Consider the following 55,175-nt stretch of genomic DNA (forward strand, 5'->3'; position numbering starts at 1 on the left):
CGCCGAATCCTGGTGGGCAGATCTGTTGGCCATGAGTGGGCAGTTTTCATGGCCATCAGCGGGCATTTTCCGTGGCCGCCAGCGGGCAGTTCTTCATGGCCCTTGACAAGTCCGGGAGGGCTCTTTCCGAGGAGTATGGCCTTCCGTCGCCCAGTACCGTGGCGACCTGGACGGGCATTTATCGGCGTGACGGGGAAGATGGGCTACTCCCGAAGCGGCGAGGCAGACCGCCAACGGATCAAAAGGATTCCCCTCCGAAGTCCGAGATCGAGACGCTGCGCTCGGAGAACGAACGGTTGAGCGCTGAGGTCGCCTATTTGGGAAAATTGCGGGCCTTGAGGTCACCGGAACGACGCTGAAAGTTCGAGCTGTCGATGATCTCAAGGCGCACTACCCGTTACCTCTTTTGCTGCAGCTCGCGGACCTTCCCAGGTCAACGTTCTACGACCACCGGCACCGGCTCAGCCGCAGCGACACCCGGGCCGGCATCAAGGAAGCTATCCGTGGCGCATTCGAGGCGGCGAAGAGTGCCTACGGGCACCGGCGCATCCTTGCCGTTCTGCTCCGACAGGGGTGGACGGTGTCTAAAAAGACGGTGCTCAAACTCATGCGCGAGCTCGGGCTGGAATGCCCAGTGCGCAGACGCAAACGGTACAACTCATTCCGAGGAGAAGTCGGGGAGGCGGCCGACAACGTATTGAACCGGCAGTTCGCCACAGAGTCTAGGCACACGAAGTGGGTCACGGACGTGACCGAGTTCAACATCGGCGCCTCGAAGGTCTACCTCTCACCCGTCCTGGATCTCTATGACAACCGGGTCATCTCTGCAACGGCAGGGCCCTCTCCGAGCGTGAAAATGGTCACCGACAGTCTCCGCATAGCAATCGACACACTCACCCCCGCCGAGAAGCCTCTCGTCCACTCCGACCAGGGATTCCAGTACCGCCACACCCTCTGGCGGGACACGTTGCGGGGCGCCGGGCTCACTCAGTCGATGTCTCGCAAGGGCACGTGTCTGGACAACGCCGTCATGGAGGGGTTCTTCAGCCACCTCAAGGAGGAATGGTTCCGCATCCAGAAACCGGGAACCGTCGACGAGTTCCACACGGGGCTGAACGACTACCTGCGATGGTGGAACACCACCCGAATCCAACAGCGGCTCGGCTACCTCAGCCCCGACGAATACCGCGCCCAAACAACCGCCACCACATAAAGTTGCATTACCGAGTCCAACTTTCGGGGACCACTCCACTGCTACGCCAGTACTTCCCGAAAGGCACCGACCTCTCGAGGTGGAGCGGTCAAGTCCCCGGTGGTGGTGTAGCGGTGTTTCCTTCGGCTTGAGGGTTTAAGCGCTGAGTTGGAGGACTGTTTCCGTGGCCCCGCTTTCGGTGTTGGAGACGAGTGTGAGGCGGCTTTTGGCGAGGATGTCCAGGCCGAGGTAGCGGCGGCCTTCGGCCCATTCATCGGTCTGCTCGGCGAGGACCGCGCCGACGAGGCGGATGATCGCGTCGCGATTGGGGAAGATGCCGACGCTGTCGGTACGGCGACGGATTTCACGGTTGAGGCGTTCGTTGGGGTTATTGGACCAGATCTGCTGCCAGAGCCCTTCCGGGAACGACGCGAAGGCGAGGATGTCGGCTCGGGCGTTGTCGAGGTGCTCGAACGCGTCGGGGAGTTTGTCTTCGACGTAGTCCAAGAGCCGGTCGAATTGGGCGTTCACACTGTCGGCATCGGGTTGGTCGTACACCGAGTGCAACATCGCTTTCACCGCCGGCCACATACTCTTCGGGCACACGCTCATCAGGTTCGCGGCGTAATGGGTGCGGCAGCGTTGCCAGGACGCACCGGGCAGGTTCGCCGCGATCGCCTCGACCAGGCCTTGGTGCGCGTCGGAGGTCACGAGCCGCACGCCAGTCAGGCCGCGGGCTGTGAGGTCGGCGAAGAAGCTGTTCCACGCTGCCCCGGTTTCGCTGGTTGCGACTTTGAGGCCGAGGACTTCGCGGCGTCCGTCGGCGTTGACGCCGGTCGCGACGAGAACGACAGCGTTGATCACCCGGCCACCCTCACGGACTTTCATGGTCAGCGCGTCGGCGGCGACGAAAGTGAACGGGCCCGCGTCGCCGAGGGGCCGGTGCCGGAACTGGTTCACGTGTTCGTCGAGCTCGGCCGCCATCCGAAATACCTGCGATTTCGACAGTGAGTGGATCCCGAGAGTTTTGACGAGTTTGTCCATCCGGCGCGTGGATACGCCGGCGAGGTAGCAGTCCGCGATCACTGTGATCATCGCAGCCTCCGCGCGTTTGCGCCTTTCGAGGAGCCATTCCGGGAAATACGTGCCCTGGCGCAGCTTCGGAACGGCGACGTCGATCGTGCCGACCCTGGTGTCGAGGTCGCGGTGTCGGTACCCGTTGCGTTGAGCGACCCGGTCGGGGCTGGGCTTGCCCCACTCCGCGCCGACAACCGCGTCAGCGTCGGCGGAGAGGAGGGCGTTGATCATGGTTTGCAGCAGGCTGCGCATCAGATCCGGAGACGCATCGCCCAGAGCTTCGCGGAGCAGGCCAGCAGGGTCGACAATATGTGGAGCGGTCATCGTGTTGATGCCTTTCGAGTGGGATGTAGGAGTTTCCTCGAAGGAACACCACGGTGACCGCGCCCACGTCCAAGGCGAGGCCAGCCACCGGGCTACACCACCTTAAGGGGCACTACTGGTGGAGCGCGGATGACCTCGAAGCCGTCGCTCTCGCCCTAAACAACCGACCCCGCAAAGTGCTCGGCTGGAAGACTCCGGCCGAAGTGTTCAGCCAACAACTACAGTTACTCAAACAGCCCGGTGTTGCAACGACCGGTTGAACTCGCCCTGTGATCGGGCGGGAGGCTTGCGGTCGACATCGATCACAGATCCTGAACCCGCGGCGCCATCGGCTATTTGGCTCCCGTGATGACCTCGCGGTGCGGATCGGCGCGGGTGATGCGGGCGCAGTGCACGTCATCGCCCAGGATTCCTCCGCCGAGCGAGGACGTATGGAGTGATGACCGTGTGGGCTCCGAGCAAGGGAATCTCAACTGATTTGACGTGCAATGTTGTTGCGGACTTCTATGGAAACGCGAGCAGGACAACGAAGAAGACAGTTCCAGCGACGATGCAGTAAATCGCGAAAGGAGTGAGTGTCCTGGTCTCGAAGAAGCGCAGCAGGAACTTCGTGGCTAACCATGCGGCAACGGCCGAGCAGAGTGCACCGACGAGGAACGCACCGCTCTGATCGGCCATCTGTGGGCTGAACAGTCCCGGGAGTTTCAGTGCAGCCGCGGCGCCGATGATGGGTGTGGCTAGTAGGAAACTGAATCGGGCAGCGGTTTCGTGGTTGAGTCCGGAGAGGAGCCCACCGACCATGGTTGATCCTGATCGGGATATTCCCGGTAGCAGGGCGGCCGTCTGCGCGACGCCGATTCCGAACGCCTGTTTCCAGGTGAGCTTGGCGATCGTGGTGTCGGACCTCTCGGTCTCAGACATTTGCGTGTTGGCCGAGCCCGCGGGGATGGGGCGTCCGCTCGCAACAGCATCAACGCTCACCCGTCCGGTCTGAGCCCGGTTCGGATGACGTCGGAGGCGTTCTGCGGTCAGAAGAATGAGGCCGTTGAACACAAGGAATGCAGCAGCGATCAGTGGGGATGCGAAAAGGGACCGGAGGGGCTTCTCCAAGAGCAAGCCCACGATCCCGGCGGGGATTGTGGCGGCGACGAGTAGCCAGGCGAGTTTCGCGTAGATGTCGTCGGGGCCGATTTTACGATCCCGGATGGAACGTCCGAACCCGCGGAAAACCCGGATCCAGTCCTTTATGAAGAAGAGGAAGAGAACGATAGCGGTAGCCAGATGGGTGGCAACGAGAAGCCCGAGGAACGCGGGGCTGCTTTGGTCGATGTTCCAGCCGAAGAGTGTGGGCAGGATGACACTGTGGCCAAGGCTGGAAATGGGGAACAATTCCGTGATCCCTTGGAGGAATCCTAGAATCGCCGCTTGAATCAAAGTGATCATATGAACAGGCTAGAGGTTCCGGTCACCTGCGCCGACGTGCGCCGGTAATGATGACGTGAAGGGTTCCTCAGCGTGAACGAAATCGAACGACTGGGACGGTCTGGCCAGGCAGCTCCCGATCTGGTCGGTACCCGGGCCACATAGATTCTCTACGTCGGGGGATCTAGCATCGTTGGCGGGACATCCGTCGCAAGGGCTCGTTTTCGGTTCTCTTGACTGAGGTCGGTGAGGGCCTCCAATTCGTCGTCCGACGCACCGTCCAACGCGATGATGCGGTCGTCGGCAGTTGGCTGGGCGCGTAGTAGATCGTCGAGCTTGCGCTGGGTTACCGCTTGTTGCCGTGCTTGCGTGTGTTGGATTGCGAAGACCATCACGACTGTCACAGATGAACTCGCAACATAAAGGACGTTCTCCCACCATGGAGGAAATTCCGCCGCCACGCCGACCGCGACCCACTCTACGATCGCACTTCCGGCAACCAATCCGCTGCGGCGTGTTCGCTCACTGTGCCGATAGTGTGCAAGACACGGCTACTCCACCGTTTGTCGGGCACGCTCGTCCAGTCGTTCCTTAGCATTTCGCGAGATTGATCCAGCCGTTTTTGGTGGTCCGAGTTGATCGAGTCGTTACTAGTAGACGCGTTCTCCACGCTCGAGAGACTAGGCGTTGTTCTCGTCAAAACAACTGTTCGCGTAAACGCGGCGCACAAACCCGGTGGAGCGGAGGCACTGTTTCGGCTGGTCGAAAGTGTTAGGCAATCGTGCTTGTTTGATCCGGCGACGGTCCTGCCCGGCAATTCGCTAAATCGTGGCCGTGACCCGTTTCGGTGGACGGCTCATCGAGGTCACAACGGCGAAGGATTTCACAGCGTCGACACCGTGGGTGGACCAAGAATCGATTCCGTGCCGTGTCCACTTCAATCAGCGTGCAGTGTTGCGACGAGAGCGCGCGGGACGAGTTATAGGTGCTCGGCGTTCGGCTTTCCGGTTAGGGGCGTAGGCGACGGCGACGGCTCGCTGTGTGCGAAGGAGAGCACGATTCCGATTGCTATGAGGGTGGTGAGGAGGGCGGTGCCTCCAGCAGAAATCAGGGGGAGTGGCACGCCGAGGACAGGGATGAATCCGAGGACGACGCCCATGTTGACGAGTGCTTGACCGATGATCCAGACCATGACGGCCGCAGTACTGACTTTGGCTTGAGGGCTGGTGGTGGCGTTCATGATGCGGAGGAAGGCGATGGCCAGCAGGACGAAAAGGGCGAGCACCACGACTGCGCCGATGAGACCGAGTTCCTCCCCGATGATCGCGAAGATGTAGTCGTTGTCCGCGGCTGGAAGCCAAGACCATTTCGCTTTGGAGTTCCCGAGTCCAACGCCGAAGATACCGCCCGACGCGAGGGCCCACGTGCCGTGCAAGGGTTGCCAGCATGCGGCGGAAATCGTGCCGGTTGAGCCGTCGCAGCCAGTGCCGAAGAAGCTCAGTATCCGGGCCATCCTGTTTCCGCTGGCCATCGCCGCAGCCAGGGCTCCCAGGGCGCCGATGCCCAAGGGGATGGCGAGCATGCGTAGTTTTACGCCGGCGAAGAAGAGGGAGCCGAAAAGGATACTGGCGAGGATTACTGTTGTCCCAAGATCGCCGCGGATCATGACGAGCATGACGGCAGTGCCGCCGATGCCAAAAACGGGCACGAGGACGTGGCGCCAGTCGTCGAGGTGATCTTTCTTCTGTGCCAGAAGCATGCCTAGCCAAATGACGAGGGCGACTTTGATGGCTTCAGATGGCTGAAATTGGAAACTGCCAATGGACAGCCAGTTGGTGTTCCCGGCCACGGTCACACCCAGCGGGGTGAAGACGAGCAACTGAACGAGGCAAGTAGCGATGAGCGCCGGCCAAGCGATACGTTCCCAGAACTTCAACGGCATCCGGCTCAGCACGAGCATCAATGGGACGCCGACCAGGGCGATGGCACCTTGATGAAGCACAACGCCGAAGAAACCCTCGTGAGCAACAAAGGAATCGACTGATGACGAAGACAGGACCATGATCAAGCCCAAGATGACCAAGAACAGCGTCGTTCCCAGGAGCAAAAAATAGTTCGGGGATTCTGAGCGGATCAAACGACCCACGCTAATGCGCGTTGACTGTGACGGTCTATTTGACGGAACCCTGTGGTCGGTCTTTGAACGTGGCGCACGGGTCGGGTTGCGCGGACTCGTCACGAACCAAGCCCCTTCTCAGGAGACGCCGCGGAGGTGGAATTTATTGTAGATTGACCACAATTGCTCGGTACTTCACATACGGTCATCTGCGGGGAGTGTCCTGCCGGGTGTGGGATCGGATCAGAGTGCGCGGCAATGGGCTGGGGCGCCACCACGACACTACTGAGGGAATCCCGAACCGCTAGTTCATCACACACGTGTCGCGTCGGGTCACATATCTCTCCCAGATTGTGCCTGCTCGGAAATCGTTGCTGGAAAAGCCTCGTCGACGTTGAGCGCTACCAACAAGGGGCCGAGGAGGTGCGCAGGCTGCCTGTATCGCCGGCTTGGACAAGACAGTTCACGGCGTTGGCGGTCGTTTCTTTCGATTCGTCGACTTGACAATGCACTGCAGAGCGGAATGAACAAGCTACTCGCAGCGAGGCGAAAGTCTTTCGTGGTGCTGCCCCTCGCGATTGCCCACGCGCGGCGATTCCCATCTTTTGGAGTAGGGATTCTCCCTGGAAGCGTTTCGTTTCCGCACTGGGTGCCACCTGAGTGGCGCTCGCAAATGAATCCAGGATGATGTTCGCGCCGGGTGCCAGGGTTCATAGCTCTTGCATATGAGCAGTTCTGAGAACTGTCAGATGTCGGTCGTAGCCTCGGCACTATCGAACGAGAGGAATCAAGATGATCACGGGACGATTGGAAACGCGCACGAGTGAAGATCTCAACGTCAAAGCGCTCTCAGGCTGCGAGTGGCGCGTCACGGATCGGCGCATCGCACGCGACAATGCGCTTTCACTGGTCGGGTTCATTTCGAAAGCCGAGGGTAGCTACGAGGTGATGGAGTTTGTGGATCCGGTCGAGCATTTTGTCTTCCCGAATTGGGACGATGCGGTTGCGCATTTTGTGACGGCCGTGCTCGACGATCACAACAGTGAGTTGAGTTGAACGGCATCAACGGTCTTGTTCGCGGGGATCAGGCCTGTGACCGGCCCCGACCGATCCCTGTCTTCTGCGTCGATTAGGCAGATGCTGCACCGTCGGAGGAGTGAAATACCATTGCCTGGGAGTTGCGCTGCGGTCATGTGTCTTCAGTGAGATATTGACCGCTGGCGCCCGCCACGCGTGCTTTGGAATAGGCCATCGGCTACCGGAGCACAATGGCGCCCTCAGAGCGCGCCGGGCCACGGCGTAAGAGCGTCATCCTTTTCCCAAGCGCGGTACTTGTAACGGAGCTCCAGAATCTGACTCGAATCGGCGCGGCTGCGCTGCGAAGAACATGCTTCGATGGTGGTGAAGAGAAACTCGTTGCGTTGCCGGGCCCGGCTCCGGCCTCGTACAAACGGACGGGCGATTTTCGGTTGCTTCAGGTATCGTCTGAGGACTCTTTCGCAGTCGGTGCGAGGTCGTGTCGGGGCACCGCGCGGTAGCTGGTTCCGTCTGGTCGGCTGTTGTGGCTTTCACCCAGCCACGTCCCGGGCAGAACGCCCCCGTCCTCCGTGCGGGGGTCCACGATGACGGCGGGGAGCTGGCCGTACTGGTTGATGTCGACACAAACTCGCGTTTGTGTCCCGTCGAACAGATGCAGGTTGACGGCCATTGATGGCAGTTGTGGACTCCTTGCTGAACACGCAGTGAAACAACGCTAACCCTGGTCCGGCGATGAGCGTCATTCCCCGTTTGGTGAGCGTGGCGGGCTTCCTGTGAGATTGCGCTGGTCCGGGAGTACTTTCACAGGATTCTCCGGTCGCTGCTGGCATACAGTTCTGTCGAATCAATTGTTGGTGGATGTTCCGGTTGGTTCGGCCGGCGGAAGAGGGTTACCGTGACGCACGCTGGGCCCTTGCGTGGGCGTGTCAGGAATGCCGGTCAGCCGATTCGGCATGGACGGTTGGCGCCTCGGGGGCCGTGGCGGACGGTCGCGAAGACCTTGGGAATCACCCTCGGTGTGCTCCTGGTTAGTGGGAGCTCCCTTGCGGCGATTGCCGCGTGGGATGTTGCCAGTAGTGTCAAGCCCGGTGTTCATTTGGCCCACCTTGATCAGTCGCCCGGCGACACGGCGGCTCCTGCCCCGGCCGCGGACGTGAGCGCGATCGCCGGCGGGGTAAACCTGTTATTGACGGGCACGGATACGCGTACCGGCCAGGGCGGGGCCTATGGGACGGCCGCAGAGCTCGCGGGTAGTTCTGGCGCGGGTAATAACGACGTGACCATGCTGCTGCACATTGCGCAGAATCATCAGAGCGTCAGTGTGATCAGTTTTCCCCGGGACCTGATGCTTGCCGTTCCCGCGTGTCCGCAGGCCGATGGCGGGACCGCGTCGCCTTCCAGCCGGGTGATGCTGAATACGACCCTGTCTCGCGGTGGCCTTTCGTGCGTTGTGTTGACGATCGAGAAGCTCACTGGCGTCCAGGTTCCCTACGCCGCGGAGATTAGCTTTGACGGGGTGACTGCCATGTCGAACGCTGTTGGCGGGGTCACCGTCTGCTTGGCCTCGGCGGTCAATGATCTGTACACGACGCCTCCGTTGCATTTGGCGGCGGGACAGCAAACCCTCGTCGGCGCCGACGCGCTCTCGTTCTTGCGCAGCAGGCACGGTATCGGTGATGGTAGTGACCTGGGGCGGATTAGTAACCAGCAACTCTTCATGGCTGCTCTGGCTCGGAAGGTCCAAAGTGGCGGCGTCCTGGGGAACCCGATCGCGTTGTTCTCCCTGGCCAAAGCGGCAACGGGCAACATGGTTCTCTCGGATACGCTGACGAATCCGACGACCTTGGTCCAGATCGCTCTCGCTATCAAGGACACAGGGCTGGCGAACATGGTTTTCGTGCAGTACCCCACCGTCACTGACCCGGCCGAGCCAGGACGGGTGATCGCCCAGTCCAGTGCTGCCACAGTCTTGAACACAGCTTTGGTCGCGGATGCACCATTGCAGCTCTCTGGGGCCCCAGGCCGGGCGGCCGTGCTCCCGAGTAGCGCTCCGGTGGCCCCTGTTCCCACGCCAGCCGCGACTGCAAAACCTAGTTCCACATCCACTCCGGCTTCAACGCCGACGGCGACCCCCGGGGCCAATGCCGTGCTCCCGTCCAGCGTCACTGGGCAGACCGCTGATCAGCAAACCTGTACGAAGGGCAACTAGATCCACCGCCAAGAGAACCGTGCAACTCCCATCTCGAACCGCACCGACTAGGCCGCCACGACTGGTGCACCGTGCGTCGTTTGCCAAGTGCTCGCGGCTCGCCAGGTATGGCGCACAGGGAGGCTGGTAGCTCTCGTTGGGTCGCCCGCTTCCTGGTCGATTTTCCTTCGGTCAGGGGGGGGATTGTGTGATACTGGCCGCCGAACAAACGTGAGGGGCATCATTTGAACGACGCACACTTCAATGCGGACGAGAACGAGTTGCGTGGCCTGAGACGGCCGCCCGGGGATTGGACGAACACTCCGGGCCGTAAGTCCGGGTTTTGGATAACGCTTGCCAGCATCTTGTTCGCAGTTGTGTTCCCGTTTGCCGCTTCATCGCCACGGTAGTGGGGCTCGGGCTCTCGGTCCGGGCATATCGTTTGATCCCGGTAGGTGCTCCTGGTCGCGGTTTGACAGTGGCAACGATAGTGTTGGCAATAGCAACGATTATCGCGGTGGCGATGAGGGAACTGGGTTCAACACCATTCCTCACCTAGTCGCACGGAAACCTGAGCGAGGACAGCGAACTGTGCGTCGGCACCTCGAAAAGTCGTTTCACCCGTGACGGCGTCGACGTGATTGGGGATCGCTTACACTCTCGACTGTGACTGAAACGACAACGCCCAGGGTGAGGCACGAGCACCGCTGGCCGGTCCTGGCCGCAATCATCCTGAGCCTGGTTCTGTATCTGCTGATTCCCGAGAAGGTGCAGATTCTGCCACGGTGGGTGATTCCGTTGTTGGGTTTGCTTCTGCTGATCCCGTTGACGATCTTCAACCCACGCCGACTATCGCGGGAGACCACATGGTCCCGGTGGTTATCCATTGGGCTCGCCTCATTGCTGACCCTGGCCAATCAAGTCACCGTTGTCTTCACGGTCCGACAGCTTCTCTATGGGGGAGTGAACGGTCCGGATGTCCTCCTCACTGCGCTGCAGGTCTGGGTTACGAACGTAATTGCATTCTCGTTGGTGTACTGGGAGCTGGACCGGTCAGGTCCAGTTGCGCGTCGCGACGCAGCCCAGTGGTCGACGGCGACTGTGGACTTCCGTTTCCCACAACATGACGGGGCGCCAGGGGGCGAGAACTGGCGGCCAAGCTACTTGGACTACGCCTACATCTCGTTGACGAACATGATGGCGTTCAGCCCCACGGACGTTATGCCACTCACGCACCGAGCGAAAATGCTGATGGCGTATCAGGCACTGACCGGCTTCATTCTGCTCGCCCTGGTCATCTCCCGCGCCGTGAACATCCTCAACTGACCGGGAAGCCACTAACGCGAGCAAGTTAGGCTAGACACGCACCGCGAAATCGAACGAGTTCCGGAGACCATCCAGGGGTTTCTGACGGGTCTCGCAAACGCAGCATCGCGATACCGGAGTGCCCCATCCACTGTTTCAAGGCCTGGGGACGATCGAGCGGGTGAAGTTTGGGGCGTTTGAATTAGTGTCGTTGTCCGCGGACGGGGCTTGGTGAGGACCAGTGATGCCAGCGGCATGATCCGAGAAGGTTCTGTCGCGTTGCCCACCCGAGGATTTGGGACTAGTGCTTAGTGCCAACCCCAACAGGGTACCAACGCTTGCGAAATTTGAACTCTCGACGAAGCGGTCGTAAGGCCAAATAGGTAGTTGCCCTCAGAGCCGGACATGCTACGTCGGGTCGGAGTGATGGGATCCGCCTCTCGGGTGTCCACTGATCAGGGCTTGCCGGTAGCGTTGTGCGTGCCTATGGCTCTTGCGATGGTTCCTGAAATCCGAGGCGTGGGGCGAGAACGTCGAACGCTTTCGTGAGTCCTCCGAGGAGCGCTTCGACGGTGTGGCCTTCGCCGGGAACTTCGTAGTAGCTGGTCACCATGCCGGCATCCAAGGCCGCGGCACTCAACGCCTTCTGGGGTGGACCGATCACGGAGTCATCCGCCCCGACGGTGAACACGGCCTCGGTATCGGGGTAGTGCGTGGACGACATCACGGTCGCTGGTTTTGTCGCGTCGTAGGCGGCTTGGTCTCCGCCGAAGACGTCGGCGAGAACCGTGGGCTCAGATTCTGTGCCTGCGAAGGTCGTCCCGGACGCGCTGATCACGTTTCCCCAGACGTCCGGGAACTTGGTAGCAAGGGAAATGGCGCATTGGCCACCGTTTGAGAACCCCGCAATTGTCCAGTCGACGCGATTAGTTTCAATGTGCAGGTTCGCGCGTGCCCAGTTGACGACATCCTGCTCAATGTAGGTCTGCACATTCCCGTGCGTCGGAGTGTCCAGGCAGAGTGAATCGACACTCGGATCACCGAGTTGGTCCGCAACGACAACGATCGGCGCCTGACCGTCATGGGTGAGGGCGAATGTGTCGAGGACTGAAGCGATGTAGGACGCGTCCGGGTTCCCGGGTTGGCCCATCATCATGAGCACGAAGGGGAGTGCCGGAACGTCGGTGGCCACGGCGGCCGGAGGGAGGTATACCTCGGCATCCCTGGCGGTGAAATTGGATGCGGTTGCCGGAATATGCACCGTCTCAATAGTGCCCGTGATGGCGAGGGCCGACGCCGGCCGGGGCGTGTCCGATGGGGACTGAGAGGTCTGACTGGCAGCGGAAGCCGGGTGGACGACAAGGAACCCGCCTGCGGCTCCCAGGACGAGGAGAGTGACACCCGCGATGAGGGTCTTGCTGCGCCCTGAATTCATTCTCACAGGTTGTGTCTCGGTTCTATCAGTTGACTACGGAACGCCCAGGCATCGACCGCTGGTCGATTCCAGTCGGAGGGCGATCGAGTCGGGGCCGAACGAGAATGCAGGGCTTCCGATGCGGGCGCTGCATCCGTAGAACGCGGAAGGGCAAGTTATTGTGAACCGGCAGCGCGACGGCAGAAGTGGCCGGCGCGCTGCCGGGCCGGTGCTATTTGAGTGCGGAGCGGATGGTCTTGGCGTCGGTCCGTGCCTGTTTGAGTGCTGCGCGCGCGGTGGTCGCAGATGCCTTGAAGGGTTTCATCACGTCGTGGTTACCATCGTACTGTTCGGGTGTGGCGGCGAGTGAACCGGCGGCCAGTCCGGCCACAGCGCTGCCGGCGTTACCGATCTGGGCAGTCGTGTCTGTCAGGCTGGCCTGCAACGCCGCGGTGGACTTAGAGGAGTCCTTTCCTGATAGCAGGCCCGAGAGCCGGGTCTGTTCGGCGGTGAGCTGCGCTGCCGTCTTCGAGGTGACAGTGTTTGCAAGTGCCGTGTACGCGGCTTGGGGAATTGAGACCGAGTAGACACGGTAGGTAGTGAAAATGGTGGCGTAGTCGATTTTGGCCTGTGCCAGGTCGGTGTCAGCAGCGATTTTCGTCGCAAGGGTGTTCATGCCGGCGAGGTCGTTATTGAGGTTCTCCAGAAGAGCAGACTTGTTGGAGGCGGTCAGGAAGGCGTTGGCGGTGACTTTTGTGATCGCGGTGTTCAAAGAGGTGATTCGTTTCGCGGTCGCGGTCGCGGCTGATTCCTGCACGTTGGTGAGCGTGCGTAGCGTTTTCGTGGGACCGGCTGTGGAGGTAGGCGCCGGTGCGGGTGTCGCATCGGCGAATGCGGGTGCGCTGCCAAGGGCAGCGAATGCGGTGATGGCAACGACACCAAGGATGCTGGATCGCGTAATAGTTCGATTCACGGAAAGGACTCCCAATTCGGTCATGGATGTCGAAGAGAATCCGACGTGGTCCACACTGCCCGCTTCCTGTTCGAGAAGTGTGAGATCAATGTTCGGGTTCGGTAAGGCCGGCACATCGGGTCAGCCAGATCGGGCTCGGGAAGATCGACACCACCCTCGTCGCACACGTAGCGGAACAGGTCATGGCCAACCTCGAGACTGCCACCAAATAGGTCCAAAACCGGTCTCGCGACAGCCACGCCGGCATGGCACTGGCCAGAGGTGTGTCGTTGTCATTGGAATGATTTTCCGGCTTGTCCCCGCTTCAAGCGATAGGACCCTGTTTCAACCGGAGGTTTTGGTCGCGCAACGGCTATGTGTGTACTTCTGTGTGTACCTAGGAGATTTCGGGATTCTTATATCCCGATCAAAAGCATTTTTGTGCCTAAAGTAATGTCGCTTTCGATTGTGTCCTAAGGAAACGGTTGGGGGTTCGAATCCCTCCAGGGGCACACTTTTCCTCACCAGATCACGCCTAATTGGCATTTTCGGTCAGTTCTGTAGCCGATATCCGCCGCTTCTCTCTGCTTCCTTGTCTGTACCAAATAGGGAATGGTTTGACCGAGTCGGCAAGCCTATGCCGCGGTGAGACTCCGGACTTTTGGACACTACCGGCTTCAATGATCAAAGGGCGAGATGAGCGGGCCGCTTGACGTTATTCAAGTTCCGGGCGGGCAACCAAAAACGAATCTGTCGTAGAGGAACGATTACCACTTGTAGGACGGCAGCAGGTAAGAGGCGAGAGCCCAGTGTCGGTGGCCACTGATCAGATCTTCGCGGTGTGAAGTCTCGTTCTCAATCTGACAGTTCTGTCCCCTGACCTTGCTGACAGTTCTGTCTCAGGACCTGCCTGACACTCCGAATGGAGGTCCTCGCTCGAGGGCCTCCATTCGGCACCGGGCTGCGGATCCTCCACGATCAGGTCATGGCACATGACCCAGCTCGAACCGACCTCCGCCTCATCATCGCGTCGTGGCCCGAGGACGCCCCACGAGGGGCCGTAACGCGGTTCTGCCGAGAACACAACGTGTCCCGGGAATGGTTCTATGCGACCCGCAAACACGTCACCGAGGCCGGACTCCCGCACGCGTTAGTCGCTCGCTCGAGCCGGCCGAAGACCTCGCCGGCGAAGGTCTCCGAACTCGTCGAACGCCTGGCTCTCGAGGCCCGCGCCCGGCTCGGCGGCGCAGGCTGGGACAACGGTCCCCTCTCGGTCAAGTACGAGCTCGAGAAGTTGGGAATCGAGTCTCCGTCGCGGTCGACGCTGGCCCGGATCTTCACCCGGAACGCAGTCGTAACTCCGCAACCCAAGAAGCGTCCCAAGAGTAGCTACATCCGATTTGAATACGCCGCTCCGAACGAAATGTGGCAGCTCGACGCCACCGACTACACCCTCCGTGGCGGCGCCGTCGTGGCGATCTTCCAACTCAACGACGACCACTCGCGCTTCCAGATCGCCTCGCTCGCTGCGCGCTCTGAGAACGCCGAAGACGCCGTGAAGGTCGTCACGATCGGCATGAACCGCCACGGCACCCCACAACGCCTCCTGACCGACAACGGGACCGCGCTGAACCCCAGCCGGCGCGGCTGGACCGGAGACCTGACCGCCCTGATGCTCAGCCGGGGCGTCCAACCCATCGCCTCATCCGTCGGCCACCCCCAAACTCAAGGCAAGAACGAACGCGGCCATTCCACTCTCGCCCGCTGGCTGGCCGCCCGTCCCGCTGCGAACGACCTGGCCGAGCTGCAAACCCAACTCGACACATTCGACAAGCTCTACAACGAGGAACGCCCGCACCAGTCCCTTCAGATGCAGACACCCCACCAGCGCTACTACGCCACGCCCAAAGCACCCGAACCGACCCCGCCGCTCGCGCCCGCGCCCCTGCCGTCGAAGCCCCGGCAGCACGCACGCAAGACCACACCAAACGGTGTCCTGACCGTCGCCCACATGCGCATTCAAATGGGTCGCGATCAAGCCAACCGCACCTTCAACATCGTCATCGAAACCAACACCGTCCACATCTTCGACGCCGAGGGAACCCACATCATCACTCACCCGATAGGCCCCAAAGGCAGCTACGTCGGCAACGGCAAACCCCGCGGCTTCCTCGCCAACCAGCCCAAGAAACCCCAAGCTCCCGACGAGCCCGCAACATCCTGACCCGAGTGTCAGGGACGTCCCGAGACATGAAGTGTCAGGGACGTCCCGAGACAGCACAGCTTGGTTCTGGGTGCTCTGATGGAGCCAAGGTGGGTGTGCACAAGGCAGTGCACGAGAGTTACCGGCGCAGGCGTTTCTACATCTGTTGTGTTGATACGGCATACCCAGCCGAGTCATAGAGCGCCACTGCGGGGCGGTTGTGTCCGAAAACGTTCAGCTCCAGCGAGTGCACGCCAGCATCCATCACAGCATCCTCGACGGCTTCGAGTAGAGCACGCCCCAGGCCCCTGCCACGTCGCTGCTCGGCGACCTCAATGTCATACAGGAACGCCATGTCCGGAGCTCCACGCGGATGATCCAGGCCGATCCACGCACGGCCAACTGGCTCTCCGTCGGCGCTGAATCCGCGAAGAATCAACATCCTCGGAGTACTGAGTCCCTGGGGAAGGAGTTCAGAATTGGATTCGAGCGCACGACGAACGGATCCGTCGGCCGCCCAGCGCCCGGCGGTAACCTGTTCGGCCGCGAACTCCTCGGCAATCGTCAGCTGCCAGCTGTCGAACTCAGTCTCCGTCATCGTGCGGACCTTCACCTCATTCATGAGGCAATGATTGCAGTGGAATGACTGGGTGTCATCAGTAGGGGTGACACTTGGCTGAGGCCCGCGCGGTCATCGCCCTTGTGAACTTGGTTTCTCCTTGGCATAGCGGGGGTTTTTGTCAATGACGTAACTCGACCAGGGGACCGTGGCCGCTGAGCCGTGCTTGCTCATGATCTGTTTGCTGTAGCCGAGCATCCTCGACAATGAAGTTGGGTCGATCTCCTCGACGAGGCCGCGGATTGTCCTGTTTCGGACGCCTTGGATGTCGATGCCCATTTTGACTCGCAGCTGCAGCAAGAGTGTGTTGGGAGACCTGGGCCTTCCGGCCCTGGTTCCGGGAAAGAGCCAGTTGGTCCCGGTGTTCACGGTGCCGGCGTTGTCGCGGGTGCGCAGATGCGCGAGAAACAGGGGTATTAGAGCCGCGGGAATTGGCGCGGGGTGCTCGCCAAGTTTGATCGTGATGCCTGTGGGTCGGACGTCGATTTGGTCGAGGGTCATCATGGATAGGCGCCCGATGGGGATGCCGAAGAGGAGGAATATCAAGCCCGCGACCCGAGTGGACTCGTTGACGTTGACAGCCTCCATGAGAGTTTTGATATGTGCCATGCGTTGACGCTGCGTCAGCAGGGGCGTCGTCTGTGCGAGTCGAACGGGGACGTCGACGTCCTTGACGGTCGCTTCCCGACCGAGGTAGCGGACGAAATTCCGGATGTGCTTCCTCGTCGATGGACCGTCCGAAAGGTATTCGTCGATGTGAATCTGTCGTATTGAGGCGCTCGTCTTGCCGTGGAAGTCAAAGAGCCAACTGAGAAATTTCCCGGCCTCGGTGATCTCCTGTTTGGCGGTCCGAACTGCATAGTTCATGTTCTTGGTTTCGGACGATGCCGCTTTGATCCGTCGAAGGTGGTGCCATCTTCCAAAGCGTTCGATAGGGGAGTGGATGTCGGGTGTCGCGTTGAGCTGCTCGAGTCGCTCGTCTAGCCATTGTTCGAACATCGCCAGCTGGCCGTCGTCTTGGGCTGGGAGCATGCGGTTGTGGGTCAGTATGGCTCGCAGGTGCTCAACTGCCGGGTTCTTGGGCAATGCGTCGAAGGCTTCGTGGGATAGGACGATCTCTCGGTCTCCGAGGCGACGTAGCAACTCCGCAGAGACGCCTCCGTTGCTGTGGAGCCAAGTGTGGATGCTCTCTGGGCGCTCGACGGTTGTGAGGACCGAAACCAGCCGTTTCAAGCGCAGATCAGCGGGATCATTTGGTCTGAGAAGCGCGAGGAGCTCGGATTCGACGACGCAAACAATGCATTGGCCACCGCGGAATCGTTCCCGTTCGCGACCACACTTGTCGCAGGTCAAGTTTGTCGTGATCCCCGCGCATCCTGCGCAGATATTGTCGCCCGATTCGAGACGGCCGGGGAGCATCCGATGCTGGCCGCAGAGAGGACACTCTCCAAAGGTGTGCACCGCATTGCTGAAGCAGATCCCGCAAATCCTGCCGTCTGGCCACCGGAGACGGATCTTCCCGGTCTCGCGGCCGCATCGGTCGCAGGTGTAGCCGGCGGTTGTGGTGCGAGGGCGCCCCCGGGGCTTGAAGTCAGTCATCCTCGGGCCGTCGGATCCGAGCCCGGACGGGACGGTAGGCCTCCATCAGTGGTATCTCTGCTTCATCTCCGGCGACTTTGCGTCTCTGCGTTCTGACGTCGGCGCTGGTGTAGGTGACCAGTTCATTCATCTCGACTCCGAATACGTCACAGAGTGCGACCAGGACTTGGAATGCGATGCGATCCGGATTGTGGGCAACTATCCGATTGATCTGAGATTCGGATAGCGTGATTCCTCGATCACGGAGCGGATCTACCAGGTCACGGCTGGTGCGAATTCCGGCCCTGGCCATGAGCTCGCGAACGTGGAACTTGTACTCGATCTGGCGTTTCATCGTGACGCCTTTCCTTGATGTCTTGCCGGCTTGAGCAGTAGCTTGCCCTTGCTCTTGAGAACGTCCTTGGTGAGGACTCGCTCCATCTCTCTGGCGGCGTAGTCCGCAGAGGGGAGTGTGTAGATAGAGGTCGTGGATTCGTTTGCATGCCCGATTTGCAGTGAGATGAACTTCGAGTCGTAGCCGTACACAGTGATCATGTGCGTCGTGTAGGACCGGCGGAGGCCGTGAATGTCGAGCCCTGGCTCGAGGCCGAGAGCGTTGGCAAAGCCGATGAACCGGCTGTACAGATCACCCTGCGCGACGAGACCTCCGGTTGATGTCGGAAAGAGGTGCGTTATTGGCTGGCCGTAGCGGGGGAGTCCGAACTCAACCCATTCAGCGACTGCCTCGGCTGCCCAGTCGACCAGTGTCTGAACCGTTCGCTGCTTTTTAGGGGCACCCTTGTTTGCCTTACCATTTCGAACTCTCAGAAGCCCGTAGTCGCCGAAGTAAGGAGCTTTAATGTTGGGGGAGAAGTCGACAAGGTCGAGCTTTCGCAGTTCGTCGTGGCGCAACCCCCAGCCGTAGCAAGCCTTGAGTGCTGTAACGTCTCGCCACGCGGCGAGTCCTCCTTTGACCCTTGAGCCGATGATTCGGGCAACTTCGTCGTCGGCATAGTCGAAGAACTGTTGCAGCTCTGCGAGGTCAAAAGCACGCTTTTCTGGTGCCATGGTCGCGAACTGCGTATGTCGGGCCTTATTGAGGTCGGTAATGATCTGCGACATGGAAGACCCGAACAAGCGCCCGCAGCTCTCGTTCCAGGGATAGCTCTCACTGGTGGCGTAATCGCAAAATAGCGAGATGTCGCTTTGATAGGCGCGGATCGTTTCCTGAACCAGGCCTCTGACGTTTACGAGGTGAGAGAAGTACTCGTCTGCGTCAGTCGGCATCCATTCCCACGGAAATTTCCCTGTGGCGTCGCAGAAGTCGAGGACGCGATTGATCCGTCGAGTGATTGTCTTCGCAACGAAATTCTTGGTGTACTGCTGCCGCTTCCACCCGGTCAACACTTCCGCGAGAAAAGCGTCCTTGTCAGGCCCACGATCGTGCAAAGGCAGAAAGGAGAGACCTCCCATTTTGTCGGCCATTATGCCGCCCGAACTGTCTGCATGTTTTGCATGCTATCTGCATATTATGCAGATAGCAATAGAAATGTCCCGGTCAGATGCGTTGTTCGCCGCGTCGAAACCGGATGGACAACAACGGTCAGCACCCGGGTGTGAGGGCAGGACCTGGGTAGCAAAATACCTGATCATGAGGCATTCGAGACCGCGAGTGCATGGATACACGATTCTTGGCTATCCGCGTAATCCGCAGATGACTACGTTACAAACTGACATAATATTTGTTATCGGTCATATATATGTGTCATATTGCCGGTGATATTACCCGCAAAAACACTAATGATTCTTGCTATTGAGTCCGTGATGCGGATAACTATCGGTTTTGAGTAGACCTGTCTCCGCTTCGCAGTTAGGCCATCGCCCGTACGAGGACTCTGTGCGGCTGGATACCGGCGGGATTGTCACGGGTCTCCGCGAGCTCCTCGGTGCCCAGCTCGTCGCTTATCTGGGCCGGGTGTCGAACACCCGCTCTGTTCGTGAATGGGCGGACGGTTCCCGTGTACCTGGCGCGGACGTCGTCCAGCGGTTGCGTACCTCTTTTTATGTGGCCGGCATTTTGAGTGAACGAGAGAGAGCGACGATTGTCCAGGCGTGGTTTCAAGGGATGAATCCGGAGTTGGGTGACAAGTCGCCCGCGGCCTTGTTGCGTGGTGAGCCGTTGGTTGTAGTCGGGCCGATCGTGGTCGCAGCGGCACGGTCGTTCATCGCTCACGGGTAGGTGCCGATGTCGACGCGGGTGCCTGGCGGGCTATTGGCCTTGTCTGGTAATGAAGTCGGCCATGCCGGGCACGGTGAACGCGACGAAACCGCGTTCGGGCGTGTAGATGTGTCCGCTCCGTATCAAGTCTCGGCGATTGACGGAGAGGTCCGTAGTGCGTTTCTTCCGCAAACGGGTCACGAGTTCGGCCATTGATGAGGGGGCGTCGTTGTCGCTGGCCATTGCGGACATGAAGGCCCGCTGTGTCGGGGTGGCCCGCTCCCATCTCGATTGGTAGAGACCCTGCTCGACCTCAGTTCGCGCTGACTCGATGCCGATTTGGGTGTCTTGAAGAGTAATGGTGTCCGTGGCCCTGACGGCCCAGACATGGCTTCCACAGGCTTGGATAAAATAGGGGTATCCCCCAGTTGCTGTCACCGCTGCATCCAGGGCGTCAGGCTCCCAGTCGACTCCGTTGGCACGGGTCGGGGCGGTGAGGGCGTCAGAGGTTGCGGTCGTGTCGAGCAACCCGATCTGGCGATAGTCATAGAGGCGCTCCGCGTAGCTGGTCGCATCGGCGAGCACGGCAGGCAGGGACGGCAACCCTGCTCCAACGAAGACGACGGGGACGGGGAAGACATCTTGGCCCAGATTGTGCAGGGCCACGTTGAGCGCAGCGAGGTCCTCGAATGAGGCTTCTTGGAGTTCATCGACGGCCAGCAAAATGACCGTGTTGGCCTCACGCGCAGCAAGCCCAATGGTCTCTAAGAGCTCCTGGAGATCGACGGCGAGATCGCCGCTATCAGCCACGCCAGGCTCCGGATCGACGTCGACAGTGAAGGAGTAGGTCCCTGACGGGTCGACACGCACTTGGAAGGAATGCAACACGCTGGCGGCCTTGGACCAGAGCGCTTTTGCGCGGTCAGAGCTTGAGAGGATTCGTCGAAGCGCGAGGTGGAGTTCCTTGGCCAACGCGACGGCCAACGGCTTACCGCTCGAGGCTTCGACCTTCACAAAAACCAGCTTGAGTTCGGCTGCATCGCGTCCGAGCTGGTTGAGCAAGACGGTCTTCCCCACCCCGCGGAGCCCAGAGAGGATCCAGGGTCGTTCCCCCTCCCCCGTTTCCCGCGCCTGGTAGAGCCGGTTACGGAATTCACGGAGGAGGTCGGACCGGCCGGCAAGAAGAGGTGGCACCCGTCCCGCGCCGGGCTTGAACGGGTTCGTCGCAAGTTCCATAACTAAAACAATATAGCCCCGAGTAAACGAATCGTTTACTCGGTCATAGAAGGCCTTATAAAATGGCGCACGGGCGAGAAAAACGCTTCGGGAAACTCGGCGGAATCCGCCAATGGGTCGAGTCCTTCTTCGACACCCTCAAAGGAAAACTCACCCTCGAAGACCACGGTGGACGCACCATCCCCAGCGTCTACTTCCGCGTTACCGGTCGCCTCCTCGCCCTTGCCGCAGGAATCTGGCACAACTGGCTCCTCGGAACCCCAACAAACGATGCCTCACCGCATACGACCAGATCTTTCGCGGGAGAGAAACGCTGAACGGCGCCGTCTTTGCGTAGGTCACGAGAAGGCCTGCAGCCGGCCGGTTCCGAGCTTTAGTCGGCCAGTATTCCGCCGATTGTGACCACCGATCCGACCGAGAATCGATGCCACCTGTGAGTGCCGGCGAGGGCATGAATGCGTCAGGGCCGACCCCGTGTGAGGCCGGCCCTGATGCCGTTGGATGCTGCAGCGGTTATGGGATTATTTGGTGAGCGGTGCGAGTTTCGGGTCGTTCGCGTAGGCCTCTGCTGCGTTGGCCTTGGTCACGATGACGGGCGGTAGCAAGAAGGCGGGGACGACCTTCTTGCCGTTGTCGTAGGACTTGGTGTCGTTGACCTCGGGGGTTTCGCCCTTCTGAAGTTTCTGGGCCATGGTGATCGCTTGGGTGACGAGCACGCGAGTGTCCTTGTTGATTGTTGAGTACTGTTCGCCTGCCATGATCGACTTGACTGACTCCGCTTCGGAGTCCTGACCCGTGACCACAGGAATGGGCTTACCGGAGGACTTCACCGAGGTGATGATTGCCCGTGCGAGCGTGTCGTTGGGTGAGAGAACTCCATCGATCGTCTTGGTTCCGTAGGTGCTGGTCAGGAGAGAGTCCATCCGGCTCTGCGCGTTCTCGGCTTTCCAGGCGGCGGTCGCCGTCTGCTTGATGTCGACCTGGCCGGAGCCGACGACGAGGGTGCCGTCATCGATCTTCGGCTGGAGGACGCTCATGGCGCCCTTGAAGAAGACTGCTGAGTTGGCGTCGTCGGAGGAGCCTGAGAACAGTTCGATGTTGTACGGGCCGCTTGCCTTTTTGGCCTTGAGCCCATCGATCAGTGCCTGGCCCTGGAGGGCGCCCACCTTGAAGTTGTCGTAGGCGACGTAGTAGTCCACGTCGGCGGTGTTCAGGATGAGCCGGTCGTAGGCGATCACGATCGCGCCGGCGTCGTGGGCTGCCTTGACCTGGGTGCTGAGCTGGCCGCCGTCGGCCGCGCCGATGATGATGACCTTGGCGCCCTTGGTGACCATCGCGGAGATCTGGTCTTGCTGGTCCTTGACCGTGGTGGACGCGCCCGCATACTGCACGTCCCCTGTGAAGCCCGCAGACTTGAGACCGTCTTCGAAGAGTCCGCCAGCGAGGACCCAGTTCTCCGACGTCTTTGACGGAAGGGCGACTCCGATCAACGAGTCAGCGGCGAAGCCGGCCGCTGCAGCCGTCGATCCGCTGCTCGTGTCGCTCCGGGTGGAACACCCGGAGAGTGCCATCAGTGCCACCGCGGCTATTGCTGTGGTCGCGAGGAGTTTTTTCATGTGTGTTTCGCTTTCTTCTCAGTGGTGTTGGGCAGGGTGGTGAAGGTGTGGGGAGAGGGCGCGGCCGAGGTCACGACGACAGGGTCGCCGTGGGCCTCGCGGTGTCTGGTGTTCCAGATCCGGGCACAACGAGGGGTGGTTCGGGCGGGAACTCATTTGTCTTGCGGTTGCGGGTGAGGAGTCCAATGATTGATGGTCGGCCTTGGCTCTTGTTCAAGACGTCCACTCCCACTGCGACCAGGAGTACGAGGCCCTTGATGATCTGTACGCGGTCCGCGCCGACGCCGAGCAGTTGCAGGCCGTTGTTAAGCACAGCCATCACGAGCCCACCGACGATGGAACCGGTCACGGTGCCGATGCCGCCGGACACGGCGGCGCCTCCGATGAAGACCGCGGCGATCGCGTCGAGTTCCCAGCTGAGGCCGTCCTGTGGACCCGAGGCGACCGAGCGGGCTACGAAGATCATCCCGGCCAGGGCCGCGAGGATCGACATGTTCATCATGACGAGAAAGTTGACCCGGCGGGACTTGACGCCGGAGAGTTCGGCCGCGAGCTTGTTTCCGCCGACGGCGTAGATGTGGCGTCCGAAGATCGTGTTCTTCGTCACGAAGGCGTAGAACAACACGAGTACTCCGAGGATGATTCCTGAAACGGGGAAGCTCGTTCCGGTGCGCCCACCCGCGAACAGTACCGTCGCATATACGACGACGCTGCTGAGGAGTACGACCTTTACCGCGCTCACCCAGAGTGGGGCGGGACTAGAGCCCATGATCCGCTGCACCTTTCGGCTGCGCCACTCAGACATGACCACGGCGATCACGACAATCAGTCCGAGCAGAAGCGTGAGGTTGTTGTACCCCGTGTACGGGCCCACCTCCGGGAGATATCCGGCACCGATGACGGTGAAGCCTTCTGGGACGGGGACCGTGTTCGCGTTGCCGATGAGTTGGTTACCGCCTCGGAATATGAGCATCCCGGCGAGGGTGACGATGAAGGCCGGCACGCCGATATAGGCAACCCAGAAACCTTGCCACGCCCCAATTAGGGCACCAACGACGAGGCCGAACACGATGGCAACCGGCCAAGGGAAGTGCCAGTCCTGCATTGAGGTCGCCACGACGATGCCGGCAAAAGCCGCAACGGACCCGACAGAGAGGTCAATGTGGCCCGCGATGATGACCATCACCATGCCGATCGCGAGGATCAGGATGTAGGAATACTGGCTAACGAGGTTGATCAGGTTGCCCGAAGACAGTGTCAGGCCGTGCGTCAGGTATTGGAACAGCACGATGATCGCGATCAGGCTGAACAGGATCCCGAACTGGCGCAGACTGGACCTGCCGCCGCCGAACATTCTCCGCAGGTCACGGATCCCGCCGCTCGTGTTCTTTTCGGTATTCAACTGCTGGCTCATTTGCTGTAGGCCTTCTTCCGGGCGCTGGTCATGCTCTTCATCAGGGTTTCGGGGTCGGCCTCCGCCGCGAGGATGCAATTGGTGATTGCTCCCTCGAAGACCGTGTAAATGCGGTCGGCGAGGCCCAGCAGCTCGGGCAGCTCCGAGGAGATGAGGACCACTCCCTTACCCTGGGAGGCCAGTTTCTGGATGATTCCGTAAATCTCGTACTTCGCGCCGACATCGATGCCCCGGGTCGGCTCGTCAAGGATCAAAAGGTCCGGATCGGTAAACATCCACTTAGCCAGCACGACTTTCTGCTGGTTGCCGCCCGAGAGCTTGTTCACACCCGCGTCCACGCTCGACGTTTTGATTCGTAGGCTCGTGCGGAAGCTTTCCGCGATTGCGTATTCCTTCTCGTCGTTGACAACAGGCCCGCGGGAGATCTTAGACAGCTTCGCGGACACGATCGACCGTTTCACGTCATCGAGCAGGTTCAAACCCAACGCCTTGCGATCCTCACTCACGTAGGCAAGACCGTGGTCAATGGCATCCGAAACGCTGCGGAGCTCGATTTCCACGCCGTCCTTGAATAGGCGGCCTGACAAGTAGTTGCCGTAAGAGCGGCCGAAGATACTCATCGCAAGCTCCGTTCGCCCGGCACCCATCAGGCCGGCAATGCCGACAATCTCGCCCCGGCGAACATTAAGGCTCGAGTTCTTCACGACCATCCGCTCGGGTACCTGCGGGTGTTGCACATTCCAGTCGCGTACCTCGAAGAACACCTCGCCAATGTCGGGGGTGTGCTCCGGGAACCGGCTTTCGAGGCTCCGGCCGACCATGCCACGAATGATTCGGTCCTCGTTGACGCCGTCGTTGACGACGTCGAGTGTTTCGATGGTCTTGCCGTCGCGAATGATGGTGATGGAATCGGCGACCTGCTCGATCTCGTTCAGCTTGTGCGAGATCATGATGGAACTGATGCCCTTGCCTTTGAGCCCCCGAATCAAGTCAAGCAGATGCTGAGAGTCCGCTTCATTGAGGGCCGCCGTCGGCTCGTCCAGAATCAGGACCTTAACCGACTTGTTGAGCGCCTTGGCGATCTCAACCAACTGTTGCTTACCGACGCCGATGTTCTTGATCAAGGTGTCAGGGTCATCGCGCAGGCCGACCCGGGCAAGAAGTTCCAAAGCGGTCTTCTTGGCCTTGATCCAATCGATTGCACCCCATCTGGTGGGCTCATTGCCGAGGAAGATGTTCTCGGTGATCGAGAGTTCAGGGATGAGCGCGAGTTCCTGGTGGATAATCGCGATGCCAGCCGCCTCGCTGGAGCGAATGTCCTTGAAATGGACGTCCTTCCCCTGGAACACGATGTCCCCGCTGTAGGTGCCATACGGGTAAACGCCCGAGAGCACCTTCATCAGGGTCGACTTGCCCGCCCCGTTCTCACCGCAGATCGCATGGATCTCCCCCGCCGTCACCGTGAGCGACACATCGGACAACGCCTTAACCCCGGGAAACTCTTTCGTAATCGAGCGCATCTCCAGGATGACGGGCTCGCGCGCCGCACGCCGTTCAATGGACATAGTTGTGCTCCTTGATTCAGGTGATCCTGATGGCGTCCGGCGTTGGACGTGATCGACGAGTGAGGCGGCACCGGGCAGCGTCACGCTTGGGTAGCAGCCGCCAGGAGTCGCAAAAAAACGCTCCCGGTCGACAGGTCGGCGACCGCCGGAGCGGTCCTTACTGCACAAGTTGAAGGCGGCGCCAAGCGGTGGAGGGCCATTGGCGAGATAGCGCCCTCAGCGAGCCAACGACCAAAATGATCTGCGCCGAAAGAGCTGAAACCCGCAGCACGCTCCGCACGTTCACGACAAGCGGCACCTGTGCCCACAATTCGACTCCTTTGTCCTACAGTGCTGACGCAAAAAATGGGTAGCAGAAAAAATCGCCGGCCCCGTGCCGGCAGCAAAAGAAGCCGGCCGGTATATCGGTTGGTCCTTGCGTCGTCACTTCAAGTGTGAACGGTCACACCAACCGTGATTACCATACTCCCCGCACTGGATCGCCTGTCACGCCAGGATTGAAACGGATTGTCTCGTTTTGATAACCGTTTTGAAAACCGCAACGGGACGCGCGCTTCAGAACGAGGGCGATCCGGTTCAGCCCCGCTGGATGAGCGACGGGATGACTCGCTTCCGGAATTCGGCCTGATCGTTGCCAGAAAGATTGCTCACCTAGCGCAATGCCACGGCAAACCAGTTCCGCGAAATCTTGGCGCACAATCGAACGAAGCCGACAACAAAACGACGACATGAAACCCGGGCCGGTTCAGTTCGACTACCTCAAACCTTCTACAACGGCCTCCTCCGCCACTCGAAACTCGGACACGTCACGTCAATCGAACACGAACGATGCTTTGACAGAGCCCCTCCCTTGCCGAATTTGAGACCAGCCTGGGAATCTCGGCAATAGAGCTCGTCAGCCGGGTGTCCAAACGCCTCGCCTCGGACATTCCATCCACGTCCAAGAGCCGAAACGTCCTCGCGCGGCGAGCCCGGCAGGAAGTCCCGCTCGGATTCGTTCGGGCAAAGTTGGGTGACGATTCGCCCGAGCGAGATGCTTATCGTGTAAGCGTCACTGGGGCTCGGTGACCCGGCACTTATCGCTGCAGAGGCGTTCGGTGGACTTCTCGTTCCCATCGGGGGCTGGCGGCAGCGGAATTGTCTTGATCTAGTTCTCAAAGAGTTGGCGCGGCTGGAAGAAGTTGGTTGCGACGCTCGTCGGTTCGACTGCCGCGACGCTCATCATCCTCCTTAGAGCGATTGGGAGCCATGGAGTCATACGCGGACAAGCGCTATTCGGCGCCCCGGTCGCCGTTGGCGAGTAGCCCTTGGCGGTACCGAGAGTCCGGGCAGGTATTAACCACTTTTTCTGGGTAGTTGGTACTGCGTCCGGGTCTGCGGTCTCCTGATCGAAGTGGTGGCACGTCGGTGTCGCCGTTTCGAACTAGAACCGGGCCAGTGTGAGCAACTACCGAAACCATGGAGCTCCTCTTTGAAGGGCGCAGCTACAACGACATCGTCGAGGCAGCGGGGTGTTCGCGGCGGGACGTATCAGTGGTCAAGAAGACCGTCGCCCCGAGAGGCCTCACGGCTGCGCTTGGGGAGCCAATGACCGAATCCGCCGTTCAGGCGATGTTCCCGGACGGACGCCAACGCATGTCAGACGAGTATGAACCACCTGACTTCAAAGCAGTACTGCGGTCGATGAAAGCCAACCGGAACGTCACGTTGCAGCAGGCCTGGTGGAAGTACGTCGGCGTTGGCGGGTTAGGGAAGACATGCCGCTACTCGCAGTACTGCCATCTCATGGCGTGAGGCTAACGGTTGGGTCGCGGTGCCCGGGCCTGACGGTTGAGTGGGCTCGCTCGGGCGTGATCTGAGGTTTCTGGTGGCGGGCAGGGTGATGCGTCCGGCCTTTGCTGGCGGTGGGCCTCCTACTACGGTCAGACCGCCGTGCCGATCAAACCGCCGATCGCCCACGTCACGCCGAGGGCGAGTAGGCCGCCGATGAGCACCCGGGCGATCGCGCGGCCGCGGGGACTGTCGCCGAGGTAGGAGCTCAGCCAGCCGGTGATCACAAGGGCAACCGTGACGGCGAGGAACGTTGCGGGCAGGCGCCACGCCGGCGGCGGCAGCAGCGCAGCGAGAAGCGGCAGGATCGCGCCGACCGTGAACGCGAGGGCGGAGGCGAACGCCGCATGCCAGGGGTTCGAGAGTTCCTCGGTCCCGATGTGCAACTCGACCTCGAGATGCGCGGCGAGGGCATCGTGCGCGGTGAGCTCGTCGGCGACGCGCCGGGCCGTCTCAGCGCTGAGCCCCTTCGCTTGGTACATGTCCGCAAGCTCGGCGAGCTCCTGCTCTGGCACGTTGGCGAGCTCCCAGCGTTCCTTGGCGATCAGGGCGCGCTCGGTGTCACGCTGGCTGCTCACCGAGACGTATTCGCCGAGGGCCATCGAGATCGCCCCGGCGAGCAGAGCCGCGACTCCGGCGATCAGGATCGCCGCGGAATCCGAGGTGGCCGCGGCCACGCCGACGACGAGTGCGGCGACGGAGACGATACCGTCATTCGCGCCGAGCACACCGGCGCGCAGCCAGTTGAGCCGTTCGGCGTGGCCGGGGGCGTGCGGTTCGATGCCATGGTCGAGTTCAGTCATGTCAAAAGTTAAGCAGCTTCTGGCCCGTTGCGCTATTTACGGAGTCGCCAGCCCGACCATCACGGGCACGCCCCGCGGGCGCACAAGCGGCGCAGCAGGGAAGGGGTCGGACCACACGGGGCGAGGTCCGGAAAAGCGGAGCGCTCGTCTGTTGCTTATCGACCGCGTTCACTGCGCTGTCCTCGTTCCTCGTCGGCTCCGTGCACTCCCAGCGGTCTCAAAGCACAGACGCAGTCTCTGACGATCCTGGCCACTCTCAATCCTCATTCTTCGTCAATCAATCTGTCACACCTCTGGCATTATTAATCAACGAGGTAGGCTGACCCCCATGATGACCATGCATATCCTCTCCGCGGGAGACGGGTATGCGTACTACATCAGCGAGACCGCAACCGCTGACGTGAAGCGCGAGGCCGGCCTGCAGCTGGGCGATTACTACACCATCGAGGGCAACCCTCCCGGCGTCTGGGTGGGCTCAGGACTAGCCGCCCTGGGCGTCTCAGGTGCTGTCACCGAGGAGCAGATGAAAGCCCTCTACGGTGAGGGCCTGCACCCGGATGCAGAGCAGATCATTGCTACCGCCCAGGGTGAAGGGAAGAGCGCTGATGAGGCGATCGAGTTGGCTAAGTTGGGCCGCGGCTACTACTCGTACAAGCAGGGAACTACCGACCTCCGCGAGCAGATCGAAACGGGCTACGGCGACTTCACCCGTATCAATCACCGCGAACCTAACGCCGAAGAACGCCGTGTTATCCGGGTCCGCGAGGGCGCGCAGGCGTTCCGCACGGCCAAGGGCCGGCAGCCCGCCGATAAGGAAGAGTTGGGCCGGTTCATTACCGCGGCCACCCGCCCGACACAGCAAGCTGTGGCCGGTTTTGACCTGGTCTTCTCTCCCGCTAAGAGCGTGTCAACGCTGTGGGGGCTGGGAGATAACGAGACCCGGAAGGCGATCGAGGAGGAGCATGAGGCCGCGATCAGCGACACCATCGGCTACCTGGAACGCGAAGCAATCGCCACCCGCGCCGGCACCAACGGTGTTGCACAGATTGACGTTGAGGGCGGCCTGATCGCAACCAGGTTCCGCCACTACGATTCCCGGAACGGTGACCCGCAGCTCCACGACCACCTGGTGGTGGCGAACAAGGTCAAAGGCGTAGATGGGAAGTGGCGCACGATCGATTCCAAGCTGCTCCACCGTCAGGGGGTGGCCGCCTCCGAGTTCTACAACCAGCGCGTTATGGACCGGGTGACCGACCGGCTGAACCTGGCGACGGAGCTGCGCGAGGTCACCCCGAGCAAACGCCCCGTGGTGGAAATCGCCGGGATTGATGCACGCCTCATGGCAGGTTTTTCGTCCAGGTCGGCCGGGATCAAAGCGGCCATGGTCACCCTCGAAGCCGAGTACCGTGCCACGCACGGACGCACCCCCGACACGAAAGCTCGCATTGCCCTGGCACAGCAGGCCACGCTCGACACCCGGCCGCAGAAGCTCCACGCCCGCGCACTCTCTGACTTGCGCACACTGTGGCGGGGGCAGGCCGCGACACTCGTTGGTGCCCGCGCCGTGGAGGGAATTTTGGAGGACGCCCGGGCGCACTCCCGCGGCGACGGCACCCCCAAAGCGCCGGCCCAAAACATCACCCTCGCCCAGGCGGCCGCCCAGGTCGTGGAGACCGTGTCCGAGCATCACGCCGTGTGGGGGCCGCACACGATCGAGGCCGAAACCCGCCGTTACGTCCAGGCGCAGCGCAGCTCCGGCAACACTGTTGAGGGCACGGTCGAGCAGATCACCCGGCACGCTCTGAACACCGATTCCATTACTGTCACCCCGCCGGCACCGCACGGCGCTTTCCAGCCCCTCACTCGCCGCGACGGCACGAGCATCTATGAGCACAAGGGCCGCCAGCTCCTGACCTCACGGAGCATCCTGGCCGCTGAGGACACACTGCTGGACGCTGCACGCACGCGCACGGCCTCGCCTATGTCCCGGGACGTGTTCGACCAGGTCGCCGCGAAGGAGGGCCGGCACCTGGACGCCGGCCAGCGCGAGCTTGCCCGGGTGTTCGCCACGAGCAGTACCCGCCTTGTCGTGGGCTCCGGCCCTGCAGGTACTGGTAAGACCACGGCGCTGCGCGTGGCAGCCCGGGCCGTCGAAGCGCAGGGCGGAAAAGTGGTTGGCCTGGCCCCGTCCGCTACCGCGGCCGCGATGATGAAAGACGCAATCGGGATCGACGCCAAGACGATTCACTCATTCACTTTCCAGAAAGGCAGCCTGGCCGAGCTGCTACAGCAGACGGAACGGATCGAGGGTGTGGACCTGAACCCCGGGGATGTGATCGTGGTGGATGAGGCCGGCATGGCCGGCACCACCAACCTGGCCAAGGTCACCCGCATTGCCCAGCTGCACGGCGCACACGTCCGCCTCATCGGAGACGACCGGCAGCTCTCCGCGGTCGAGGCCGGCGGTGCGCTGCGCCTGCTCGAAAACGAAGTGGGCTCCGTGAAGCTTGACCAGCTCCACCGCTTCACCAGCACCGACGAGGCCGAGGCCACGAAGCTACTCCGCGACCCGGCAACGACGGGCGACCCGTTCGCTTGGTACGTCAAGAATGATCGCGTTGCCGGCGGCAGCGTGGACCGGATGAGCGGGCAAGTGTTCTCGGCGTGGCAGTCGGACACCGCAGCCGGCTTGCACTCGGTGATGCTGGCCCAGCAGAACAGCACCGTGGCCGAGCTGAATGCCCGCGCTCAGGCGTTCCGGATGAGTGAGGGAATCGTCACGGGGAAGCAGTCAGCGCCGCTGCGGGATGGCCTGGCCGCTTACCGGGGCGACACGGTTGTGACTCGGGTGAACAACTCGCAGTTGAAGGTCAGTGGCGGCCGCGACATCGTCAAAAACGGTGACTTGTGGACTGTGGTGAAGGCACACCGGGACGGAACGCTCGCTGTCAGTAACCAGGGCACGGGGGGTACGATCACCCTGCCGAAGGAGTATGTGACCGGAGCGGTTGAGCTGGGCTACGCGTCGACCATTCACCGCGCCCAGGGCATGACCGCCGACACCGCCCACGTCCTGGCCGACAGCAGCACGAGCCGGGAACTCGTCTACGTTGGCCTGACTCGCGGTAAGCACGAAAACCATTTGTATGTCGAGACCGCCGACGCCCAACCGGTCAGTGATGTTCTGGCCCAGATCACCGGCAACGCTGACGGCATGCTCTCGGCCACCGAGACCATCCGCGCCGAGCAGGCCCGCGTGGATGACCTGGCGACCCTCATCGATCAGTACGGCGACGTGCACGAACGCGCCGACGTGCTGCGCTTTGCGGCAATCGCCAACCAGGGGCTTGGCGAAGGCCTGGCGACCATGCTGCGAGGGCATGAGAGTTGGGGCGCGGTCGAGGCCGCGCTCCGCCATTCCGAGGCCGCCGGCCTGGACCCCGTCGACACGATCCGCCAGGCGTGGACGCAACGCGACATGAACAACGCTCAGGACCCGGCGGCCGTGCTGGCCTCCCGGATCAGCGACAACACCGACCGCCACCGGGCCACCGTGCCGGCCGACCAGGAGCAGGAGAAGGAGAGGGCCGCCCCGGCGGTGCCGGCTTGGATCGCATCGCGGCGCGGGATCGACTCCGAGCACGCCGCGCCCGAGTGGCGCGAACACCTGGCCGAACGCTACGACTACCTACACACCCGCCTCGAGGAGCGCGGCGCGACAATCGCGGCCGAACAACCCGCCTGGGCAAGCGAGCTGGGCGAGGTTCCCGCCGACGTCGACCGCCGGCAGCAGTGGACGGAACTTGCCGCCGAGGTTGACGTGTTCCGCACCCAGTACCGCATCAACCCCCAGGAGACCGTCGCGGTGCCGGCGGACTACCGGCAGCGCCCCGTGGGCGCCGACCTGGCCGAACGGGTCACGGCCATGCACAAGTCTCAGGTTCTCAGCTCACGTCCCGCCGCCACCGAGGACGACCGGCAGCGCGCCGCAGCAGCAGCAGCCACAGCCGCCGCTCTCCGCGCCCGACAGGCCGCGGCGGCACGACCGGGCACCACCACTGTTAAACCCCTGCAGAAGGTCACGGAAGCTAAATCAACGGCTCAGAGGATGAAGGAGCAGCAGCAGAAGCGTGCGGCCGACCGGGTCGAGCAACTGCGCCGGCAGGGCGTCAACGTGAAGGTGCAGAAAACGGGTGACCGCGACCGGCAATCGGGGGCGGATCAGGCTCCCGCCCGGGATCAGGGCATCGAACGGTAGCCCCTGGACACACGGAAGGGCACCCGCGCTGTGTTGATCTGCATCATCAGCCCGTTTGGGGGCTGGTTTGCATTCCAACCTCCCTGCTACAAAGTAGCCGGGGACCGGAATTCCACCGGAATGGTCGCTCTCGCCTGCGGTAGCACTGTCTGAAGATCACGTCCGCACCATCGTCTTTCTGGGGGAAATATGCGTTGGTCTTTGCCTGCCTACATGTCCGCGACGGCTCTGATCGTTGCCGCGATGATGGTGCCTACGACGGCCGCGCATGCGGTCGGAGGCCCACCGTTCGCTGAGTGCCCAGCCGTGAACTATGCATCGAGTTGCGGGATTGAGTTGCAGGTCAACCAGGATGGTTCCGTCTCGGTCGCCGCAGATACCTCTGTCGGGACATACGACGGCGCGGATGACACGCTGGTTGGCATCGTGAACAACTCAACCGTGCCAGTGGCCGCTGTAACGGTCACTGGACCAGGCTCTGGCCTGGCGGGATTCGATAGCGACGGACTCTGCGCTTATGCCGGCTGCAGCTACGGACCCACTGGTTATGAAGGTCCCGGTACCTCGCTGGTGACCAGTCCGACCCTGCCCGACTCGGCCGAGGCTGATTTCACCCCCGCTCTTCAGCCAGGAGCCACCGCCTACTTCTCGCTTGAAGGCCCCCTGCAGTACGCACAACTGACCGCACGCAAAGGCCCACTGAAAGGGAACACCGCACAACACACCCTGATCTACGTGCATGGCATCAACGAAGAGTCCACAGGGAAAAAAACGACGGATTTCAAGTCGATCTTCGACCGCGTTACAAACACTAAGTACGTCGGCTTTGTTTACTACGAGGACCTTGCGCCAGCAGATCCGGCCCGTGGGATACCCGATTGTCGTGAAGGGCTGCCCACTGACGTTCTCACGAAGGCGGCGAGTGCGCAGGGCATGCCAATATCCATCAGCGATGCAACGGGGAACCCCAATTGTGATGGTTCCAGTGACATTGGGATCAATACGATCAAACTGGATGAACAAATCCAGCAGGAATATCACGACAGTGGCAACCAGCCCGTGATTCTCGTCGGATACAGCATGGGTGGCAGCATCATCCGCGGAATGCTGGCCTACTCTCAAACCGTCAACGACCGTGTCGCGGACACGATGATCGACAGCGTGTCCTTCATCCACGGTGTTCAACAGGGGTCCTACCTGGCGAACATCGGGCAGGTCACTGCTTGCTCGTTCTGCGGTTTTTTCCCAGTCCCGCCTCTGAGCTCGGGCATCGTGGGTATCAGCGATTTGATTCACCTGCCACTGAACCGTCCAGCCAGCCAGGAATTGCAGGACGGCAGCGCATGGTTTCGATGGGTCAATTCTCATTCCTCTCATTTACCTCCTCTCCCTTTCTTCAACACTTACGGTGACCTTCGAATCGTCGTTCCTATATGCCCGGTATTTGGTCTCTACGGTTGCTTCAATTACGGCGACAACACCTCACTGGGCGACGATGTTGTGCTCCGCGGCACGGACGAACCAACCGACACGTCAGCTGAGGGCGGTCAGAAATTTCTCAATGGACCTCGCGGCGCACAGAACTGGGAATTCGTTCAACTGCACCGCTACACCTGGGATCCCGTGTTTCCGCCCAGTGAAGCCATCGCCTTGGGTCAGGCCATGTTCAATGCCCCCGAGCAGCACCTGAACGTCAGATTTGCCATGGGCCAGACCCTTGTCAAGGACTGCCAGACCAATGCGTCGATCAGTGCGGATGACGAGTTGGTGCTTCTGCTCAACGGCCGTGCCAACGGCACCCCCTACAACTGCAAACCGTGAGGACCATCATGAGAAAACGCACTCGTTTCGGCTTGGCTGGCCTCGCCGTCATCGGCCTGGCAGCACTGGTCGTCGCCAACCTTCCCGGCCACGCGGAAGCGGCCGTGAACTTCAGCGATCCCAGCGTCGGCTTCCGTGACCAAGCCAGCGGCGCGTATCTGCGCATCGATCTGGACTCCGCGGCTGTTGGAGTGGGCCAGTTCTACTTCAGCGCACCGGGCGTGGGACTCGTCGTCCCCGCGAATACGGCGACCCTGGACCCACACAGCGCCCACGACGAACAGTTCCGCTTCGATGGTGCCGGCACCCAGTATGCCTCGGCTGTGCTGACCAGCGACATCGCCCAACCCGTCCCGAGCGGGGCATCGGGTACAGCAACGATCAAAGTCATCGGTCATGACGACCCGACCGCGCGCACCGCGAGCGTGGAAGTGTGGATCAACGGCAAGCACTTCACCCTGAAAGCTGCGCCCGCCCCGCACAACGCCGGCCCCACCTTGACCGCGGTCATTACAGCGCTTAAGACAACAGACCTGGGTGCGCTCTACGATCTGGGAGACCCGAGTCTTCGAAATGGGCTCACCCGGGAACAGTTCGTCGCCGCCATCGGTGCTACCGGCGGCGGTAGCGTCACGGGTTTGACTCCCACGGGTGCCACGACGTACGTCACAACTAGTGCCGGGGCGGACTTCGCGCTCACCCCGATAACCTTCGACTACGTCAAGAACGGTGTTGCTGGCGAGGTCACAGCCCACCTCCGCCTCATCTACACCGGGGGCCAGTGGCGTTACATGACGATGCAACCAGACAACGCGCCCTCGAACTCGGACAGCAACGCGCCTGACCCGACCGTGCCCTAGTATCCCAATTGACCAACTCGACGCGGCAGGCAGGGAGAACGGTGGGAAGAACGTCTCGGTTTCTGAGTGTGGTGACCGCAGCCAGCATGTGTTTGCTCTTGTTGACTGGCTGCGTGCCCGGGCAATCCATCGACAGTCTGGCCAAACAACCCGAAGCCGCGTTGACCTACCCGGGCAGCACCGATGTCCGCACCAATAATGTTCCCGGACGGGTTCAATTCGGGCTCGATGGAGGCGACGTAGCCGTCACCGGAATATCCGGGACAACAACGCACACGCAACGCGAGGTCATCGCCTTCTACTCGCATGCACTGGCAGCGAATGGCTGGACACAGCCCAGGGACGATCATCGCTCCGAGACCGCTTCGGGACTGCCCTCTTACTTTATGCAATGGGACAAGACGAAGCCCTACCTCACCTATGTCGTCGTCGTATGGACTGAGGGCGAAACAACGAAGTACGAAACTCAACTGAACTCGCTGCGGTAGTCCGTTCGATTCGCGGTCTGAAAAAGCAAGTTGAGATCCCGCGTCGGGGTAGAGAAGAAGTACCGCCGCGGTGGGAAGGACGAGATTCGAATCACACCGCCGCGGAAGCGTCCGCAAGGGGTTCCTCTGCCAGGGCGGTGATACAGCCGTTCTGTTTCGCAGCGAAGAGTGGCTCTTGGTGGAGGATTCAGGAAATCGAACCTGACGAGGCACCCCGATAGGCGCATCCCCCGGAACACGTATGCGTCCACCACATTCTAGCCAGAGTGGCCCTGACCCCGCTGGCAAGCACTCAAAATCCCGTCCCGTAGGAGGTTCGGCTTGCGGCCATGTACACCTCTGACGGCGTGACCTCTCGGAGGCCCGGGCCGGGGCCCGGACGCCAGTGTCGCGCTCGAGCGGCATCGTGACGCGAGACTTGCTGGGCCGACTTGAGCGGTCCTTTCGCGGGCCTGTCGAAAACGGACTGGGACTCATCGCCGTCAAGCAGCCGGTATTTGCGTGCGAAGTCGATTCCCAGCTACGCGACACCGGCTGATGTTGTGCGGTGTCGATACCCTGAAGCATGACTTACGAAACGAATTTCGCCGCCTACATCATTGCTGCCGCAATGCTCCTCGTCGTCGTCGTGACGCAGCTTGCCGCGTCGGGAAAGATTCGCCGCAATGGTTTCGTTGGGCTCAGGATTCCGCCCACGATGGCCAGTGATGCTGCGTGGGTAGCAGGCCATAGGGCCGCTCGGGTGCCGTCATGGATTGGCTTCGTTCTGGTCGCGATCGCTGCAGGGACAGCCCAGTTCATACCGGAGGCCACGACTGCTCCCATCGTGTTCTTGTTTCTATTCCTCGGGTGGTCCGTCGTGGCCGCCTGGCGCGGGGCGGGAGCCGCAACGAGCTGAATCTAGCTTTGGGCAGCCTGCCAGATCAAGCTACCGGGCGGGGTTCGCCCGTGCGCAAGGGGTTCCGGCTACGGGCACGGATGGCGCTCGGGCCCAGTCGTTTGGCTTCTGTGCATCCGGGAGAATCGTGGGTCGGCGGCTGGTCCTCGACAGCTGGTCAATTGCCGAGGGCTCGAATGCGTCGTCCGGCGAGGGCGGCCACGATTCCGATGCCTGCGGTGAGCCATATGGCCGCTTCTGGTCCGGCGGTTGAGGCAAGCACGCTCAGTCCTCCCGCCGTGGTGAGCACGATGATGAGGGCGTCGGCTTGCCACGCGATCACGTTCAGAATGGAAACGTCGCCAGCTGGCGTGACGACGGGAAGGAGCAGACCGATGGGCATCGGTCCTTTGGCACAGTCCAGAATCCGCACCAGAGCGATGAAGACCGACACCAGCATCCACCACGGCAGGACACCGATTGGTGCCCCGCCCGGCACGGCAGCAATGGCACCTATGGATCCGAGAAGGAGGCAGGCGAGACCGGGGAGCAGCGCATGGGAGCCGATCATGGTCAGGGCGCTCCGTCCATACAGCGACGACGGGCCGACGTTCTCGTTGGCGTTTCGCAGCCCGTCGCACCACACGCCGGCGGCGAGGTAGGCGAGGAGTACCCCGGCCAGGGCCATGACCCAGTCGATTCCGTCAGTGGCTGAAGCAGTTTGGGCGTTCAACCACCCTGCTCCGACGAGAGCCAGAGAGCCGAGTGTAGTCCGCGCTGGGAACCGCCGTGCGGATCCGAGGTCGCGCTGCAGAATCGCGATCGGCAGTGGCCCGGTGAAGGAGATCCGGCAGTGCCTCCCTCGTGTCGGTGGGGTGCGGAGGGCGCCTGACGCTCCGGCAATATCGCCGGTCTGCACCAGAGTGCCGATTGACTGCCAGCGGCGGGCTTGCGCCATGATTTCAGGGCTGCGGAGGTTATTCAGCAGTGCAGGAGCGGCCAGAAAGACCAATGGTGACAGGGCGAGGGCGATGACTGGCCACCACGGGACTGGCGCGGCCGGACCGAGGGATTCCCACAACAGGGCAAGCCATCCCCAGGGGGTCGCGAGCAGGACGATGTCGACGCCGGTTTCCACTGCAACCGCACTGCCCAGGATGACAATGGCCAATGGGATCGTAATGCGGCGGGGACAGCTCTGCCCGACAAGCCACAGCACGGCCAGCACGCCCGAGTACGCGATCGAGCCCAGCACCATGAGCGCGGCCGGAATGGCCGCTGTCGGCCCGCCAAGGAGCCGCGCCCCGATAACAATTCCAGATACCGTGACCGCCGCCAAGGCCAGCACGGTGACGCTGATCAAGAACGGACGGCGCAGGGTATCGCTGCGGGCGAGGTAACTACCCGCGAGGAATTCAGTGAGGAACGGACTCGGTACGACCGGACCGCGCGTTCGCCCGATCAGGACCGCGCAGGCTGCCAGTACTGCAGCGATTGCGCCCACACCCCGGGAGCTATCCGGGGCGACGATCGTGGCAAGGATTTCTGGACTCGCCAAGCCGAGGACTAGTGATCGCACGACTGGCACCGCGACGATTGCGACGATGAGCACCGCGACGTAGACCGTGTAGACGGCGTCGCTCGCCGTTGGCAGGCCGGCTCTTGATGCGGTTACGGATCGAGACTGCGCCAGGATCTGACGGTCAGTGGAGGTGCTCACGACTCTGCGAGTGACACGGACCGGTCCGCGATGGCCTCGATCATGTCTGTGCTGTGGCTCGCGATCACGACCGTGGCCCCACGATCGATCTCGGTGCGAACAACCGATGCCACCAATGCTCGTCGTGTGGCATCCAGGCGCTGCTCCGGTTCGTCGAGGATCAACACGTCGAAAGGACGCACGAGAGCCGTGGCCAAGGACAACAACTGCGTCTGTCCCGACGAGAGCTCGTTCACAAACCGGTTCTGGAGGTCACTGATCCCGAGAGCCGCCATGGTGGTGTCAGCCGCATCAGTGGCAGCGGATCCGGGTCGTCCCCACGTTGTCGCGATGAAACGCAAATGCTCGTGAGCGGTCAGCTCCCGGGCAAAGGCCGGCAGGCCGATACGGGCAGAGATGGTTCGCCGCATAGCGCGATGGCGTTCATCGACCGGCTCACCGTCAATGAAGGCCCGACCTCCAGTCGGACGAAGCTGGCCACTGAGGATTCGAAGAAGGGTCGTCTTACCGGAACCGTTCCGCCCCTGCACAGCCAAGGCTTCACCGCAACTCACAATGAGGGATACGGGCGCCAACAGCACCTCTGAATCGATCGAAGCGGAGACATCGCGGGCTTCGAGACAGGACACAAGCCCCATCCTCTCGCACTTCCAATCTCGATGACCGACCCGCCTCAGGCTGGGCGGGCAAGAATCGTCATTCTGTCTCGTAAGGGGTCCCTCTAACGAGAGGCTGCTGGTGGTACCTGTCGACCTTGGGCCATCGGCGCGAAGTTGGGAGAACGTTGGGATGCCGGCCGTCACCCGGCGCGTGCGACCCGCAGCAGTTCGACCGAGACATCCCACAGGCGTTCGGCGACGACCGGGTCCAGGGCATAGTCACGCACCCCGTGCACGCCATCAACAATGGCTCCGACGACCTCGGCCTCATGGCAGTCCTCGAAGTATCGGCCGCCGACCCCCGCGAGGGCCGGCCAAGTGGCGAGCAGCACCGAGGTCGCGGCGCCCTGCTCAGGAGACTTGACCGCCAGACCGGCCGCGGCGGCATGCGCCTTCGTGGCGGCGAGTGCCGCCGGGTCCCAGTGCCGCTGCAGGTTGGTCCAGATACCGCCCGGCATCAGCGCGTTGGCGGTGATGCCGTCCGCGGCCCAGAGCCGGGTGGCCTCGACTGCGAACAACACGTTGGCTGTCTTCGACTGCCCATAGGCGCGGTCACCGTCGTAGGGGCGACGTGCGAAGAAGAGGTCGTCGAAAACCACGGGTGAACTTCCATGACCGCTCGAGCTCACCACGACGATGCGGGCTGCGCCGTCGGCGGCGAGTGCGTCATGCAGTCCGGCGGCCAGCGCGAAGTGGCCGAGGTGATTCGTCGCGAACTGCAGCTCCCAGCCCTGCGGAGTAAACGCCTTCGGGGAGTTCATCACCCCGGCATTGTTGACCAGGATATGCAGCGGCCCGCTCCAGTCCGAGACGAAGGCGTCGACCGAGTCGACGTCGGTAAGGTCGAGCCGGGCGACAGACACGGCCGAGTTGCCGGTGGTAGCGGCGATGTCCTTGGCGACCGCGTGGCCGGCATCGACGTCGCGCACCGCGAGGGTGATGCTCGCCCCCGTCGCCGCGAGCGCGCGGGCGGTTTCGATGCCGATCCCGGATGTCGCGCCGGTCACGATCGCTGACCGTCCGGTCAGGTCGATTCCGGCCGCGACCTCGGCGGCCGTGCTGGTCGCACCGAATGGCGTCGTAATGAGTGTCATCCCCGTATCCTCACGCCGGTCGGGTGACGGAGATCCCACCGTCGACATCGAGGATGACGCCGTGGATCATCCTGGCGTCATCGGAGACGAGGAACAGCACCCCGCTGGCGACGTCGGAGGGGCGAATCACCATGCCGGCCGGAGTGCCGGCGGTCATCGAGTCGAGGATCGGGCGGGCCGCCTCGTTACCGGGGGTGAGAGTCACCCCCGGCGCGACGGTGTTCACGCGCACGCCTCTCAGTCCGAACTCGGCGGCCCACGACCTCGTCAGCTGTTCCTCGGCCGCCTTCGTGGCGGAGTACATGGCGGCGAACGGATTGCCGACCCTGGCCATCCAGGACCCGACGTTCACGATGCATCCGCTGCCGCGCCCGGCCATCGCAGGGGCGATCTGGCCGACGAGCACGTGTGGGGCGCGGATGTTCACCGCGAGCATGGCCTCAAGGTCGGTGTCGTCGAGGTCCGCCGTGGCGGTTGCCGGGTAGATTCCGGCGTTGTTGATCAGGATGTCGATGCGGCCTCCAAGTGCCCGCGTGACGTCAGTCGCGAACTCGCGGATGTCGTCGGAGGAACCGCCGAGATCGACGGCGATGAAGTCGGCCCGGCCTCCGGAGGACCGGATGGCGGCGACGATCGCGTCGCCACGGGGCCGGTCGCGGCCGCCGACCACGACGTGGGCGCCCTCCGCGGCCAGGGCGTTCGCGATCGCCTCACCAATGCCGCTCGTGGCGCCGGTCACGAGGGCGATGCGTCCCTTAAGTCGGGTGCGGATCTGCTGTGCTGGTGTGGAAGTCATAGACACAGTTCTAGACGCGGCGAGCGTCCACAGCCAGACCGCACCCAACCTGGGCATGACAAGACCAGTCGAGCACCCCGCCACGCTCATATAGTGGACGCATGCCCACCGATCGCGTCGCCCTCGGGGAGTTTCTCCGCTCCCGCCGCGACCGCCTGACCCCGGCCCAGGCCGGCATCGAAGCCTTCCCCGGAGCTCGCCGGGTGCCCGGCCTGCGCAAGGAAGAGCTGGCGGTCGTCACCGGCGTAAGTCCCGACTACTACAGCAGACTTGAGCAGGGGCGGCAGTCCAACATTTCGCGCTCCGTGCTCGACTCGCTCGCGCGGGCACTGCGCCTCAACGAAACCGAACGCGCCCACCTACTCGACCTCGCAGACCCCGACTTGATCGACCCGTCTGCCAGAGGTCGAGGCACCGCCCCGAGTCAGCGTGCCGACCCCGGGATGTTGCGGCTCATGACCGCACTCGACCACCTGCCCGTGTTGCTTCTGGGGCACCGCGCCGAGGTACTCGCGAGTAACGCACTTTTCGGCGCGGTCATGCGCGAGCTAGCCCCGGGCTCGTCCTTTCCGCGGTTCCTGTTCCTGGACCCGCTCGCGCGCGAGCGCATCCTCAACTGGTCCCAGTTCGCCTCGACGCTCGTTGCGTCGCTGCGCCGTGATGCGGCCCGGCACCCGCACGATCGGCGCCTGACTGCCCTGATCGACGAGCTTCGCGGGGCGGATGCCGACGTCGCTCGCTGGTGGGACGACCACGGGGTGCGCGACTACGCATCCGTCGCCAAGATCATCCGCCACCCCCTCGTCGGCGACCTGAGCTTCGACATCGAGATCGTCTCGCCGCCCCGCGACCCCGACCAGCACCTCATCGTCTACACCGCGGAACCCGGATCGCCGACCGCGGGCATGCTCCCGGTCCTCGATGGCTGGCAGCACCACTCGCACGTCACCCCTGCCCGATAGCGTCTTCGCGCTTGCCGAGGCCTGCCAACCCATGTGGAGGAAAAGACGCCTTCACGACCGGAGTGCACGTTCACGGCAGTGTCACGCCCCGCCCGTTCTTCAAAGCTCACGGGTTCGTCGTCAACGAGGAGCGCCACCCGAGGCGTCGTCATGACGAACTATGCGATAAGTCGTCCCGTCCAGTGTTCCTTTGTGAAACGAGGAGTGGGGCCGGTCCTGACTCTGCGACTGTGCCCAAATTCGTGTCGCTCAAATTCCGTTCTGATCGCAGCACTACCGAGCGGTTTCCTCTTAGGTGCAATCGTCTTCGTGGGATTTTCGGTCTTCGGCAACCCCGACTGGCGGGCATATCTGACGCCGGGCGCAGTCTTGAACGGTGCCACGCAGTTCGGCGTGGTTGGCCTGGTGGTTGCAGCCTTGTCTGTGCTCGGAGGGGCTCTTTCAGTCGCCTTGGTTGCCCGGAGATTAGTCCACGAGAGCGCGGCCAGAATACTCGCGGGCGGCTTGGGCTCAGCAGTCGGAGTGGGCATCGGCGGCATCGCGTTGGGGCTCGCGCAGAGCAGCACCTTCACCGCATTCGTCGGGCTTCTGCTGGCGCTACCAGCGGGCATAATTGCCGCAATCGGCATCGGCTCGACAGATCGGGCGGCAAGGAGCTGACCCAGCGGTCCTAATCGCCCCGTAAAGGTTCCCAAACGCCTGGCTTGTCGGATGCCGGGGATTATGTCCTAAAGGTTCTTCCCGACGGACGTGACCGGGGGCTTTCGATCTTCTTTGGTGCCCGACGCTCAAGAAACATTGCCGCAGCCAGTATTCCAAGGGCGACAGCGACGGCCGAGAGACTGCCAGGTTGAATGAAAACGGCCGCGAGGAACAAGGCCATCGCCACTCGGAATCCGGCCGTGCGCACCCCAGGCCGAGAAATAAGCACGGCCGCGAGGATGACGATCACGGCGGTGACAAGAACTACTGTCACGGGGAGAAGGGGCTGGACCCAGTAGTTGACACCGGGTGCCTGATCACTTGAACGGGCGCTTGTCGCGTACCAGGTCGACCAGCTGAACATGGCAATGGGAAGAATCGAGATGCCTGCCATGAGCCGCGACTGCAGCATCCCCGGAGTTGTCCGGCCGGCCGAGGCAATACCGAGAGCGACCAGCAGAATCACGCCGTAGACACCGAACGTACCCACCCCAACGCCGATGTAACTAATACCGTCCGCGCAATAGAACGAGCCGGGATCATCGCTGCCCATCCGCAGGAAACTACACTGGAAGTGCAGCTCATCACGCACGAGCGACAGCAGGAAGCCGCTCCCCACAAAAACGGATACGACGAAACCGACACTCAGACTCAGTGTCGCGCTGCCCCTCGGACTCACGGCATCCTGCTCACGACGCCCAGCCCACGCCATTACGGTTCATCCGCCCACCTTATTGTCCTTTCGGCGTCACCTGCCCAAAGAGAAGCGGGTGCGCCCCGTGTTCGGGTCTGACATCTGACATCTGACATCTGACATCTGACATCTGACATCTGACATCTGACATCTGACGTCTGACGTCGCGTGGGACGCAACGGACCGGTCGTGGCGAACGTGCGGTCGTCCGGCTGCGATTCGGACCGGTGAGGGTTCCGTTTACGGAGCCAACCCGAGGAACTCCCGCAGGTTTTGTACGCCCTCGACTTCTAGTTGGTGCTCGGGTCGGTTCAAGGTCTCGGCAGTCAGAACCAGTTTTTGGTTCAGGGCCATTTCGCCGTCGCGCCTCTTGAGCCGACCGACTCCGTTTTCCTGGTATCCGACTTTTCTCGACACCGCGAGCGACGAGGGGTTGTCCACGAATGCTGCTGAGGTGACCTCCACGGCGTCCAGGTGATCGAACATGAAAGCGCAGAGTGCTTGACGCATCATCGTCCCGATTCCTTGACCGTGGTGCTTCATTCCGAGCCACGAGCCCGTTTCCCCTGTTCTCGTGACGAGGTAGTCCTTAGTCGAGATGCTCTGGCAACCGACGATTTCACCATTGAAGCGAACCGCGGTCTCCAACGTCCAGGACGCTGACGACATTTCGGCTCGCTGTGCCCAGTGGTACTGCAGGAGCCTCAGCCGCACCGCGCCCGTGGATCCCAGCGTCCAGGGGAAGAAGAAGGGCATCTCAGTCGGCGCGTGGATGCCTGCCTGGGCGAGCGCATCGAGCTCGGGAAAATCCGCGTCGCGGACCGGAGACAGAGTTACCGGACCGCACGTGATTTTCAGTCCAAAGGGCGGCCACAGCTCATCAGTTGATTTGGACATGTGACCAACCTATGTGCGCCAGCCTCTGCACCGTTGAACGTTCCCCTACCGAACAGCATCGGCGCGGCCGCTGTCCTTCACCCAGATTACAGATTCGGACGTTGTCGTCCGGGCCACCCGGTTGCATACCGCGAGGCCGAGCGGGGCGTGTCCGAAGGGGGCGGTATTGGTCATCATCGCGAGTTCGGCGCCCGTGATGATAGCCAGTTCGCCGTCACCGTCGAACCCGGCATGGTGGGCGATCGCATCGGCGGTGTGAGAGAGTTCGCCGGTGCGGCCGTGCGCGATCCTTGCCCCCAACGCGCACGCCGCCGGCAGCAATCGCACGTACGCTGCTTGGGGCAGGTGCTGGCGGGCGTAGCTGCCGTCAACGCGACGAGGGCGGGGGTCCTGGTCGGGCGGCTCCGTTCAGGCGTGTTGGTCAGCGACGGGTTCTGGTTGAACAGACCAGTCGGCGGGTGCATCGTCGGTGTCGGAGTCGGCGATCGCCTTGGTCTGGTGAACTTTGCCCGGCTTGTGGTGTTGGGGCGCGTAGACGGTATAGACCTGCATGGGCTCATCTCCGATGTTCGTCACGTTGTGCCAGCTGCCAGCCGGAACGATGACGCACCACCCATCGGTTACCTCTTGGTCGAAGGTCAGTTCGTTCTTGCTTGGTCCCATCTGGGCGCGGCCACGGCCGCGGTCGAGTCGAATGAACTGGTCGGTGTCAGGGTGCTTTTCTAGCCCGATGACCCCGTTGACCGGGATCGACATGAGGGTGACCTGCAGGTAGGTGCCACTCCAAGCCACGGTGCGGTAGTTCGGGTTCTTGAGGGTCTCGGTCTCCAGATCGAATGCTTGAGGACGGGGACCGGTGTCTTCGATGGTCATGGTTTCATCGTAGCTTTGCCCGGATCGGATCATAAGGCTTCCCGCGGTTCGAGCCTCCTGAGACCATGCTCGCGGATTTGTCGCGCTGTCCGTCCGGCTTGCGGGCAGTGTGACCTGTCGTGTCACGGGCTGGACACGATGAGATTATCGTCGAGGGTGCTGCCACGGCGGTCACGTCCTGTTCCGGCGACAATGCGCGCAATGATCAGCATCACAAGCAAGATCGCCATAAGGGCGGGGAACATATTTCCAATCAGCCACAGCGCTCCGTTCCATGGTGGAAACACGCTTGGGTCGAAGCCCCCGGCTTGTTCAGATCGTGCGCCGAGGTAGTCGCTCTGCACGTCGACGAAGACGGCAATCATGATGGCTACAGCCAGCGAAACCGCCGAGACCACGATCGCCGCTGTGAGCATCACCTTCAATAAGGGTGCGGTCCGATAGTCACGGTTGGCCTCTGGCATGAAGCTGACAGTAGCAGTCGCTGTTCCCTTCGGACTTAACATCGGCCCGCTCAACTTGGGTGGAATTTCCCCAGCCCTGTCGCGCTTGCCGTCCCTCCTACGGCGTTCGCCTAACCGGTTGAACGGACTTGTCCGGATGAATTGCCAAGTCCGGATACGCAGAATTACCCCGAAGTTGCATCAGGCGGTGCAAAAGGTTTTGCCGAGGCGTCCCGGACACACGCAGGCCCGGTCGTTGAACGCTGTCTGGCGGCATCACATGGCTGCGGTTCAGCTATTCAGCTGACTCGAGCCATGTGCCTACGGCGTCTCGTGCGGCGGCGGGCCGTTCATGGAACAGGAAGTGGCCGGCGCCCTCGATGATGGTGAATGTGGCTGCCGGCATTGCGGCGGCTGTCTCTTCGGCGGCGTCGAGGGGAATGAGGCGATCAGCGGCCCCATGGATGATCACTGTGGGACACGTTATCGACGGCAGCATCGAGCGGAGGTCAGCGCGCTGAACGACAGCGCGCTGTTGGCGCAGGAAAGCGCCTGGGCCAACTGGCGCTGTCATGGCCCGCCATGTGGCAAGCAGCGCCTGGTCAGACTCGTTGTTGGCTGCGACGACGCCGGGGAAGGCGGCGTTGACGAGAGCGTCGAAATGCCCGTCCTCGACGAGTGCGGATTGGCTGGACCGCGCTTTGACCTGCTCCGTGGTGTCGGCTCGGGCGGACGTGCTCACGAGGGCGAGGGCGGTGACTCGGTCGGGTGCTTGCCGGACGACTTCCAAGGCGACGTACCCTCCCATGCTGGTACCAAGAAGGGCGAATTCTCCGGCGTTCTCGAGGAGAATCCGTTCAGCCATTGCCGAGATCGTGTCGTCATGGCGGGTATCGGCCAAGGTGACCTGACCGTGCGACCAGACAGTGTCGATCACCGGCGCGTAAGCGAGGGGGGAGCAGAGCAAAGGCGGAACCAGGACGATCTTCATGAATCCATTCTCACCAGACCCACCGACAGTCGAGTCGAACGTCACCTCGCAACGTCCAGTTGAATGAGGCGAGCGGGAGTTCATTTGGCTTGTTCTTCCTGGACGGTTGAGGTTGTTGCGTCGATCCAGGCCGCGGCTGGGGAGGCGAGGATCTTTGGCTCGCCTCTGGTGCTGAAGCGCTCGCGGTTCCGCTTGCGGGCGGTCTGTGACGTGGCACTGTCGCATAACCGAGGCGTCTCGTATCCCTAGGGATACAAGACGTAGGAGATCATCTGTTCCCGGGCGGGGGGCAGGTGCTTACGAGATGAGGGCACGGGTTTTGTTACCTGCCGCTAGTCGAGACTTCCGGTACGTCGTTGCAGTAGCTGCCCATGGCCTGCTTTACCAGGGGATCCGATTCGGCAAGGCCTGCGTACCGGGTCTCAGTGGTCCCGTTGGTGGCTGTCGTGCCGTCCGCAGACATATTGATGTGGGTCCACTGGATGTCGTAGAGCCCGTCACCGCGCTTCTGGGCGAGGGCACCCTCGATGAGGGTTCCGCCATTTTGGTTGTTGCACGCAACACCCGTTCCGTGCTCTCCGAAGCCGTTGAGTAAAAAGCGGTAGGGCTGTCTGTCTGTGCCCATCGTTGTGACGAAGCTGCAGTTAATGAACGCGTGCAGCGACGCCGAGCGCCCGTCATCCAGTACCGTCGCGACGATAGCGGGGCCATCCAGCGGGGCGCTCCATCCGCTGTGCGCGCCGGGGCCAGCGAGATCATCGGGCAGGAGCACCGTGGCCCCGGATGCGGTATGGATGCCGTAGCTGAACGCACCGACCTCGGTGTAGAACTCGGTGTCCGGCTGTTGGTCGCCGTCGACGTCCCCGATGATCGCCGTCGTCGCGCCCGCGGGGATCGCGATGCCGTTCGGGATGCATCCCGCAGCGCCAGTCGTGCTGTTTCCTGGTGTTGACGGTGACGGCAGCGGCGACGGCGGGGAGGTCGACGAGACTGCTGACGGTGTCGCGGAGGTCGTTGGAGACGCTCCGGTCGTGGCGGTGGTGGTCGGGGCTTCAGTTGACAGCCCCGAGCCGGTGGGCGCACAGCCCGCCAGGGCCATGCCGACGGCGAGCATGAGTAGAAGAAATGTTGACTTTGACATGTGGGGGAACACCGAATCCATTGAGCACGTGCACGGGCTACACGCTGACCGTACGGGATGAAGTCGTCCCCTGGTGCACTCGTGCTGAAATGTCTCGCCGAGATATCCGGCAACCTATCCTCGGCGGGCGATTTATGAAGGTAACGTGAGGTCGCCCAGATCGGCGGAGGCGTACCCGGCAAGTTCGCGGAGAAACGCGTCGTGATCTAGCCCGACTGTTGGCGCAACGGTCGGAGGAAGTTCTGTCATGAAGTCGAAGTGCCCGACGTTCTCGTGAACACGGATGTTCACCATGGCGGGCGCTGCCCCCAGCAGCTCGGCTGTCGCAGCCGGAGTGACGGTGTCACGGGTTCCCGCGTGCACAATGATCGGTGTGTGCACCCGCGCCAGAGCGCCGGGGGCCTGGAACCAGCCCAGCGTTGGAGCGAACAACACCAACCGCGATACGCGTTCTTCTGTCGGCACCGCAATCAGTTGGCCATCGCGAGTCCACGGCTGCCCGCCGGCGAGGCACAGTGCCGCCCAGCCTCCAACCGAGTGACCGGCGGCGATCACCTGAAGGTGGTCGTTACCATAGTCCGATAGCGCAGCCTTCAAACTCGAGACACGGCTCTGCAACTGTTCCGTGGTCACTGAGCGCGGATCGAAGCGTTGATCTGTGGGCGCTATCACCACGAACCCGGCACCTACAAAGCTGTCGAGCAACGTTCGGTATCGTCTCGGCTCGCCGCCTGCGCCGGGACCGAAGACGACGATGCCGTCTGGCGTTTTTGCAGGCTCAAGGATGAACATGCCAGAAGCCTAGTTGCGCAATGGCGCAAAGGTGATCGTGACAGCCTGAGCATCGTGCTCTGACGGCGCTCACTGAAATTCCCCACTCCGGGTCGCTTCTGCTCATAGAAGCGGGCCTTCCTCGATGCTGATGGTCTTCGACCACGCACCAGCCCGAGAAAGGCCCTACTCCTATGCTTTCAGAGGAGGACGACGTGGACATCCACGCGCTCAAACGGCAGGGAATGACGATCAGTGAGATCGCCCGCCGCACCGACCACGACCGCAAAACCATCCGCGCCTACCTGGCCGGCCAACGCACCCCGGGAGTGCGTCAACGAGCTGAACCCGACCCGTTCGACGCGTTCATCGACTACGTCACCGCCCGGCTGATCGAGGACCCGCATCTCTGGGCGGCAACGCTGCGGGACGAGCTCGTTCCGTTGGGTTATGCACGGCGGTTGTGTTCTTCACCCTGTTCGCGTCTTCTACCGGCGGTTGGCCAAGTCCTATTCCAAGCCGGTGTATTACTTTGTTTGAGTTGCCGGTGGCCCGATACGCTAACAGGCCGCGGCAACCGTTGCGTCGATCCCACGGCTCCCCGTGCACGCCTCTCCCGGTTCAACCGGGCAGCGCCCCGTTACGCCCCGGAGTTGCTGTTCGTGGCCCCAGAAATCAAGTCGCCGTTGTTGGCTCGTTCAACTGCTGCCGGGTCGAAAATCGCAGCGGGGCGGCCGAGCAGGTAGCCCTGCACGAGCGCGCAGCCCGATTCGCGGAGGGTGTCGAGCTGGTCAACGGTTTCCACGCCCTCGGCCACGACTTCGATTTCGAGCTTCTGCGCAAGCGCGAGGATCCCCTGCACGAGGGCGACGGAGGACCGGGAAGGAATATCCATAATGAAGGTGCGATCGATCTTGATCTGGTCGACCGGCAGGGAATTGAGCCACGCGAGCGTGGAAAACCCGGTTCCGAAATCATCGAGTGAGATCCGGATACCGAGCTGGCGGAGCTCGGTGAGTCGTTCGACGACGCCGGGCAGGTCGATCAGTGCGCGGCTCTCGACGACCTCGAGGATGAGGCGTCGGGGCGAGATGTGGTTCTTGGTCAGGGCGGCACGCACCGTCGGCAACAGCCGGGGGTCGACCAGCGTTGCGCTTGCGAGGTTGACGGCGACGTGCAACGGTTCGTCGCCCGGCTGCGACCACCCTGCCAGCGCCGCACAGGCGGCACCCATCGCCCACAAGTCCAGTTTGGTGATCATGCCGGTTTCTTCCGCGAGTGGAAGGAATGCGGCCGGCGCCAATAGCCCAAGGCGCGGATGAGCCCAGCGGATGAGCCCCTCGGCGCCCACCGCCCTGATGCCATTGGCACCGGAAATATTGAAGACCGGCTGGAAGTGCAGGCGCATTTCGTTGCGGTCGATGGCGACTGAGAGCTCCGTTTCAAGCGACGGCTTTGACGAATCGGCTGCCGTCTCGCCGGAGACGGCGATCTGGTTGCGACCTGTCCTCTTCGCCTCGTACATCGCCGTATCGGCCGCGGCGAGGAGTCGTTCACCGCGCCCGCCCTCTCCGGTGTAGACGGCAACGCCAACGCTCGTGGAGATACGCAGGTCCCGGCCGGCGAGATGAAAGGGCAAGTTGAGGTTGTCGACGATGCGTCTGGCCATTTCGAGCGCCGTCGACTGGCAGGACAGGTCCGTGAAGAGAACTGCGAATTCGTCGCCGCCGAGGCGGCCGATAGTGTCTCCCGGGCGAACCTGGGAACGGAGGCGGGCGGCAACCTGGCGGAGCAGTTCGTCCCCGGCGCCGTGCCCGAGGTCGTCGTTGACCTTCTTGAAGTTATCGAGGTCGCAGAACATCACGGCAGTGCCGGTGCCAGCCCTGTTCTCTCCGAGCGCGTGGTCCAGCCGCTCGGCGAACAGCACCCGGTTGGGTAACCCGGTGAGAGAGTCGTGCAGGGACTGGTGTCGCACGGTCGCGAGCAATCTCGCGTTTTGTAAGGCCGTTGCGCCCTGGCTGCTCACCCCGACGATCCGGGTCATGGCCGCGCAATGTACCTCTGGCGTGAGGTGTCCATGCCAGACGGCGGCCGCGATCCCCAATAGGAGATCGCCATCGAGCATCGGGACCACGACAACATTCGGCGCCCCAATGGCGCCGAGTAACTGTACTAGGAGAGGGCTGGCCTCGTCCGCCCTGACGAGGACGGGTTCGTGGTTAGTGAGAAGTCCGATCAGCTCGGGAGTCGTCGCAGCCGGGATCGGCGTGGCGAACAGCACCTCACGCTCGCCCGGCTCAAAGCCGTCGCAGGCGACTGCTTGGAGCGTCGCGAGTCCGGCGTCCCAGAGCAGGACCGCCGCGGCGTCGCACGCGACGATAGTCGGCAAGGCGGCCGCGATGATGTCCGCGACGCCGGTCGTGCTGCCGGCGGTGGCCAGTTCGTGAGCCAGCGCGAGCAGCGCCGTCGAGCGGCTCTCTTCCCGGCGGCTGTCCTCGAGCGCCGTGAAGAGGTCAAGGGCGGCTGCCGCGTGGCTGGCATAAGCCTTGAGGAGCGCCCGGTCCGCGTCCATGGGCTTCTGCCCCCGCGAGTACAAGGCCGCGAGGCGCCCGTGAACTTGGCGAGTCGACGCCACGTCGACGACAACGGCGGAACTGCCGAGGCTGGCACCCTCGAGCAGCCGCCCTGCGAGTTCCGCGGCTCGATCATCGGCGAGACCCGAAAAGTGCACGAGCGGCGCCCCGCCGTGAGTCGGCTTCACGACGAAGAGATAGGACGGCGCGAGGACCGCTGCTGCGGCGCGACCCACGATCCGGGCGAGCACCTCGCCGATGTCGTCGCTGCTGACGAGATCCGCCTCGGCCAGCTGTATCCGCTGGACCTGTTCACGCAAGGCCGCGAATCCGCGATCGGCTGCGCGCCTACCACTGCGCCATGACCACCAGTGCAGTCGCCGGGACCATGTGAGGTGGTACACACAGGCCAGATTTCCGTCCGACTGGCACTCGTCCTGGACGGTGTGCGCTGATTCCAGCCCGAAGATACGTGGCACGGCAGAGAACAGGCCCTGCGCATACTCGCAATCCAGCCGGGACGGAGCGTATCCGTCGTGGAGATGAAAGCTGAGCGTTGCATCCGTGGGGCTGATGGTGACGAGCGCGAGTGTAGACGTCGTACTGAATTTCGGGACCATCCTTGGGAGCTGGTTGTACACGGCGCGGGGTGATGCGAAGGCGCTCAAAAGTTGCGCAATGGCCGGATGGACCCTGTCCGCAGCGGCAGATTCGCCGATTCTGAACATTGTCCCCGGGCCGAGGGCTTCCGTCACGGCCTCAAAAAGCCGGATGCGGGTGTCGTAGCCGATCCAGGTGGAGATTTGCTCCAACTCCTCGACCGATTGGATGATCCCGGCCGCCGCGAGTACGTCGGCAACCAACTGGACGCCACCGCGCTCACGGACGAAGCGCAGTACCAACGTCACCGTCGCGCTGGACGTCTCACGTGCTTCAGCAAGCATTACGCTCCCACAGGTCACGTCCCGCTGAGTGGTGGAGTTTCTCAACACGGTGCGGGTCAGTTGGTCTAGCTTAGGCGGCGGCGAGTTCTGGGAAGATCACCGCCTCGTCGATGACCTTGATGGGGTTGTTCATGGTGGCCAGCTCGAGCATGGATGCTTCGGAGAAGTAGCGCCGTTCGCCGGCCTCCCACTCGTCATGCTGCTCGATCAGAACCGACCCGGCCAAGCGCAATAGAGCGGCAGCGTTGGGGAAAAGACACCGACGACGTCGGTGCGGCGTTTGATCTCCTTATTCACCCGCTCCAGCGGGTTCGTGGACCAGATCTGGCGCCAGTGCCGCCTGGGGAACGCGGCGAAGGCGAGCAGATCGGGTTGCGCGTCGACGAGCATTGCGGCGACCTTCGGGTGCGAGCGGCCGAGCATCGTGGTGACCTCCCGGAACTGTTTCTCGATGTGTTCGCGGTCGGGCTGGGCGAAGATGGTGCGGATGATCGACGCGACCATGTCCTGGGATCCTTTAGGGATCACGGCGAGGACGTTGCGCATGAAGTGGACCCGGCATCGCTGCCAGCCGGCGCCCTGGAACACGGTGCCGATAGCCTTCTTCAGGCCGGTGTGAGCGTCAGACATGACTAGCTTGACCCCGTCGAGGCCGCGGGGGGACTGCCACCGTCAGGAGGTCAGCGCAGCCTTCAATATGGCCTCGCAGTGGATTGCAGTGGTCGAGAACAGAGGAAACTTCGCCGCGTCGTTGACATCCAATAGGAGGGGGATCTCGGTACATCCGAGAACTACGCCCTCCGCACCGCGGTCGACCAATTCCTGGCACACCCCCAGGAACGACTCTCGTGTGCTCTGGGTGAAGATGCCGAGGGTGAGCTCGTCGATAATCCGGTCGTGAACGTAGCTACGAGTTGCTTCGTCAGGAGTGAGGACTTCGATGTGTTTGTCTTCAAACCGACTCCGGTAAAACTCTCCCTCCATCGTCTTCCTCACCCCGAGCAGGCCAACGCTGCTGAGTCCTGACGCCGTCACGGCATCGACGGTGGCGCCGGCGATGTCGATGACCTCGACACCCGTGTGCTGGATGATCGCCGGGACGAACCTGTGCAGCCCGTTAGCGCACAGGGCGATGACCTCGGAGCCTGCCTCGGCAAGTCGAGCGACAGACTCGATAATCATTGCCTCGCAGCGCGCCTCCGACGGGTCTTCGGCCTGCGCGTCGAGGAACTCTTGTTCGTCCAGGCTGTCGATTAGAACTCGTGCGGAGCGGTGATCTCCTAATTCGTCGCGCGCTCTGACGTTCAAGAGCCCGTAGTACTCGGCCGTTGAAACCCAGCCGAGCCCACCTACAAGGCCAATCTGCTTCATCCGACAAGAGTACTCGCCGGTAGGTGTCGAATTTCGGGTGCCGAGGGCAGGCCTTCTTCCTGGTACCTCAAAGGGCTCGTGTCCCGGTTAGATCCCCATCGCCGCTAGCTTCAGCTAAGCAGATACCCAGTACCTATGTTCGAAAAGTACGGAATGCGTTCCGATCGCGCCTAGCGGCTGATGTGCCGGCGCACGTAGAGCACCAGGTGATCGGCCGGGATCACAGCACGCGGCTGCTCGACTGCCGCCCAACTGTCCGGGGCCTCGACCGTGTCCGGCGTTGATTCGCTCGCGTCCCGGGGGCGGTGTGCCAGGCCCCAATTCAGACCCCCATTATCCGGCACCAGGTCACGCGGCCGCCGGCTACACCAGGCTCACCAAATTGCACGAGGGACACCGCCAGAACGGGCTAGCCGGCGACCCGGCGGCGACCAGCGGCACTAAGCCTCGATCCACCGGTGAGAGTCGGGGTTTGACGGCGCGTTAAACCGAGAATGCCTTCCAGGTCAGGAAAAATGGAACTTACTTAGGGTTCATTTTTCACGACAAGAAAGGCATCTCGTAGATGCAAGTTTTCCATAGATCTACGGCTCTGTCCGGGTTACGTCCCTGTGAGTGGTGTGGTTTCCCGCTCGTGAGCGTTGCTTCTTCAACGCGAAGAGCCACCGTGGGATGGTCAGTGAGTACCGACTAAGCAACTCACAAAGGACACCACACGATGGCTCTAGACCAGTCTGCCCTGCTCGACCTGTTGGGAGAACTCAAACTCACCGACGTCACCGACCGAATCCGCGTCGCGACCGAAACTCTCTATCAAGAACTGATCGATGCCGAAGCGACCGCGTTCATCGGCGCCGCCCCGTTCGAGCGCTCCGGCGACCGCACCACCCACCGCAACGGCACACGGCCGCGCACCTTGACGAACACGGCCGGGGACCTCGACCTGAAGATCCCCAAGCTGCGGGCCGGGTCCTTCTTCCCGGCCCTCCTCGAGAGGCGCCGACGGGTCGATCAGGCCTTGTTCGCGGTCGTGATGGAGGCCTACGTTCACGGCGTCTCGACCCGCAAAGTCGACGACCTGGTCAAAGCGCTCGGCGCTGACACCGGGATCTCTAAGTCGGAGGTGTCCCGGATCTGCGCGGGCCTGGACGCCGAAGTCGCCCAGTTCCGCGACCGCACCCTGGCCGCGCAGGACTTTCCCTACGTGTTCCTCGACGCCACCTATTGCAAGGCCCGGGTCGGCCACCGGATCGTGTCCCAAGCCATCGTCGTCGCGGTCGGCGTTGCCGCTGACGGCCGCCGCGAAGTGCTCGGTTTCGACGTGGGCGACAGCGAGAACGAGGGCTTCTGGACCAGCTTCCTGCGGTCGTTGAAGACCCGCGGCCTCGACGGAGTCAAGCTGGTCATGTCTGACGCCCACACCGGCTTGAAGAAGGCCATCGGCACCGTGTTCCAGGGCGCTGGCTGGCAGCGATGCCGGGTCCACTTCATGCGCAACGTCCTCGCCGTGATCCCTAAAGGATCCCAAGACATGGTCGCGTCGATCATCCGCACCATCTTCGCCCAGCCCGACCGCGAACACATCGAGAAACAGTTCCGCGAGGTCACCACAATGCTCGGCCGCTCGCACCCGAAGGTCGCCGAGATGCTCGTCGACGCGCAACCCGATCTGCTCGCGTTCGCCGCGTTCCCCAGGCGGCACTGGCGCCAGATCTGGTCCACGAACCCGCTGGAGCGGGTGAATAAGGAGATCAAACGCCGCACCGACGTCGTCGGTATCTTCCCCAACGCTGCCGCTCTATTGCGCTTGGCCGGGTCGGTTCTGATTGAGCAGCATGACGAGTGGGAGGCCGGCGAACGGCGCTACTTCTCCGAAGCATCCATGCTCGAGCTGGCCACCATGAACGACCCCATCGAGGTCATGGACGAGGCGGTGATTCTCCCAGAACTCGCCGCCGCCTAAGCTAGAACAACTGACCCGCACGGTGTTGAGAAACTCCACCACTCAGCGGGACGTGACCCTCTGTCCGCGACCTTCGACGATGGGAATCTCGTGTCGCTCGCCGGCCTCGTTCCCGCGATGTTGTTGGCGGCGTCGACGGGGCTGGGCGAGCTCGCGAACCGGTGGCT

At 62.2% G+C, this 55,175-nt stretch carries 44 protein-coding genes and 4 pseudogenes; 18 read left to right on the forward strand and 30 right to left on the reverse strand.

Annotated elements, in window-relative coordinates; translation table 11 throughout:
* The first annotated feature begins 95 nt into the window (after positions 1-95).
* Both E3O46_RS19085 and E3O46_RS17050 read left to right on the forward strand, forming a co-directional pair.
* Positions 96-359 (forward strand): helix-turn-helix domain-containing protein, encoded by a 264-nt coding sequence (locus E3O46_RS19085; protein WP_420897759.1) that lies wholly within the window; start codon positions 96-98, stop codon positions 357-359.
* Positions 356-1,213, forward strand: coding sequence for an IS3 family transposase (locus E3O46_RS17050; protein ID WP_277612985.1), 858 nt, complete (start codon positions 356-358; stop codon positions 1,211-1,213). Before E3O46_RS19085 ends, E3O46_RS17050 begins: the two co-directional genes overlap by 4 nt.
* 135 nt (positions 1,214-1,348) lie before the next feature.
* Here the strand turns inward: E3O46_RS17050 and E3O46_RS17055 are convergent, their stop codons facing one another.
* The gene (locus tag E3O46_RS17055; protein WP_134562157.1) at positions 1,349-2,593 is read right to left on the reverse strand and encodes an IS256 family transposase; all 1,245 of its coding nucleotides are present in this window, start codon (positions 2,591-2,593) and stop codon (positions 1,349-1,351) included.
* 119 nt (positions 2,594-2,712) lie between these two features.
* On the opposite strand from E3O46_RS17055, the pseudogene E3O46_RS18565 reads away from it, so the two are divergent.
* A pseudogene (locus E3O46_RS18565) lies at positions 2,713-2,853 on the forward strand (IS30 family transposase); the annotation flags it as partial.
* Between the two features lie 244 nt (positions 2,854-3,097).
* Here E3O46_RS18565 and E3O46_RS17065 read toward each other — a convergent pair.
* The 3 genes from E3O46_RS17065 to ftsW form a co-directional block, all read right to left on the reverse strand.
* Positions 3,098-4,036, reverse strand: coding sequence for an undecaprenyl-diphosphate phosphatase (locus E3O46_RS17065; protein ID WP_134562158.1), 939 nt, complete (start codon positions 4,034-4,036; stop codon positions 3,098-3,100).
* A gap of 149 nt (positions 4,037-4,185) precedes the next feature.
* Positions 4,186-4,518, reverse strand: coding sequence for a low affinity iron permease family protein (locus tag E3O46_RS17070; protein ID WP_134562159.1), 333 nt, complete (start codon positions 4,516-4,518; stop codon positions 4,186-4,188).
* Between the two features lie 476 nt (positions 4,519-4,994).
* Entirely contained in the window at positions 4,995-6,161 is a 1,167-nt protein-coding gene (ftsW, locus tag E3O46_RS17075) for a putative lipid II flippase FtsW (protein ID WP_241987453.1), read from the reverse strand.
* A 762-nt stretch (positions 6,162-6,923) separates the two neighbouring features.
* On the opposite strand from ftsW, the gene E3O46_RS17080 reads away from it, so the two are divergent.
* From E3O46_RS17080 to E3O46_RS17090, 3 genes are all read left to right on the forward strand, one after another.
* Entirely contained in the window at positions 6,924-7,187 is a 264-nt protein-coding gene (locus tag E3O46_RS17080) for a hypothetical protein (protein WP_134446417.1), read from the forward strand.
* A gap of 1,135 nt (positions 7,188-8,322) precedes the next feature.
* Complete coding sequence (locus tag E3O46_RS17085) at positions 8,323-9,378, forward strand: LCP family protein (protein ID WP_241987454.1); 1,056 nt, start codon at positions 8,323-8,325, stop codon at positions 9,376-9,378.
* 645 nt (positions 9,379-10,023) lie between these two features.
* Positions 10,024-10,683 (forward strand): DUF1345 domain-containing protein, encoded by a 660-nt coding sequence (locus E3O46_RS17090; protein WP_241987455.1) that lies wholly within the window; start codon positions 10,024-10,026, stop codon positions 10,681-10,683.
* A gap of 463 nt (positions 10,684-11,146) precedes the next feature.
* Here the strand turns inward: E3O46_RS17090 and E3O46_RS17095 are convergent, their stop codons facing one another.
* Together E3O46_RS17095 and E3O46_RS17100 are read right to left on the reverse strand one after the other, a co-directional pair.
* Entirely contained in the window at positions 11,147-12,097 is a 951-nt protein-coding gene (locus tag E3O46_RS17095) for an alpha/beta hydrolase (RefSeq protein ID WP_134558810.1), read from the reverse strand.
* 211 nt (positions 12,098-12,308) lie between these two features.
* Complete coding sequence (locus tag E3O46_RS17100; protein ID WP_134562162.1) at positions 12,309-13,073, reverse strand: hypothetical protein; 765 nt, start codon at positions 13,071-13,073, stop codon at positions 12,309-12,311.
* Positions 13,074-14,115: 1,042 nt separating this feature from the next.
* Between E3O46_RS17100 and E3O46_RS17105 the strand changes: the two genes are divergently transcribed.
* Positions 14,116-15,252 carry an integrase core domain-containing protein gene (locus E3O46_RS17105; RefSeq protein ID WP_166787277.1) on the forward strand — a complete coding sequence of 379 codons (1,137 nt, stop codon included), beginning with the start codon at positions 14,116-14,118 and terminating at the stop codon, positions 15,250-15,252.
* A 136-nt stretch (positions 15,253-15,388) separates the two neighbouring features.
* Here E3O46_RS17105 and E3O46_RS17110 read toward each other — a convergent pair whose 3' ends face one another.
* From E3O46_RS17110 to E3O46_RS17125, 4 genes are all read right to left on the reverse strand, one after another.
* Positions 15,389-15,853 carry a GNAT family N-acetyltransferase gene (locus E3O46_RS17110; RefSeq protein WP_134446629.1) on the reverse strand — a complete coding sequence of 155 codons (465 nt, stop codon included), beginning with the start codon at positions 15,851-15,853 and terminating at the stop codon, positions 15,389-15,391.
* 69 nt (positions 15,854-15,922) lie between these two features.
* Positions 15,923-17,449 carry a hypothetical protein gene (locus tag E3O46_RS17115; protein WP_134449085.1) on the reverse strand — a complete coding sequence of 509 codons (1,527 nt, stop codon included), beginning with the start codon at positions 17,447-17,449 and terminating at the stop codon, positions 15,923-15,925.
* Positions 17,442-17,783: a helix-turn-helix domain-containing protein gene (locus tag E3O46_RS17120; protein WP_134449086.1), complete on the reverse strand. Its 342-nt coding sequence runs from the start codon at positions 17,781-17,783 to the stop codon at positions 17,442-17,444. The genes E3O46_RS17115 and E3O46_RS17120 overlap by 8 nt, the downstream gene beginning before the upstream one ends.
* Positions 17,780-18,913 (reverse strand): tyrosine-type recombinase/integrase, encoded by a 1,134-nt coding sequence (locus E3O46_RS17125; protein ID WP_134449087.1) that lies wholly within the window; start codon positions 18,911-18,913, stop codon positions 17,780-17,782. The genes E3O46_RS17120 and E3O46_RS17125 overlap by 4 nt, the downstream gene beginning before the upstream one ends.
* A gap of 412 nt (positions 18,914-19,325) precedes the next feature.
* On the opposite strand from E3O46_RS17125, the gene E3O46_RS17130 reads away from it, so the two are divergent.
* Positions 19,326-19,667 carry a hypothetical protein gene (locus tag E3O46_RS17130; protein ID WP_198413734.1) on the forward strand — a complete coding sequence of 114 codons (342 nt, stop codon included), beginning with the start codon at positions 19,326-19,328 and terminating at the stop codon, positions 19,665-19,667.
* A gap of 30 nt (positions 19,668-19,697) precedes the next feature.
* Here the strand turns inward: E3O46_RS17130 and E3O46_RS17135 are convergent, their stop codons facing one another.
* The gene (locus E3O46_RS17135) at positions 19,698-20,882 is read right to left on the reverse strand and encodes an ATP-binding protein (protein ID WP_134562163.1); all 1,185 of its coding nucleotides are present in this window, start codon (positions 20,880-20,882) and stop codon (positions 19,698-19,700) included.
* Positions 20,883-20,965: 83 nt separating this feature from the next.
* Between E3O46_RS17135 and E3O46_RS17140 the strand changes: the two are divergent.
* A pseudogene (locus E3O46_RS17140) lies at positions 20,966-21,219 on the forward strand (hypothetical protein); the annotation flags it as partial.
* A gap of 184 nt (positions 21,220-21,403) precedes the next feature.
* On the opposite strand, the gene E3O46_RS17145 reads toward E3O46_RS17140, so the two are convergent.
* The 3 genes from E3O46_RS17145 to mmsA form a co-directional block, all read right to left on the reverse strand.
* Complete coding sequence (locus tag E3O46_RS17145; protein ID WP_134450106.1) at positions 21,404-22,498, reverse strand: substrate-binding domain-containing protein; 1,095 nt, start codon at positions 22,496-22,498, stop codon at positions 21,404-21,406.
* A 70-nt stretch (positions 22,499-22,568) separates the two neighbouring features.
* Positions 22,569-23,912 carry a multiple monosaccharide ABC transporter permease gene (gene mmsB / locus E3O46_RS17150; RefSeq protein WP_134450107.1) on the reverse strand — a complete coding sequence of 448 codons (1,344 nt, stop codon included), beginning with the start codon at positions 23,910-23,912 and terminating at the stop codon, positions 22,569-22,571.
* The gene (gene mmsA / locus E3O46_RS17155; protein ID WP_134562164.1) at positions 23,909-25,477 is read right to left on the reverse strand and encodes a multiple monosaccharide ABC transporter ATP-binding protein; all 1,569 of its coding nucleotides are present in this window, start codon (positions 25,475-25,477) and stop codon (positions 23,909-23,911) included. The genes mmsB and mmsA overlap by 4 nt, the downstream gene beginning before the upstream one ends.
* A gap of 1,458 nt (positions 25,478-26,935) precedes the next feature.
* On the opposite strand from mmsA, the gene E3O46_RS17160 reads away from it, so the two are divergent.
* Positions 26,936-27,271: a hypothetical protein gene (locus E3O46_RS17160; RefSeq protein ID WP_134450111.1), complete on the forward strand. Its 336-nt coding sequence runs from the start codon at positions 26,936-26,938 to the stop codon at positions 27,269-27,271.
* A 128-nt stretch (positions 27,272-27,399) separates the two neighbouring features.
* Here E3O46_RS17160 and E3O46_RS17165 read toward each other — a convergent pair whose 3' ends face one another.
* Positions 27,400-28,110, reverse strand: coding sequence for a VIT1/CCC1 transporter family protein (locus E3O46_RS17165; protein WP_134450112.1), 711 nt, complete (start codon positions 28,108-28,110; stop codon positions 27,400-27,402).
* A 328-nt stretch (positions 28,111-28,438) separates the two neighbouring features.
* Here E3O46_RS17165 and mobF point away from each other — a divergent pair, with 328 nt between their 5' ends.
* The 5 genes from mobF to E3O46_RS17190 all read left to right on the forward strand — a co-directional run bounded on the left by mobF (position 28,439) and on the right by E3O46_RS17190 (position 36,435).
* Entirely contained in the window at positions 28,439-32,368 is a 3,930-nt protein-coding gene (mobF, locus tag E3O46_RS17170) for a MobF family relaxase (RefSeq protein WP_134562165.1), read from the forward strand.
* A 306-nt stretch (positions 32,369-32,674) separates the two neighbouring features.
* Positions 32,675-34,189 (forward strand): lipase family protein, encoded by a 1,515-nt coding sequence (locus E3O46_RS17175; RefSeq protein ID WP_134562166.1) that lies wholly within the window; start codon positions 32,675-32,677, stop codon positions 34,187-34,189.
* A gap of 8 nt (positions 34,190-34,197) precedes the next feature.
* Positions 34,198-35,049, forward strand: coding sequence for a hypothetical protein (locus E3O46_RS17180; protein ID WP_134562167.1), 852 nt, complete (start codon positions 34,198-34,200; stop codon positions 35,047-35,049).
* Between the two features lie 113 nt (positions 35,050-35,162).
* Complete coding sequence (locus tag E3O46_RS17185; RefSeq protein ID WP_134562168.1) at positions 35,163-35,537, forward strand: hypothetical protein; 375 nt, start codon at positions 35,163-35,165, stop codon at positions 35,535-35,537.
* A 565-nt stretch (positions 35,538-36,102) separates the two neighbouring features.
* Complete coding sequence (locus E3O46_RS17190; RefSeq protein ID WP_134450117.1) at positions 36,103-36,435, forward strand: SdpI family protein; 333 nt, start codon at positions 36,103-36,105, stop codon at positions 36,433-36,435.
* 157 nt (positions 36,436-36,592) lie between these two features.
* Here the strand turns inward: E3O46_RS17190 and E3O46_RS17195 are convergent, their stop codons facing one another.
* From E3O46_RS17195 to E3O46_RS17210, 4 genes and pseudogenes are all read right to left on the reverse strand, one after another.
* Positions 36,593-38,026 carry a hypothetical protein gene (locus E3O46_RS17195; protein WP_134450118.1) on the reverse strand — a complete coding sequence of 478 codons (1,434 nt, stop codon included), beginning with the start codon at positions 38,024-38,026 and terminating at the stop codon, positions 36,593-36,595.
* Between the two features lie 104 nt (positions 38,027-38,130).
* Positions 38,131-38,709, reverse strand: a pseudogene (locus tag E3O46_RS17200) (ABC transporter ATP-binding protein); the annotation flags it as partial.
* Positions 38,710-38,933: 224 nt separating this feature from the next.
* A complete protein-coding gene (locus E3O46_RS17205; RefSeq protein WP_134562170.1) occupies positions 38,934-39,887 on the reverse strand; it encodes an SDR family NAD(P)-dependent oxidoreductase in 954 nt (317 codons plus the stop codon).
* A 10-nt stretch (positions 39,888-39,897) separates the two neighbouring features.
* Complete coding sequence (locus E3O46_RS17210) at positions 39,898-40,683, reverse strand: SDR family NAD(P)-dependent oxidoreductase (protein ID WP_134562171.1); 786 nt, start codon at positions 40,681-40,683, stop codon at positions 39,898-39,900.
* 101 nt (positions 40,684-40,784) lie between these two features.
* Here E3O46_RS17210 and E3O46_RS17215 point away from each other — a divergent pair, with 101 nt between their 5' ends.
* Positions 40,785-41,645, forward strand: coding sequence for a helix-turn-helix transcriptional regulator (locus E3O46_RS17215; protein ID WP_134562172.1), 861 nt, complete (start codon positions 40,785-40,787; stop codon positions 41,643-41,645).
* Between the two features lie 309 nt (positions 41,646-41,954).
* Positions 41,955-42,305, forward strand: coding sequence for a hypothetical protein (locus E3O46_RS17220; protein ID WP_134562173.1), 351 nt, complete (start codon positions 41,955-41,957; stop codon positions 42,303-42,305).
* Between the two features lie 61 nt (positions 42,306-42,366).
* Here E3O46_RS17220 and E3O46_RS17225 read toward each other — a convergent pair whose 3' ends face one another.
* The 11 genes and pseudogenes from E3O46_RS17225 to E3O46_RS17285 all read right to left on the reverse strand — a co-directional run bounded on the left by E3O46_RS17225 (position 42,367) and on the right by E3O46_RS17285 (position 53,045).
* On the reverse strand, positions 42,367-43,026 hold the full coding sequence (locus tag E3O46_RS17225) for a hypothetical protein (protein ID WP_206750903.1): 660 nt from the start codon (positions 43,024-43,026) through the stop codon (positions 42,367-42,369).
* Positions 43,027-43,281: 255 nt separating this feature from the next.
* Positions 43,282-43,938, reverse strand: a complete 657-nt coding sequence (locus E3O46_RS17230) for a GNAT family N-acetyltransferase (protein ID WP_134562175.1) — start codon at positions 43,936-43,938, stop codon at positions 43,282-43,284.
* Positions 43,939-43,983: 45 nt separating this feature from the next.
* On the reverse strand, positions 43,984-44,265 hold the full coding sequence (locus E3O46_RS17235) for a hypothetical protein (protein WP_134562176.1): 282 nt from the start codon (positions 44,263-44,265) through the stop codon (positions 43,984-43,986).
* An 81-nt stretch (positions 44,266-44,346) separates the two neighbouring features.
* On the reverse strand, positions 44,347-44,811 hold the full coding sequence (locus tag E3O46_RS17240) for a cupin domain-containing protein (protein WP_134558294.1): 465 nt from the start codon (positions 44,809-44,811) through the stop codon (positions 44,347-44,349).
* A gap of 122 nt (positions 44,812-44,933) precedes the next feature.
* Positions 44,934-45,275 (reverse strand): hypothetical protein, encoded by a 342-nt coding sequence (locus E3O46_RS17245; RefSeq protein WP_134562177.1) that lies wholly within the window; start codon positions 45,273-45,275, stop codon positions 44,934-44,936.
* 274 nt (positions 45,276-45,549) lie between these two features.
* Positions 45,550-46,245, reverse strand: coding sequence for an alpha/beta fold hydrolase (locus E3O46_RS17250; protein WP_166791098.1), 696 nt, complete (start codon positions 46,243-46,245; stop codon positions 45,550-45,552).
* Positions 46,246-46,567: 322 nt separating this feature from the next.
* Positions 46,568-47,386, reverse strand: a complete 819-nt coding sequence (locus E3O46_RS17255; protein WP_134562179.1) for a hypothetical protein — start codon at positions 47,384-47,386, stop codon at positions 46,568-46,570.
* 132 nt (positions 47,387-47,518) lie between these two features.
* Positions 47,519-48,178, reverse strand: a complete 660-nt coding sequence (locus E3O46_RS17260; protein WP_134562180.1) for an alpha/beta hydrolase — start codon at positions 48,176-48,178, stop codon at positions 47,519-47,521.
* A 619-nt stretch (positions 48,179-48,797) separates the two neighbouring features.
* Positions 48,798-51,722 carry a putative bifunctional diguanylate cyclase/phosphodiesterase gene (locus tag E3O46_RS17270; protein WP_166791099.1) on the reverse strand — a complete coding sequence of 975 codons (2,925 nt, stop codon included), beginning with the start codon at positions 51,720-51,722 and terminating at the stop codon, positions 48,798-48,800.
* A 22-nt stretch (positions 51,723-51,744) separates the two neighbouring features.
* Positions 51,745-52,331 (reverse strand): annotated as a pseudogene (locus tag E3O46_RS17280) (IS256 family transposase); the annotation flags it as partial.
* A 15-nt stretch (positions 52,332-52,346) separates the two neighbouring features.
* Complete coding sequence (locus E3O46_RS17285) at positions 52,347-53,045, reverse strand: aspartate/glutamate racemase family protein (protein ID WP_134448370.1); 699 nt, start codon at positions 53,043-53,045, stop codon at positions 52,347-52,349.
* 718 nt (positions 53,046-53,763) lie between these two features.
* On the opposite strand from E3O46_RS17285, the gene E3O46_RS17290 reads away from it, so the two are divergent.
* Positions 53,764-55,008, forward strand: a complete 1,245-nt coding sequence (locus E3O46_RS17290) for an IS256 family transposase (RefSeq protein ID WP_134562184.1) — start codon at positions 53,764-53,766, stop codon at positions 55,006-55,008.
* Positions 55,009-55,175: the final 167 nt, after the last annotated feature.

The sequence above is a fragment of the Cryobacterium glucosi genome (genome assembly GCF_004402235.1).
Classification (GTDB): Bacteria; Actinomycetota; Actinomycetes; order Actinomycetales; family Microbacteriaceae; genus Cryobacterium; species Cryobacterium glucosi.

Bases quoted from the DNA above. Each gene is read 5' to 3' on its own strand.
- E3O46_RS19085 (WP_420897759.1), top strand. From the start codon at position 96: ATGGCCCTTGACAAGTCCGGGAGGGCTCTTTCCGAGGAGTATGGCCTT.
- E3O46_RS17055 (WP_134562157.1), bottom strand. From the start codon at position 2,593: ATGACCGCTCCACATATTGTCGACCCTGCTGGCCTGCTCCGCGAAGCT.
- E3O46_RS17065 (WP_134562158.1), bottom strand. From the start codon at position 4,036: ATGATCACTTTGATTCAAGCGGCGATTCTAGGATTCCTCCAAGGGATC.
- E3O46_RS17080 (WP_134446417.1), top strand. From the start codon at position 6,924: ATGATCACGGGACGATTGGAAACGCGCACGAGTGAAGATCTCAACGTC.
- E3O46_RS17095 (WP_134558810.1), bottom strand. From the start codon at position 12,097: ATGAATTCAGGGCGCAGCAAGACCCTCATCGCGGGTGTCACTCTCCTC.
- E3O46_RS17100 (WP_134562162.1), bottom strand. From the start codon at position 13,073: ATGACCGAATTGGGAGTCCTTTCCGTGAATCGAACTATTACGCGATCC.
- E3O46_RS17110 (WP_134446629.1), bottom strand. From the start codon at position 15,853: ATGAATGAGGTGAAGGTCCGCACGATGACGGAGACTGAGTTCGACAGC.
- E3O46_RS17115 (WP_134449085.1), bottom strand. From the start codon at position 17,449: ATGACTGACTTCAAGCCCCGGGGGCGCCCTCGCACCACAACCGCCGGC.
- E3O46_RS17120 (WP_134449086.1), bottom strand. From the start codon at position 17,783: ATGAAACGCCAGATCGAGTACAAGTTCCACGTTCGCGAGCTCATGGCC.
- E3O46_RS17125 (WP_134449087.1), bottom strand. From the start codon at position 18,913: ATGGCCGACAAAATGGGAGGTCTCTCCTTTCTGCCTTTGCACGATCGT.
- E3O46_RS17135 (WP_134562163.1), bottom strand. From the start codon at position 20,882: ATGGAACTTGCGACGAACCCGTTCAAGCCCGGCGCGGGACGGGTGCCA.
- E3O46_RS17145 (WP_134450106.1), bottom strand. From the start codon at position 22,498: ATGAAAAAACTCCTCGCGACCACAGCAATAGCCGCGGTGGCACTGATG.
- mmsB (WP_134450107.1), bottom strand. From the start codon at position 23,912: ATGAGCCAGCAGTTGAATACCGAAAAGAACACGAGCGGCGGGATCCGT.
- mmsA (WP_134562164.1), bottom strand. From the start codon at position 25,477: ATGTCCATTGAACGGCGTGCGGCGCGCGAGCCCGTCATCCTGGAGATG.
- E3O46_RS17160 (WP_134450111.1), top strand. From the start codon at position 26,936: ATGGAGCTCCTCTTTGAAGGGCGCAGCTACAACGACATCGTCGAGGCA.
- E3O46_RS17165 (WP_134450112.1), bottom strand. From the start codon at position 28,110: ATGACTGAACTCGACCATGGCATCGAACCGCACGCCCCCGGCCACGCC.
- mobF (WP_134562165.1), top strand. From the start codon at position 28,439: ATGATGACCATGCATATCCTCTCCGCGGGAGACGGGTATGCGTACTAC.
- E3O46_RS17180 (WP_134562167.1), top strand. From the start codon at position 34,198: ATGAGAAAACGCACTCGTTTCGGCTTGGCTGGCCTCGCCGTCATCGGC.
- E3O46_RS17190 (WP_134450117.1), top strand. From the start codon at position 36,103: ATGACTTACGAAACGAATTTCGCCGCCTACATCATTGCTGCCGCAATG.
- E3O46_RS17205 (WP_134562170.1), bottom strand. From the start codon at position 39,887: ATGACACTCATTACGACGCCATTCGGTGCGACCAGCACGGCCGCCGAG.
- E3O46_RS17210 (WP_134562171.1), bottom strand. From the start codon at position 40,683: ATGACTTCCACACCAGCACAGCAGATCCGCACCCGACTTAAGGGACGC.
- E3O46_RS17215 (WP_134562172.1), top strand. From the start codon at position 40,785: ATGCCCACCGATCGCGTCGCCCTCGGGGAGTTTCTCCGCTCCCGCCGC.
- E3O46_RS17230 (WP_134562175.1), bottom strand. From the start codon at position 43,938: ATGTCCAAATCAACTGATGAGCTGTGGCCGCCCTTTGGACTGAAAATC.
- E3O46_RS17240 (WP_134558294.1), bottom strand. From the start codon at position 44,811: ATGACCATCGAAGACACCGGTCCCCGTCCTCAAGCATTCGATCTGGAG.
- E3O46_RS17245 (WP_134562177.1), bottom strand. From the start codon at position 45,275: ATGCCAGAGGCCAACCGTGACTATCGGACCGCACCCTTATTGAAGGTG.
- E3O46_RS17250 (WP_166791098.1), bottom strand. From the start codon at position 46,245: ATGAAGATCGTCCTGGTTCCGCCTTTGCTCTGCTCCCCCCTCGCTTAC.
- E3O46_RS17255 (WP_134562179.1), bottom strand. From the start codon at position 47,386: ATGTCAAAGTCAACATTTCTTCTACTCATGCTCGCCGTCGGCATGGCC.
- E3O46_RS17260 (WP_134562180.1), bottom strand. From the start codon at position 48,178: ATGTTCATCCTTGAGCCTGCAAAAACGCCAGACGGCATCGTCGTCTTC.
- E3O46_RS17285 (WP_134448370.1), bottom strand. From the start codon at position 53,045: ATGAAGCAGATTGGCCTTGTAGGTGGGCTCGGCTGGGTTTCAACGGCC.
- E3O46_RS17290 (WP_134562184.1), top strand. From the start codon at position 53,764: ATGGCTCTAGACCAGTCTGCCCTGCTCGACCTGTTGGGAGAACTCAAA.